We start from the raw sequence: 57,671 nt of genomic DNA on the forward strand, positions 1-57,671 counted from the left end.
AAAATTCCAAAGCGCCAAGCGAAAGGAGGAAATCACCTAAGAGAATTCCCGCTTTCTTGCCAAACCTATGCGGATCACCAGCTAGTTGCACGCCACGGTGAGTAGTGGCGAAGCTGCGATGGGTAGCTGGGACACCCCGGCGAGTATCGCTTTCATCAATGATGTCATCGTGGGTTAGTGCAGAGAGCTGATAAAGCTCGAGAGCCGCTCCCGCATGTACTGGTTCGCCTGGGCCGCCAAAGGCTTCGAATCCGGCTGCAAGTAAGAGAGCGCGGGTTCGCTTACCGGCCTTTACAAGCTGGCGCGCCGGCGCCAAGAACTCCGTCCATATCTCCAGTGCGGCCGGGTCGTCAATGAAGGGGCCAGAGGTGTCTAGAGCTTCGGTTATTCGTTGTGACACTGCGGATCGCAAATGCTGCATGCATCGAGCTTACCGTAGTTCGAAAAGTTGACCACATGGGCTCAACCTCCTGCTCAATCCACATTTGGACACTTTGGAAAAACGCTCATTACGTGTTTGACGTTGAATTGAGCCATGGAAAAGATACGTTTAACCACACCGCATGAAACACTTGCCGTGATCCCACATCTCATCGGTTTTCGGCCGATGGATTCGGTAGTCATCATGAGTTTGCGCAGAGGATTCGCCCACCAGAGCGGCCCGATCGTCCGTCTGGAACTCGAAGGGCAGATTCCGCCCGGGTTTATCGACGTCGTCCTCGACTTTATTGACACCTTTGATGTTCGTGATCTCGCACTTGCATGGTACGGCTCAGATTTGGAAACCATGATCGGCGATCAAGAATCAATCGACATTCTCGATACGGCAGGCCTAGCTGCACAACGGTATCTGGATGACAATGTGCCACCTGATGACGATGGCTACGTCACCGTTTCACTGACCGATTACACGCATTGGGTTGGTTGCCTCGACATCCGAGAGGCCACGTGGATACCATTTGCTGATCTTGTTTCGAAAAAGATCGTTCGGCCCTTCGACGAGCTCAACGAATCGCCTGGCGTTACCGAACTCGTATTTCATGGATCAGCGCCACTTGAAGACGAGCCCGAATACATTGATCCGCGGGCCGAATGGAGTGATCGTGAAGCTGCGGTTTTAGCTGCTCGCAAAGAACGAATAAGGACGAGCCAACGGCGCAAATGTGGCAATGTTTGGCGTGAGGCTTTGCGGCTTATACAAGAGGGTAAGCCCTGCGAACAGGCTGCGCCGACGCCAGAAATTATCGGTTTGCTTAACGCCGGCTTGGATAGCATTCTGCACCGGGATCGAGTGATTCTCGCCGCAGTCAATTCCAATGTGACCGATGTGCTCAAGGTCAAAAAACACCAAATCAGTGCTCTCCTCGGGAATGCGACGGCGGATACGGACCACAACCTGACAAGTGTGACTCATCTAGTCGAGTACATTGCCCGATATTCCGATGATTGCGATCCGGCCGCCTTCGCCGTCGCAGCTTACCTGCGCTGGTGGGCCAATGACATCGAGGGCGCCGGGAAAAACGCGGCAGTTGCCAGCCTGTCAGATCCGAACTACTCACTTGCCCAACTGGTGCATCACGCACTGAGCGTGAGATTGCCCTCACCGATCGATGATCCTGTGGGGCGGGAAGGTGATTGAGCAGGTCAGCGCGTCGTGATTTCGGCCTACGGTTAATTCGGGAGTCAATTCCGAGTTTGTGAGTATCCTCTTATCGTGCCTTCCTACGTTAGGGGACCATATGACAGTTGTTGTGCCAGTGCTTGACGATGCGAAAGACGAGGCGTTGAGGGTTGCGATACAGATCGCTCGGCGCGAATCCATGCCCTTGGTGGCGCTCTTGAACCGCCCCGTCTCCGAATTCGATCAAGAAAGCGTTGATGCTGAAATTGATGCGCTCAGTGACCGTCTGGACCGAGAGGACATTGCATACTCAACGGAAGTACGACTTGCTAGCCAAGATCTTGGTGCATCTCTTGCCGAAGTTGCCACGCACGTTGAGGCGTCGATCGTCGTCGTATCGCTAGCGCAACGGCCCACCAACGGAAAGCTACTACTTGGCTCTCAAATTCAGCGGCTGCTCGTCGAAAGTCCCTGCTCCGTTCTCGTTGTTCGTGAGGGCACGGCACAAAGCTGCCGGGAATAAAAATCTCACAAAACCGTTTGCCCTAGTGGATCAATGCGGGTTTTCGATGAAAATCCGCTATATTAACAAGTTGTACTCACTGGCGTTTCGAAAGGTTGCACGTGGCCGCATCAAAAAAGAAAACCTCTACCTCATCCTCATCCGCTTCACAGGTAAAGGTTGATGCCAACGAACTACCTCGGATGAAAGTTCCTGAGCTACGTGAGCTCGCGAAAACTCTTGGACTACAGCTCAACTCGCGCGCAGTGAAAGCCACGCTCGTAGAGGAAATTGAACAAGCGCTTCAAGCGCAAGTTAGCCAGGCTTTGGCTAAGCCAAAGAAAGCACAGGAAAAACCGGCAAAAGCGAAGGAGCAAAAGGCACAGGCGAAGCCGGAGGCTGAGAACGGCGAACTGACCGCGGCTGAATTGAACAAGTTCAAGGTTGCTGAGCTTCGTGATCGGGCGAAGAATCTTGGTGCTGACAAGATTTCCGGCTTGCGCAAACAGGACTTGGTCTCGTTAGTTCTCGAGCTTCAAAGTTCGAATAGTGCCGCGAGCTCTGAGGAAGTATCCGATAATGCGGATGTTTCGGCGCCGGAGATCGTGGAAAACGACGAGGATGACGATCTTGAGACCCCCGATGAACCAGACGATCTTGATGATGAAGACCTCGAACTGGATGAAGACCTCGACGATGACTTAGACGAGGATGACCTCGACGACGAAGAAGAGCTAGACGAAGACTCAGAAGCAAGTGCTGACGAAGCGGAAGAGGACGAGGAAGAAGATGAGGACGAAGAAAAATCCGTCATAGTCACTGCTTCCAATAAGGATTCAAAGGGAGCCTTCGTCGTCAAAGATTCTGATGACACAGACGAACCAGCCCAGCGCGTACACGTGGCTGGTGCAACTGCGGATCCGGTCAAGGACTACCTCAAGCAAATCGGCAAAGTGCCCTTACTCAATGCAGCAGAAGAGGTCGAACTGGCCCAGCGTATCGAAGCAGGCCTGTACGCCCAACACCTTCTGGACACGACCGAGATTGACGAACCGAAGCACCGCCGTGAGCTAGAAATAATTTCACGCGATGGGCGCAATGCTAAGAACCACCTTCTTGAAGCGAACCTGCGCCTCGTAGTTTCACTTGCCAAGCGTTACACCGGCCGTGGAATGCTGTTCCTTGACCTTATTCAAGAAGGCAATCTTGGCCTAGTTCGAGCCGTGGAAAAGTTTGACTATGCCAAGGGATTTAAGTTTTCCACCTACGCAACGTGGTGGATTCGCCAGGCCATCACTCGCGCAATGGCCGACCAGGCACGAACGATCCGAATCCCTGTTCACATGGTTGAAGTGATCAATAAACTGGCCCGTGTCCAGCGCCAAATGCTCCAAGATCTTGGCCGTGAACCAACCACCGAGGAACTGGCACGCGAACTCGATATGACGGAAGAAAAAGTCATTGAGGTCCAAAAGTATGGCCGAGAACCAATCTCCTTGCATACGCCTCTTGGTGAAGATGGTGATTCCGAATTTGGTGATCTGATCGAGGATTCGGAGGCGGTCGTACCGGCCGATGCCGTTGGATTTACCCTGCTTCAAGAGCAACTTCACCAAGTTCTCGACACGCTGTCAGAACGTGAAGCGGGCGTTGTGTCCATGCGTTTCGGGCTGACGGATGGCCAGCCGAAGACTCTAGATGAGATCGGCAAGGTTTATGGCGTCACGCGCGAACGAATTCGGCAGATCGAATCAAAAACGATGTCAAAATTACGCCACCCGTCGCGCTCGCAGGTCTTGCGCGACTACCTGGAGTAAACCGATCCGTCTGCAGCTTTCTTGGCGATCGTGCCCCGCGAGAGGGCACGCTTCCACTGCGCGGGTAGCACCACGGCGTCGTCGCGATTGACAGCTCGATCGACGTAACGTTCACCGCGAGCCTCTTGCTCAGCGAAAATGCGTAAGAGCCGAACGCAGGTCTCGGCGTCGCTGATGCTGCGGTGTGCACGCTCAGTTTTGATGCCTAGCCGACTAGCCAGCCCACGTAAGGAATGCGAGCCTGGCTCGAGGTAAATGCGCGACTGGTCCATCGTGCACACGCACGATTCTTTATCGATACGCTCTAAAAATCCGGCGCGAGCCAGCTCTCCATTGAGGAATTCGCGATCAAATTTTGCATTGTGGGCAACGATTCGCCGGCCACGAAGCTGTTCAGTTAATTCCGCGGCTATCTCACTAAATCGGGGAGCTGATCGCAGCAAGTCATCCGTTATTCCATGAATCTCAACTGCTCCGGAAGGCCGGCCGGGATCGACAAGCGTGTGCCAACGCGCTAATTCCCGAAGCTCGAAATCCAGACGTATGACGGCAATCTCAATGACGCGGTCGGTGCTGCGGTCCAAGCCCGTAGTTTCAATATCGATGACGGCATACTCGCTTAAGTTCACGTGGACATCTTCTCACATCGGGAGTTTTGCCCGGGGCGAACCTTGATGAGATGAACGGAATAATACCGAGCTTTCATGCTTTGATCGTAGTGTGAATGCATTAATTGAAACTCCGTCACTGACAGCCGCCGATCGCTGCGACGCCTGCAACGCACAGGCGTACGTCCGGGTTGAATTGTCATCGGGCGAACTCTTGTTCTGTGCTCACCATGCGCGAAAGCACATGCCCGCTTTAGAGAAGGTGGCAATCTCCATCGTCGATGAAACGGATCGTATCGCCTAGTCTTTTGTCTTTGCGGTAGTTTCGCGCGCTGAAGCACTCGGTGCGAGCGCGCCCGAGCCTCACCAATCTGGCGCGATTTACAGACTAAGATCATGCTGTGCCAGCTAATAAACGACAAGAATACACCGCCCGCCACCTTTCGGTTCTCGAGGGTCTCGAAGCGGTGCGCAAACGCCCTGGAATGTATATCGGTTCAACCGATTCTCGGGGGTTGATGCACTGTTTGTGGGAGATCATCGATAATTCAGTCGACGAGGCCACCGAAGGTCATGCGAGCAAAATCGAGATCACCCTGTTTTCTGATGGCTCGGTCGAAGTGAGCGATGACGGCCGGGGCATTCCCGTAGACGAGGTGCCAGGCACCGGCGCCTCCGGCGTGGAAGTGGTTTATACCAAGCTCCACGCAGGAGGAAAATTTGACAGCGCCATGTACGGATCAGCCGGCGGACTTCACGGCGTTGGCGCCTCGGTTGTCAATGCGCTTTCTCAACGTCTAGATGTAGCCGTGCGTCGCGATGGGAAAATTTGGGAAATGTCGTTCCATCGTGGTGAACCGGGTACCTTTAAAGACGGAAAAAGCCCCAAACCAGATAACCCGTTTACGCCCTTCACCACGCAATCTGAGCTGAGGGTAACCGGCAAGGTCGCAAAGAAGAATACCGGAACTACTGTCCGTTACTGGGCCGATCCGGAAATATTCCCGATCGATACCGAGTTTAACTTTGACCACCTCATCGAACGCGCGAGGGAAAAGGCTTTTTTAGTTCCCGGGTTAGAGATATCCATTCGTGACGAACGGGGACTTTCAACCGCCGAGGGTACACCTGAACAGGAAGGTTCCACTGTCGAAGTTTTTAAGTACGACGGCGGTGTGGTCGACTTTGTGGACCACCTGGCTTCGGACCCGCCAGTGACGCGCACGATGCATATCACCGGCTCGGGAACGTTTACCGAAACGGTTCAGGAGCTGGATAAAAAGTCTGGGCACCTCACACCTCGCGAAGTTGAACGAATCTGCGAGGTTGACGTCGCCCTGCGTTGGGGTAACGGTTATGACACGTGCGAAGAGTCATTCGTCAACATCATTGCCACACCGAAAGGTGGCACCCACCTAGCGGGTTTTGAGGCGGGACTCGTCAAGGCCGTGCGCGCTCAAATTGACTCTCGCTCACGTCAACTTAAGGTAACTGCCCGTGATCCACGTATCGATAAAGAAGATATTTTAGCCGGGTTGACAGCCGTCATTGCCGTTCGCGTTCCCGAACCGCAATTTGAGGGCCAGACCAAAGAGGTGCTCGGAACAGCGCCCGTGCGCACCATTGTGTCCAAGATTGTTGACGAGGGGCTCACGAAGGAACTCTCGTCATCCAAACGCGATGCGCGCACCGAAAATTTGCGTGTCCTGGAAAAAATTGTCGCCGAGATGCGCGCCCGGGTGGCAGCGCGAACGCAAAAGGAGATATCGCGGCGGAAAAATGCGCTCGAAACATCAAGTTTGCCCGCTAAGCTAGCCGATTGCAGGTCGGAAGATATCGAAAAAACTGAACTCTTTATCGTCGAGGGCGATTCGGCGCTTGGAACGGCGAAACTTGCTCGAGATTCAGAGTTTCAAGCCCTGCTTCCGATTCGCGGGAAGATTTTGAATGTGCAAAAGGCTTCACCGTCAGATATTTTGAAAAATCAAGAGGTTTCCTCAATAATCCAAGTCGTCGGAGCAGGATCTGGGCGCACTTTCGATCCTGACGCGGCCCGCTATGGGAAGGTGATCTTCATGACGGATGCGGACGTGGACGGAGCTCACATTCGCACCCTATTGCTGACGCTCTTCTTCAGGTACATGCGCCCGCTCGTTGAAGCCGGCCGTGTGTACGCGGCTGTTCCACCGCTCCACAGGGTCGAGGTTGCCGCGAAAGGAAGAAAGAAAGGCGAATATTTGTACTCGTATTCTGACGGCGAGCTGCGCCAAATTCTCCACCGGCTTGAGCGGCAGGGCCGCACGTTCAAGGAGCCGATCCAACGCTACAAGGGACTGGGCGAAATGGATGCCGATCAACTTGCCGAAACCACGATGGATCCAAGCCGGCGAACGCTTCGGCGGATCTGCCTCGAAGACGAACAAGCGCTCCGTTTCGCGGAGGAAACTTTCGAGCTATTGATGGGCTCGGAGGTCGCACCGAGAAAGAGCTTTATCATCGATGGCGCCGGCGATATTTCACGTGAACAAATTGATGCCTAAACCGACCTTGGTCCTAGATTAGGTAGACTGTCACTTATGCACGAGGGAAGATTCACGGGACGCACGCTTGCACAGCGGCTATCTGCTCCCGCCCAGCTTCGGCTTCCAAGCCCGCACCTGGGGCTGTCTTGGCGTAATCTCCGCCAGGCTGATCTGGATGAGGTCCGTGATCTTCTCGATGAATCATCTGATGCTCGCGCGATTGACGAATTTCGGATACTCCGTTCGATCGGCGCCCTTTTAGACGGCACCGCGGGTGAATCTACTGATGCACTCGGCGGCTGGGATCCGGCCGGTACCCTTCAAGCGATTGGGCTAGTGAATCTCAACAGCAATCCGCTCACTGAGGTTCATGCCGACGTGCTCGGACTAACACGGCCGCAATGGCGTGGGCGAGGTATCGGGCGAGCGCTACTTGAATGGCAGGATGGCCGAGCACGCCAGCTAATCTTGCAGGCTGATCATGACCTGCCAGCCTCGATTCGTTCGCGCGTACGCAGCGATAATTTGGGCCGACGTCGGCTTCTTGCAGCCGGCGGATTTTCACCGCAGTGGCGGTGGACTTTCATGGACTTGGAGCTTGCTGAAAGTCACCGCGAGCTAGCGATGCACGCAACGCAAAGATTGGCTGCCCGTGGAATGTTCTTGGAAGTCTTTGAAGATAGTCACAGCGAAGAGGTTCGCCGGCTCCACAATCGGGTATCGATGGTGATGGAACGCCGCCAACCGCTCAGCACTGAACAATGGCGATCGAGGCTCGCGGGATCGAACCTGAAGACATCGTCGATCCTTACCGATGGTACGAATATTGTTGGATACCTGCTATCAGCTTCGGTAGCTGAAGGTGATAGCCTCTACGTGACGTTTTACGGAATCGATCGCGGGTTTCGCAATCAAGGTAACGGTACAGATCTCATTTTGTCGCACATTGATCGTGCGCTAGATCGGGGATTTACTAGGTTGAGCGTGCCGATCGTTTCCGAAGGGGCGCTAGAGACTAACTTCCTCAAGAAATATGGTTTCTTTGAGGCGGATTCGCAGATTCTCTATACGATTGATATTTGATGAACGATCAAACGTGGCAGTGGCAGAAACTGCATGCAACCGATGCGCAAGCGATCCATGATTTGATCTTGCGCATTGAAGAGGCGGATTCGGCATCGATCCGTACTTCGGGGCTTGAGGTTGAGTCATATTTTCACGACTCACACGTCTGGCGTGCACAGGGAGCCTGGGTGGGTGACTATCTGGTCGCCTTTGGTCTCGCACGTACTCCGAAAGGTAACGCCGGGGCGGCACCGATCACCGTTTCTGGTGGGGTAGCGCCCCAGTGGCGTGATAGGGGAGTTGGCAAGGATCTGCTCCAGCGGCAGTTACTGACGTCCCGTGAAGTTGCAGACGAACTCGGACTTTTGAGCGCTGATGTGCACATGTATGTTGAAAGCTCGCAGGCGGACCTGATTGGTCTTGCTAACGAATTTAATTTCACAACCGTGTCACAGTTTGTTCAGATGCGCCGGAGTTTAGATCTTCCCATGGCCGGTGTTGATACTTCGCAATACATTCAGATCATCAAATTTTCCGATGATTGGATGAAGGATACGCGAAAGGCCCACAACAAGATTTTGGCAGGCTCACAATCGTGGTCAAAATTGGATGCTCAGGCCTGGAAAGATCGCATCTCAGGTATGGAAGAAGATTGGTGCTTTGTGGCTCTGGACCTGTTTGGCGATCGCCCGAAACTTGCCGGATACCTTCTTGCCTCTCGCTTTTCTTCTCAAATTAGCGGGTTGGATGCTGCTGTATACGAGGAAGGGTACGTCGAAGAAATCGTGGTCCTGCCGCAGTGGCGGGGCAAAAATGTGGCCTCATCCCTGATGGTCGCGGCGATGGACCGCTTCAGGGCTGATGGTCTGAACTATATCGGCTTAGATGTGGTTATCGACGAAGACGGCGAAAACGCCGAGCTCGTAGCAGTTTTCGAACACTTCGATTTCGAACGGGTCGCAGAAACGTACATCGTTGCGACCCGTGTTTAGCCGATTGCAATAACGACGGCGGCAAGTGGCTGGCCGGAGGCGTCGCGCCGTTCGTCAACCTCGGGTAACTCAACGGACTTTCCGCCTTGGCCCATTGCCCGCGGTGGTAATTCGCCAACCCAGGCGAGCTGAAGCGTGTCTTCGCCACGGAGAAAGCGGTGAGCACGTACACCGCCGGTAGCCCGGCCTTTGGCAGGAAAGCGATCGAGGGGAGTGACCTTCGCCGAACCCGCCGTGGTGCCCGGTAGCGAGTTAGCCGCCCCAGCGACTGTGACAACGCCGTGAGCCGCAAGGTCGTTATCAGGAACGACGCCGAATGCAACAACCTTTTCGCCCTCTGGAAGTCGAATGCCCGCTACTCCTTGGCCGGCTCGGCCCTGTGGCCGAACGTCTTTCGCGGCGAAGCGCAACAGTTGGGCGTTTGAGGTGATGAGCACAATCTGGTCGGTATCCAGTGCCGGTCGAGCGCCAATAACCTCATCGTCGTTGGAAAGTTTAATGATCTCGATTGCGCCGCGTTCGGGAATATCAGGTTTGACCCGCTTGATTTTTCCTTGTGCCGTTGCAACGCCGAGTACGGGTGCGTCTTCCGCAAGTGAAATCAGAGCAACGACACGCGCATCCTTGGGCATGAGTAAAATTTCAGCGACGGGAGCACCGCCAGTCAGGCTTGGCGCTCCCTCGGTGGCCGGAATCGCTGGAATGTCGACGACGTCAAGGCGCTGAACGGATCCGTCGGAGGTGACTACCCCGATCTGCGAAAGATTGGAGGTGAAGACTTTGGACACGATCGCGTCATGCGCGGCGCGCGGGCCGCTTCGTGAAGGTTCTGCTTCTGTAACGATTCTTGCAATAAGCCCGTCTCCAGATAAAACTACCCAGGCCGGGTCGTCTTCGATTTTCAGGGAACCGCGAGGTGACGGCGTGCTACGGGAGTCCGCCTCAAGCAACACCGTCCGCCGTGGCGTACCGAATTGGCGTGATACCTGAGCGAGCTCTTCCGAAATGAGCGCGAAAAGCCGCGTCTGCGAACCGAGAATCTCCGTCAGGTCGGCGATTGTTTCAACCAGCTCATTCTTTTCGGATTCCAGTTCAATCTGACTAAATTTCGTTAGCCTACGCAATCTCAGTTCGAGGATGTATTCAGCCTGCAACTCGCTGAGATCAAAAACTTTCATCAGGCGATCTTTCGCGATCGCTGAGTCGTCCGAGGAGCGAATAACGGCGATTACTTCGTCGATATCGAGGATGGCGATGAGCAGACCCTCAACAAGGTGCAACCGCTCCTTTGCTCGATCAAGGCGGAACTGAGTGCGGCGGCGAGTAACGTCGATCCGGTGGTCGAGGAACACGCGCAACAGATCTTTCAGGCCGAGTGTGCGTGGTTGGCCGTCAACGAGTGCCACATTGTTGATCCCAAAGGACTCTTCTAACGGAGTGTACTTGTATAGATCGGCAAGCACAGCATCCGGGTTAAAGGAATTTTTTACTTCGATCACGAGTCGTGTGCCATGGTTACGATCAGTAAGGTTTTGGACGGCAGCAATACCTTGAAGTTTCTTTGACTGGACGCCCTCTTTGATCTTATCGATCACTTTTTCAGGGCCAACAAGATAGGGAAGCTCAGTGAAAATAATGCCCTTGCGGCGCGGCGAGATATTTTCGATATGAGCGGTTGCCCGCGTGCGGAAAATACCACGGCCCGTTTCATATGCCTGGCGTACACCATCGAGCCCAATGATTTTTCCACCCTCGGGCAGGTCCGGCCCTGGAATGTAGCGCATAAGTTCATCGAGGCTGGCATCGGGAGTATCGAGGAGGAACCGGGCCCCTGCCACCACTTCAACAAGGTTGTGCGGAGCCATGTTCGTTGCCATTCCAACGGCGATTCCCGAAGAACCATTGACGAGTAGATTCGGAATCGCTGCGGGTAACACTTCGGGCTGCATGTAGGTGTTGTCGTAATTGGCCACCATGTCAACCACGTCCTCATCTAGTGAGGACGTCATTGCAAGCGCGCCCGGTGCCATCCGAACTTCCGTATAGCGTGGTGCGGCTGGCCCATCGTCGAGAGAGCCAAAATTACCGTGGCCGTCAACCAGAGGCATGCGCATCGTGAAGGGCTGTGCGAGGCGAACCATCGCATCGTAAATTGCGGTGTCACCGTGCGGGTGAAGTCTGCCCATGACATCGCCAACGACGCGCGAGGATTTCACGTGTCCTTTATCCGGGCGCAAGCCCATTCGGTCCATTTGAAAGAGGATGCGACGCTGAACGGGCTTGAGCCCGTCGCGGGCATCGGGCAGGGCCCGTGCGTAGATCACCGAATAGGAATATTCGAGGAAGGAACTGCGCATCTCCTTAGAGACGTCGATATCTACAATGTGCTCATCGGTTTGGGCCATTCGACCATTATCGACGCGCTCGATATCGATTTTGCGTAGGCGCAGGCCCGTGTTGCGGTGATTTTAGCCGCCTGCTTTCGTACTATCACTCCGCCTTTGAGACAATGGGCAAATGATTGACGTTCGAGTGGAGCTAAATACTGCACTAGCATCGCTAGTTTTGGCGGAATCACCGGTTTTGACAGATATTGCTCAGACGATCGGCAAGGAAACGATTCGTGCGTTTTATGTGCGGCCAGAAACCGTTTTCGATGCCGACTCGGTTTATGACCGGATCGTCTGCTTCGCGGTCACCGAGCGGAGGTTGTTGCTGATCTTTTCTGATACGAATTATGAGATGGACACGCGAGGCGAATATGTCACGACAGCCCAATCCGTCCGGTTGGAAGATATTAAAGAACACCATGTGGTGCGCCGCCGCGAATTCCAAGGTGAACGGGTGGGTGAACTCAATTCAATTTTGCTGCGCTTACGGTGGGGCACATCCTTCAATCAAGATTTTCAACCCGGAGCGTGCGAGGATCCAACCTGCACTAATGACCATGGTTATCTTGGCATTGCGACGAACGAGGACTTGCAGATCTTCCTCGATCGGCACACGGATTCTGCCTATTTCCGTGAAGGGGTAAGCTTTATCGAAACGCTTTCCACTATATTGGGGGATTTGTGAATCTGGACGGCGCGATACGCCCCAAGGTCAAGAACCTCTCGAGCGTGATGACGAGTGCGCTAGCCGCAATTGGTAAAGGTTCCTTGACGGGTATAGCTTCTCAAGCTGAAACAGCAAAGCGCGAAGCAACTTTCGATTTTCCGGCTGCCAAACGCGCGTGCGTCGTTCTTGCTGATGGGCTCGGCTACCATCAGCTCAGCCAACGCTTTGGGCATGCGCCCAACATTCGTACCTTTGGAAACCAGAATTTTATTACGACGGTTGTTCCATCTACGACGGCGGCCGGAATCACATCCTTGGGTACCGGCCTCATGCCCGGTCAGACCGCGGTGGCCGGTTATTCCTTAAAAGTTCCGGGCACCCGGGATGTTTTCAGCTTGATCTCGTGGAACTCCCCGCGGGTAAACCCTGAAACATGGCAAACACAATCCACGCTATTTGAGACGGTAGGCGGGGAGCTAGTCAAGGTTCAGCCCGCGAAATACGTCAGTTCGGGGTTGACGCAAACCGGCTTACGTGGCGGGCGCACCGTCGTCGCCGAAAATCTCACCGAACGGGTCGACGCCACAGTGCGCGAATTGCGCGCCGAGGCCGATCTCGTCTATCTGTACTGGGACAGGATCGATGCCACCGGCCACAGATACGGGTGGACCTCAGAACAATGGATCGTAGAACTAGAACACTTCGACGAGGAATTTGGGAGGCTCGTTCGCTCACTACCTTCAGACACACTCGTGGTGCTCACGGCGGATCACGGGATGATTGACGTTTCGGAACGTATTGATATCCGGAGTTTTGATGAGCTGACGCGTGATGTTGACGTGGTAGCCGGCGAATCACGAGCGGTACAGGTATATACTTCCCGTCCAGAAGATGTTGCAAACAGGTGGCAAGAGTTTTTCGAAGATGACGCGTGGATTCTAACTAAATCACAAGCGGTTGCCGAGGGGCTGTTTGGCCCGGTCACGGACTTTGCCAGCAATGTGATCGGTGACGTTTTCGCATTCGCGAAAGGAACGCTTGCCATTGTGGATTCGAAATTTCAAAGTCCTGGCGCGATCGGTCTGATCGGCGTGCATGGATCCTTAACGCAAGAGGAGATGCACATCCCGCTATTCGTCGATGTGCTCTAGCTATCCTTTGAATAGCCGAAAACGATTTCATCCCACGAAGGCATAGCGGGGCGTTCCCGGCGCCGTTTCTTCTTTGCTGTGCCACTGTTCCCAGCTTCGCGCGACTTCTCTTCAGCCGCTGCAGTGACACCCGGCAATTCCTGCTGGCCGGGTAGCACGTCGCTACCTTCAGATTCTTCGGATGCGTTGTCTTCGACCGGTTTCGCCGCTTCGCGATCAGGCAGCTTCAAAACCGTGGCATCGACGGCCGCTTCGGGCTCCGAATGAGCTGGGTGTGCGCCGTCGAAATCAGCTTCGGTAGGCATTGGTTGTGAGGCCCCGCGCTTGGAATTTAAGGAAGCAAGCATCGTGTCAATATCCACGGGTGTTCCAGACGATGCGGGCTCAGCATCGATTGCAGAGATCTTCTCAGAAGGCGTCTGCTCGGAGCTGGCTGAAATAGCGGGCGTGTTTGGTTTCCGCCACGGACTGGTGGGAGCGGGAATCTGATTCTCCGTCAACCAGGTTGCCTCATCGTTATGGGCCTGCACGGTTTGCGCTTTGGTGTTGACCTTCCACAGCGCAGTGTACTCCCGGCCCCCGCTCGAATAGCGTGCGACGAGCATCCACGGTTCGCCCTGATCGCGGTAGGCATCCCACGTCACGCTAGATGGATCAATATCGCGAGAAATAAGCCGCGAGATCACCAGCTCCTCGAGAGTCATACCCCCGACGTCGTGCCCGAGTCGATAGGCACGCGCGAGCTGAGAGGTGTATTCGCGTTCGGCGAAGATTGGGGAGGCCAAACCCGTGAGCTGGCTTGGTGGTAAAGACGAAATTTCGGAAACTTCGGCTACGGTTAGTCCAGAACGGAAATGTGCCTGAATTTCTCGTGGAGTGATCGGACGTGGCTCGGAGTCGTCGTCGCGCTGTACATCGGTACGCAAGGCTGCGCGGAGCTCGTCAGTGATCGGCAAAACGTAGCGATTGCCTTCGGAATCATTCAGACTGAGCTTTTGCCCGTCCGAAAGCCCCAGCAGATCGAGCTCAATCATGTATTTCCTCCTACGGTTCTTCCCCAAGATTGCCACTTCCGCACAGCCATTTGGGTATTAGCGCTTGGTGTGTTGGATTTCAATGCGATTATCTCACTAAATCCACAATTGGTATCTTATGTTGTCAAATCCTTCTAGCTTTGGTAAAAAGACCTTGAACATTCACCGGATGAGGAATATAAATGGCAACAGATTATGATGCGCCGCGCAAGCAAGACGAAGAGCTGAAGGAAGATTCACTCACCCAACTGAAAGCTCGCAGTAATGACCATCAATCGAGTTCGGTCGATGAAGACGAGGTTGAAGCGGCTGAAGGCTTCGAACTTCCGGGGGCCGACCTATCAAATGTCGAGCTTTCCGTAGCGGTTGTCCCCGCGCAGGATGATGAGTTCACGTGCTCACAGTGTTTTCTCGTCCACCACCGTTCGCAGCTTGCCTATGAGGAGGGCGGAATGCCCGTGTGCGCGGACTGCGCGTCCTAGGGGTTTACCATGGCATGGTTTTTCCGAAAGAAAAAAGACGCCGAACCCGCAGCCGAACAGCCTACACCTGAAGAGGAGAAAGCTCGGTTAGAAGGCCCGTGGGATTCCGGCGACGTTGAAGATCTAGGGCAACGTCTCGATGCCGGTTCGCTCTGGATCCCGTTGGTGCCCGGTGCCTCTTTACAGTTTTCCTTAGATCGGAAGCGACGCCAAGTTTTGGGCATCGTTTTTTCGAAGAACAATTCGGCTCTACAGCTTCAAGTATTTTCCTCACCACGATCCCGAGACATTTGGGATGAGGTCCGCCGAGATATGCAAACCTCAATTGCCAAGCAGGGCGGCTCCTCCCAAGAGGCACAGGGAGAGTTCGGAACCGAGTTACGTGCCAACATGCCCGTGGCGAATTCGAAGAATGTTGCCCCCTATCGCTTCATTGGCATCGATGGGCCACGTTGGCTTTTACGAGCCACGATTTATGGTAGAGCCGGATCGGACGACGAGGCAGCAAAGGAAATGTACGACATCATTAAAGACGTCGTCGTTCATCGCGGCCAGACACCTCATCCACCTAGAGAGCTCTTACCACTTGAGATCCCGCAGCAGATCAAAAATCAGGGCGATGAGTAGGCGAACTGCGCTAACAGGTACCGTTCGGGCTATCACCTATCCGGGTGCACTGCGCCCGCAAGTTCGGCTTCGGCTCGAGGTCGATCAGGAGACAATCACGGTTCATTTCCTTTCTCGCTCTACACTTGAATGCATTGATATAGGTTCAAAATTGCACGTGACGGGCGCTCTGACGAGTTTTCGAGGAGTTCCGACGATGTTTAACCCCAGCTTTGTGATCAAGGAAGCCGATGAATAAAGAACATGCGGGCGAGGAACTAACCTCGGCGGGCCTGCGAGCAGTGATCGAAGACGATTTCGATATCGTCGAGGCAGTTGGGGGGATCCGTGGGATTGTCGAATCGGTTTTGCCGACGATCGTTTTCCTCATTCTTTACACCGTGACGGCGGAATTGAATCTCGCATTGGTCGTCTCAGTTGGGACCACAGCCGTTTTCATTCTCGTCCGTGCTGTCCAACGCATATCGGTTCTTCCAGCTCTGGGTGGGCTGCTCGCAATTGCCCTTTCAGCAGTTATCGCCTGGCGGAGCGGAGAGGCCTCGAACTTCTTCGTGTGGGGCCTTGTGACGAACGCGGCGTATTTGCTCGGCCTGCTGATTTCCTTAGCGCTGCGCTGGCCAATCATGGGGGTGATGATTGGATTTTTGCGCGGGGACGCCACCTCTTGGCACTCGGATCGAAGCGATCCCGCAAAAATTATTACTCGGCGTCGATACACTCAGATCACATGGTTATGGGTGGGGATGTTTGCCGTGCGTTTGCTTGTTCAAGCGCCGCTCTACTTTGCGGATGCGACAGAAGCACTTGGAATCGCCCGACTTTTTATGGGGGTGCCTCTATTTGCCCTAGTCGCATGGTTTACGTGGATGATGGTTCGCGGGCTGCCGGATATCGAGCAAAAGGAACCATCGCAAGCTTTAGCGAAATAGCTGAGATATTTCGTCAACCTCGGCATGTGGGCCGACGACGAAAAGCAGCTGATCACCGCCCTCGACGGACATGTCGGGGGAGGGGGAAAGCGGTACACCATCACGAATAACACTTGCAATCACGATATCCGCAGGTAGGCTCACCTGCCCCACCGGCCGTTCGGTCATCAGGGAACGGGCAGTCACAGTGCCTTGATACAGGCTGGCGCCGGACTGGAATCGCATGCGGCGCATGAGCCGGCCCGGAGAGAGTGCTTCTTCTACGATGTCAGCCATCATCCGAGGGGTTGATACCGCCACATCGACGCCCCAGGCCTCGTCAAAGAGCCAGGCGTTAGATTCGTTTGAAACTCGCGCAATAATTCGGGGTACGCCGAACTCGGTTTTTGCAAGAAGCGATATCACGAGGTTCGCCTTATCGTCACCCGTTGTCACGACGAGGGCATCTGTTAGGCCTGCACCGGCAGATTCAAGCGTTGAAAGATCGCTGGCATCGCCGAGCATCCAGCTGGCGCCCGGTACCGTGGCTGCTCTCAACGATTCGGGCTTGATCTCAACAATCGTTACCTCGTGTCCGGCTTGGGTCATGTCGTTGGCGACCAGGCGGCCCACTGAACCTGCTCCTACGATAAGGATCTTCACCACTCATCATCTCCTAGCCGATGGTTGAGTATCCGCTGGATCGCGTGGATCTTTGAGGCGTGCGAAAGTAAACGAAGTTCATCGTCGTCTTGGATAACGGTGTTTTGCTGCGGTAGCACGAGCTCGAGCTCGCGCGTTAGATACGCAACTCGTGCGCCGGTGTGGCGTTCGATATCCGCAACGGTTTGTCCGAACCAAGAGCTGTCAAGATCTACGTAAAACAGAGCTGTTTGGGTCGCGTTATCGATGTGTTCTACGTGCGGCCCGAACGCGATCAACTGATGAAGTACCCGATTCGAAGTCCAGGTCACGGGAGCGACGACGCCAATTCCGAGTTTCGAATAAACTTTGGCACGCGTGGAATCGTAGATCCGAGCCACGACGTTGTTAAGGCCGAACGTTTCACGAACAACGCGAGCAGCGATAATGTTTGAATTGTCGCCTGAAGAGACGGCTGCAAAACCCGCGGCTTCCGCTATTCCTGCGTGTTCGAGTATGCCGCGATCGAAGCCGATACCAGTTACCTGTTGGCCGGAAAACTCCTGCGGCAAACGAGCGAATGCGCGAGAGTTTTGATCGATAACGGAAACCGAATGCCCACGATCTTCGATTCTCATCGCGAGCTCTGCGCCGACGCGTCCGCAACCCATAATGACGAAGTGCACGGGATAGAGGTTACCGGAATTCTAAATAAAGCGTAACCTTTCACTGTGCTTAACTTAAGGCCCACAACTGTGCAGGAGGTTCGCTCGCGGGCCTCCGCGTTCTCAACGGTGTCACTAGCAATCGTGATTAGCCCGCAGATCGTCTTGCGGGCCATGTCCTATTCGCAGCGTTCCACCGGTGGTTTTATCGCCTTGGGCGTCGCGCTTGCTACGTTCGTGGCAGCCATTTTGGTTTCACATCGGCTTTTTCAATGTGTCCCACGCCGGCTATCCCACCAGCTTGCACAGCGCCATATTGCGCATTGGGCTGGATTGTTTGTGGCTGCTGCTCGAATTCTTGGGTATGCCCTCCTTGTTATTTTGGGGGTTGAGCTTGCAGTTGGATCGGTTAACGCTGTTGTGGATATTGCGTGGAACGCGTGGTTGGATCCGATTTTCATTATCGTGATGGCGATACCTGTGCTCACCGGCCTTGGAAAATGGCGCCAAAGTTGGATAACGGGAGTGTCGATTATTGCCAGTCTTGCACTCGTGGTGATTCTTACCTTCGGATTGGCGCAAGAAGCGATTGGTGCAATCGACTTTGAAAATATTCGACTTGCCCGCGAGGATGCGCTTGCAACAGAACTGGCTCCCGACGTCACACAGGCCTACTTTGAGGCAGCTATTGGGGGCGCGCTCGTGGGCGCGGTGATTTCTTTGATCTCAGAACGGGTCATGGCACCAAACGATCAACGGCGTGTTCACCCGCGCGCATTATTGTACGTGGGCCTGGCAATGTTCTTCATTATTGGCGTGAGTTTGTATTTTGTTGTGCTATTGCACATGCCAACCAGGCGAGTGGCCATCCCATCCCTTTCTATCGCATTCGCGTTCTTCGGCCACGCGGGCCAAGCGGTCCTCGCCATTTTCTATGTTGTGCTTGGGTTGGGCGTGGTTTACGCATCGTACAGTCAGCTGCCACAACTGTTGCGTGAACTTTCACTGGATGGCCTACTGCCGCGTAGGCTCGCTGCTGCTGATGCCATCGGGCCAAGGCGCTTGATTATTGCACTGATCGCTACGATGGCCGCGGTGGTAACGATTATTCTTGATTCTGCACGCTCGATTTCCGCAGTTTTTGTGATGACGGTTTATACAGCGCTTGTTGTTACCTCCACGGCCATGATCCTTCGATCAAGATCGATCCTGAATGATTCGGTAAATTCTGCCGAACGGCGCACAGCACGTTTAAACGCGTGGCTTTTCCTCGGTTACGCAGTATTTGCGCTGACGGTTGTTATCGCTGTCGTGCTGACCCAACCCGCCTGGGCTTCAGCCGGACTTGTTGCTCTGTGCGTCCCCGCAGCGTTCCTTGTTGCACATTCGCGCGGTCAGAGCAAAATCACCGAACAGTTGCGGCTGGAAGCAACTCCCGCTGGGCGCCACCTACCGACGCGCGTCCACGGATTGGTTCTCATTGAGCGAGTAGACGAAGCAACGATCCAGGCTGTTACGTGGGCCCGCGCGATGAGGCTGTCATCACTGACCGGCGTCGTGATCGATATTGATCCTGTACAGACAAAGAAAATCCGGCAGGCATGGGCGGATTCCCTTGTGCCGGTTGAATTGACGATTCTGGGTGAACCGAGGGGCGCATTACGCGGACCGTTAATCGAGTACGTCCGGGCACGGCGTGAAAATAGTCCGAATGATTTGATCGCCATATTCATTCCGCGTGTCATCTCAGTTACCTGGGCACAGCAGTTCACTCTTCGGCATTCAACGCCAAGAGTGGTATCCGACCTGCGTCGCGAACCCAATGTAATTATTGCCGAGGTGCCATACCGCCTGGGAGAGGAGGACTCATGAAGTTGACGATTGAGGATATCGGGCATGGTGGCGTTGGTGTTGCCCGTTATGAAGGTCAAGTTATTTTCGTACGCGGGGCGTTGCCGGGTGAAATTGTGGAGGCCGTGTTTACTTCTCGAAAGTCGAAATATTCTACCGCCCTCGTCACTGGCGTGATCGAACCTAGCGAGTTTCGAGTTGACCACCCGTGGCCCGTGGGTGCTGCCGGCTACACCGGCGCAGCGGACTTTGGGCACGTCACTACCCAGGGCCAGCTAGCGCTGAAAACCCAAGTAATTCGAAATACGGTGCGGCGCATTGGTGGTGAGGAACTTTTCCGAACTATCGAGCACTTGGGCGTGGAGGTGCGCGCAATCGACAGCGGCAAAGGCTGGGGGACCCGCACGCGATACGAGGTGACGAAACTAGAGTCCGGGGTTGGCATGTTTCGGGAGAAATCCCATGAGCTCGTGGCAATAGAAGAAATGCCGCTCGCTCTGCCAGATCTAGCAGAGCTCAAACTGTGGGCTTCGGCGTGGGATTCGTACATTAAACCGGGTACCCGGCTCAAGGCTGTTGCACCAGCGTCGGGCGACAACGTCGTCGTCGCTGGCGATGTCGTGTGGTCCGCGCCCGGGCTCAAGGCAACTGAGCACATTTGGGAACGCGCAAGCACAGAAGATGACATCTATGACTATCGCATGAATGCGAAAGGATTTTGGCAAGTCCACTTTCGGGCCCCGAGTACTCTTTTGACATCCGTGCTGGCCGGTGCGCAAGTACTATCGGGGGAATATGTGGCAGAGCTATTCTCCGGGGCGGGCCTGTTCACTTTGCCCCTCGCGCAAAAAGTGGGAAAGAACGGAAGAGTAGATGCCTTTGAAGGGTCGCAAAGCGCGGTGGCCGACGCCCGCTACAATCTTCGGCACACCCCGTGGGCGCACGCCAATGTGGCAAAGATCGACCATGGGATTGTACGCGAAATTGAGGGCGCCGACGTCGTCATTGCCGATCCGCCACGCGCCGGACTTGGCCGTGGACTCGCAGAAAACCTCGGCCGGCTCTCCGCGCGTAAAATCGTCTTGGTGTCGTGTGATCCCGCGGCGATGGCAAGAGACGTGGCACAATTGGTGGCAAGTGGTAGAAAAGTTGAGAGCATGGACGCAATCGATATTTTCCCGAACACGCATCACGTCGAAATAGTGACAGCCTTGAGCTAAATGGTCGAAATCTAATGGACGCAGCGGCACGATCTTGATAGTTTGATGTCAAGATAGTTTTATGGGCTCAACTGGCAAGCGTTTAAGGAGAGCTATGAGCATTGATAGTTTCAAGGCCAAGTCCACTTTAGAAGTTGACGGCAAAGAATATGAGATCTACCGTCTAGACGCAGTCCCGGGAACAGAAAAACTACCGTTCTCGCTCAAAATCCTCGCCGAAAACCTTCTTCGTACCGAGGACGGCGCGAATGTTACTGCCGAGCAGATCCAGGCGCTTGCCAATTGGGATGCGAGCGCGGATCCCGAGCATGAAATCCAATTCACGCCCGCACGCGTGGTGATGCAGGACTTTACCGGGGTGCCGTGCGTGGTAGACCTTGCCACCATGCGCGAGGCAGTCACGGATCTTGGCGGCAACCCAGATCTGATCAACCCGCTCAACCCGGCTGAGCTTGTGATTGATCACTCGGTCCAAATCGACGTCTTTGGCACCCAGAACGCCTTCCGGCGCAACGTGGAAATCGAATACGATCGCAACCGGGAACGCTACCAGTTCCTGCGCTGGGGACAAACAGCTTTTGACAACTTCAAGGTGGTGCCACCGGGCACCGGCATCGTCCACCAAGTGAATATTGAATACTTGGCGCGCGTGACGATGGCCCAGGAAAACGACGGCGTCCTGCAAGCTTATCCAGACACCTGTGTGGGTACGGACTCGCACACTACAATGGTCAATGGGCTCGGGGTCCTTGGCTGGGGAGTGGGCGGTATTGAAGCTGAGGCCGCCATGCTCGGTCAGCCAGTTTCCATGCTGATCCCGCGTGTTGTGGGCTTCAAGCTCACCGGCGAAATCCCGGCCGGATCTACCGCCACCGACGTCGTACTCACAATTACCCAAATGCTTCGCGAACACGGGGTGGTCGGCAAATTCGTCGAATTCTATGGCGAAGGAGTCGGAGCCGTACCGCTTGCAAACCGCGCAACCATCGGGAATATGTCTCCAGAGTTTGGCTCGACCGCAGCCATCTTCCCGATCGACGATGTCACGCTCGACTATCTGCGCCTTACCGGCCGTTCCGAAGAACAAATAGCGCTCGTGGAGGCATACTCCAAAGAGCAAGGGCTATGGCACGATCCATCTGCGGAAGTCGAATACTCCGAATACCTCGAGCTGGACCTATCGACGGTGGTCCCATCGATCGCCGGCCCCAAACGGCCGCAGGATCGCATCGTGCTCAGTGAGTCAAAGGAGAAATTCCGCGAAGTCCTTCCCGCCTACGTTTCCGAAGATGACGACGATAAAATCGACTCTTCGCTCGAAGCAACATTCCCCGCTTCAGATCCAGTTGCTCCCGGAAGCGATGACGAACATCCCGCGCCGTCGATCGAACAGGTACCAAACCGAGTTCACAAGCCAAGCGCAGTCACACTTGCCGATGGCACGCAAACCGAACTCGACCACGGATCGGTGGCCATTGCCTCGATCACATCGTGTACGAACACATCCAATCCTTCCGTGATGATGGCCGCAGCTATACTCGCCCGAAACGCCAATGCGAAGGGACTGAAACCCAAACCTTGGGTTAAGACGTCGATGGCGCCAGGCTCGCAGGTTGTTACCGACTATTACGAGAAAGCGGGTCTATGGCCAGATCTGGAAGCGCTCGGATTCCACCTGGTTGGCTACGGGTGCACCACCTGTATCGGCAATTCCGGCCCATTACCAGAAGAGGTCTCTCAGGTCGTTCATGATGAGGACCTAGCAGTTGTGTCAGTCCTATCAGGAAACCGTAACTTTGAAGGGCGGATCAACCCCGACGTCAAGATGAACTATCTTGCCTCCCCGCCGCTCGTCATCGCCTATGCACTTGCTGGCACCATGGATTTCGACTTCGCATCCGAACCACTTGGCACAGATCACGACGGCGAGGACGTCTATCTTTCCGATATCTGGCCCGACGCCGCGGAAGTGCAAGAAACCATCGATGAATCGGTGAACCGCGACATGTTTGAAACTTCCTACGCGGATGTATTCAGGGGCGACGAACACTGGCAAAGCCTCGAAACACCCGAAGGATCCACCTTCGAATGGGACGAGGAGTCAACCTACGTGCGCAAGCCCCCATACTTTGAAGCCATGACCATGGAACTCGAACCCGTCGAAGACATTTCGGGGGCGCGGGTGCTAGCCAAACTCGGCGATTCAGTCACCACGGATCATATTTCACCTGCAGGTGCGATCAAGTGGGATTCCCCGGCGGGCCAGTACCTCTCCTCGCATGGCATCGATCGGCGAGACTTTAACTCCTACGGTTCGCGCCGGGGAAACCACGAAGTGATGATCCGGGGCACCTTCGCCAATATCCGCCTACGCAATCAGCTCCTTGACGGTGTTGAAGGTGGATACACGAAGAATTTCCTCACCGGTGAGCAGGATTCCATTTACGACGCTTCGCAGGCCTATCAGGAGGCGGGCATCCCGCTCGTCGTGCTTGCCGGTTCCGAATACGGATCGGGTTCCTCGCGGGATTGGGCCGCTAAGGGAACGGCGCTACTTGGCGTCAAAGCCGTAATCACTACTTCATTCGAGCGCATCCACAGATCTAACCTCATCGGAATGGGCGTATTGCCGTTGCAATTCCCCGAGGGAGAAGACGCGGACTCACTCGGCTTGGACGGTAGCGAAACCTTCGACATCAGCGGCGTGAGCGTACTTAACGAAGGCCGCACGCCCAAGACTGTGAAAGTGACCGCCACGAAACAGGATCGCACCACCGTCGAATTTGACGCTCGCGTGCGTATTGACACTCCGGGCGAGGCCGATTACTTCCGCAACGGTGGCATCCTGCAGTACGTGCTTCGCAACTTGGCTAAGTAGCGTTAAGTAGCGTGTGGGCCCACTGAAGCGGTCGGGCTGTACTCCGCCTGGTAGCTTCGCGGTGGCAGCGCTTGGAACTCTCCGTTTACGTTCCTGCGCGCAGCCACCGCTACGCACCGTACGCTGAATGTCGGGCCCACTGAAGCGAGGCGCGCAGGGATCAAGCCTGACCGCCCGAAGCGACCGCTTCAGTGGGCTCGCGTGCATGTCAGCGGTCCGTGAAGGGATGGTAGTGTATGCGCAGATATAGTTTTGGAGGCAACGTGATTCTCGATTCGATTAACAGCCCCGCTGATCTTCGCAAACTCAAACCCAAGCAGTTAGAGAAGCTAGCGGAGGAAATCCGCAGATTTCTCGTTACTAACGTTGCGAAAACCGGTGGGCACCTCGGGCCAAATCTCGGGGTAGTTGAGCTCACTATCGCCCTGCACAGAGTATTCGATTCTCCGGCTGATCCACTGGTGTGGGATACCGGTCACCAGGCCTACGTCCACAAAATCCTTACCGGCCGCAAGGACTTTACGAAACTGCGCCAAGAAGAGGGGCTATCCGGCTATCCCTCCCGCGCGGAATCAGCTCACGACATCGTTGAAAACTCGCACGCTTCTACCGCCTTATCCTGGGCTGATGGCATCGCTCGTGGCTTGCAACTGGCAGGCCGCGACAACCGCGCTGTCGCTATCATCGGCGACGGCGCTATGACCGGTGGCATGGCCTGGGAAGCCCTCAACAACATCGCCGAAGATCCCGATCGTCCCATCGTGATCGTGCTCAATGACAACGGAAGATCATACGCCCCCACCGTCGGAGGATTCGTTCGCAGGCTAGACCCGGTTCGTAAGCTGGACGCCGTCCGCGTCAATCGCGATTATGACCACTTTTTGGACTGGGGTAAACGCACGCTACAAAGCTCAGGCGTTCCAGGCCAGCTCACCTACGATGCTCTCCGAGGGATAAAGAAGGGCATGAAAGAAGTCCTCTTCGACGCCGGTATTTTCGACTCGCTCGGCCTTAAATACATGGGTCCGATCGATGGCCACGACATCAAGAGCCTAGAAGAAGCTCTGACGATGGCGCGTGACTATGGCGGGCCGGTCGTGGTGCACACCATTACCGAAAAGGGCCGAGGATACAAGCCAGCCGAAACGAATAAGGCAGACCGGTTCCATGCGGTTGGGCGCATTCATCCGGAAACTGGCCTTCCCGTCGAACCATCCCGTTTCGGCTGGACATCCATTTTCGCCGAGGAAATTGTGCGAATCGCACGCAAAGATCCCACCGTCGTCGCCATCACCGCGGCCATGCTCGAACCGGTGGGACTCAAACCAATGCTCAAAGAATTTCCCAAACGCGTGATTGATGTTGGCATTGCCGAACAGCACGCGCTCACGATGGCCGCCGGCCTTGCTCACGCGGGCTACAGCCCGGTTGTCGCCCTGTATGCGACCTTCATGAACCGTGGCTTCGACCAGCTCCTGATGGACATTGCACTCCATAACGAGCCGGTCACTATATGCCTTGACCGCGCGGGTATTACCGGCGACGACGGCGCATCCCACAACGGCATGTGGGACCTCTCATTGGCCGCAATGATCCCAAATTTGAAAGTGGCAGTGCCCCGCGATGAGGCAACCATGCGCGAACTTCTTCGCGAAGCGATCAAAACACCGGCACCTACACTCGTGCGATACCCGAAAGGCTCAATCCCCAAAGAGCTTCCCACGTTCAGAAAAATTGGATCGCTCGATGTTATCTACGAACACCAGGTTGACGGCGTGGCGCCGATCGTGCTTGTCGCGATCGGACCTATGGCACACACGATGGTTGAAGCCGCGAAACACATGGACGACGAGTCAATTATTGTGATCGATCCACGGTGGGTTTTGCCCATCAACGAAGATCTCGTCAACCTCATATCCAATGCGAGCGGAGCCGTCGTACTCGAAGACGGATTGATCGACGGGGGAGTGGGCGACGAGCTACGGCTCGCACTTACCGATGCGGGGCACTACCTGCCCGTACACAATCTCGGAATAGCCAAAGAGTTTATCCACCATGCGGCGCGCAAAGATATTTTGGCGTACCAGAACATGGATATCGCGGCTGTAATTGACGCCACGCGGAGTGTGCGTTCAAAGATTAAATCCTCCGCAGAGGTCGATTAGACACCCGTTGATGTCGATTAGATCAGGCCCGCTTGCCGCGCATTCACATGGATGGGGCCGGTGACTTGTTCAATCTGCCACGGGCGAGCACCCTCAGCCAGGAAAATAGCTGCCAGATCTTCCTCACTCGTCCACCCCGTCCACGCGGCCATTTTCTGAACCGCCGGCTTCATCAGCACGTCCTGGCGAAGCCCGAGCTCATCGGCGAGCTCAAGGACTGTCGAACGAAGGCTCTCCCAACGCGCGGCAGCGTCGCGATCGTGGCGTTCCCACCTATTAACGGGCGGATAGGGATCCTTTGACTCGGTATAACGGCGTTCGGGAAGCGCCCGTTCATCAAGGTTCCAAGCAATCTCAATCGCCTCCCACCAGGTGTCAACATCGCCGCGCCTTTGGCGCGAACGCAACAGCGATGAGTTCACGACGTCCGAACGTGAACGCGGTTTGCGGCCAGCCAGCTCTGCCAATACCTTGTTAGGCAAGACTTTCCCAGGTGCGAGGTCGCGCTTGCGCGCCAAATTGTCACGCGCGCCCCACAATTCCCGCAACATCGCAAGGGCGCGCCGATCACGAAGCCCGGCTTGCCGTGATGCACGCCGCCACGGCTGCTTCGACGGAAGTCTTGGTTTGCGTAACCGAACTTCTTCGCATTCCTGTTCGAACCACTCAAAGCGGCCGGCTTCTACAAGCTGGTCGGTTAATTCCTCTCTGAGTTCATGCAATAATTCAACGTCGAGTGCGGCATAGGCTAACAGCGGGGGAGGAAGCGGGCGCTGGGACCAATCCGAATTCGAATGCTCCTTCGCTAAGGTCCAGCCGGTGACTTCCTCCGTAATTGCTTGGAGGGAGACCTTTTCGAAGCCCAACATCAGCGCGGCAAGCTCGGTGTCAAAAACTTTCGTAGGATACAGCCCCAATTCGTGTAAGCATGGAAGATCCTGATCGGCAGCGTGCAGTATCCACTCCTCTTTAAGCACTTCACGTAAGCCGCCAAGGCGGTCCTCGATGCCAATCGGATCAATCAGAATTGTTCCGGTACCTTCCCGGCGAACCTGAATGAGGTAAGCGCGGTTAGAGTAGCGAATTCCCATCGCGCGTTCAGTGTCGACAGCTATCGGCCCTGAACCGGATGCAAGGCGCGCGACGGCGTCGTCGATCTTCTCGTTGACCACCTCGGGGATGCCCTCACGTGGAACATCAAGTGGACGAGTGGGGGTGTCGTTACTCAAACTTTATCCACCTTACGCGCAAGGCTGCTAACCTGATCGCTCCACGGCCCCAGCCCTGACAACGAAGCGATAAAATCCGCCCACGCACGCAAGTGCTCGGTCAGATAGGGAGTTTGCGGAGACCACGAAGCGCGCACTTCGAGGTCAACGCGCGAAGAATTCAGATATAAGCCGCCGAATGTTTCATTGAAAACACGGGTGACGGTCCCGTTCAGACTGTGATAAGAAGCGCCAGCTCCATCAAAACCATCCTGCAACCACGACCACGCCACCTCACCCAAGAGCGGATCATCACCCATGACGGAATCGACTGGAGCTTGCGCATGGATGACAATCCTAAACGTGCCGTTCCATGCCGGTTGCGTATCGGGATCGTGAAGGACCACAAATTTGGCCGAGCCACGCAGTTCATCCGAATCGTTCCGATCTTTCACCTCGGCCTGAAGCGCCACTGCCCACGGCGCGATCCGAGTTGGGCCCGGGATCTGACCCACGTGAATTTCGGGCCGAAACTCCAATCCCTTGAGAGATTCAAGGGCAGTTACGAAGTCCGCAGGCGGGAGATTATTGGTCACCCTTCGACTCTAACGACATAGACTCAGCCTGTGGCGGTGACGCGCCGGACTTTTGGCGTAATTCCTAACGAAATACTGCGACGGAAGGTCCGACGAACCGTACGTGCCCGTCATCGGTCAGCGTGGGCGGCTCCCAGCTAAGTATCTGCTTCTTTCCCGCTACGGGCGCCGGAACATTCACGGGCTGACTGGAGCGGGAGAATACGACGACGGTGCTGCCCCGAGTCATCCAGCCGGAATCGCCATCGAGCACAAACGAGGTTTGTGAACGATCGCCGCTAGCTATATCGGGATCAGATTTACGTATGCGAATCAGATCTTTAACGAATCCAAGCATTCGGCGGTGTTTGACAGCATCAACTTCTTCCCAGTTGAGCTTGGATGAAATGAAAGTCTGCTCGTCTTGGGGATCCAGCATCGTTGCGGGAATGTCACCGTAAATGGTGGTCATATCCCAATTTGCAAACTCTGCAAGCCTACCTTCCTTGATGAGGGGGCCCAGTTCTTCGCCGTGATCGGTGAAGTAGTGGAAAGGTGTGCGTGTTGCAAATTCTTCGCCCATGAAGAGCATGGGAGTGTAATGGGATAGCAAAATCAATGCTCGCGATATTGCGAGCTCGCCGATTTCCAGTTTCAGGGAGGGGCGGTCGGATATCATCCTATTTCCCACTTGGTCATGATTTTCATCAAAGGCCATGAAGTGATGCCCGGACATTCCCTCAGGAATCGGCTTTCCTCGTGGAGCCGATTCGAATGTGAGCTCTTGACCAACTCGCACAAATCCGTGCTCAAAAGCTTGAGGCATGACCGCATCGTCAGCGTAGTCCGCATAGTAGGCGTTCGTTTCTCCGGTCAGCCATACGTGTAAAGCATGATGGATATCGTCTGCCCACTGCATGTCCATTCCATAGCCACCATCTTTCACCGGCGTGACCATGGCGGCGTCATTATCTTCCGATTCGGCGGTGAGAGTGAGCGTTCGCCCGAGTTCGGTTCCCAGTTCGGCGATCTCCTCTGAAAGCTGGGCCAAGAAATGCCGATCAGAATTGTCAAGAAGGTGGTGTACGGCGTCGAGCCGGAGCGCGTCGAAATGGTAGTCGCGCATCCACTGCTTGGCGTTATCAATCAAGTAACGCCGAACAGATTCGCTATCCTCGCCGTCCAAGTTAAGAGCCTCACCCCAAGGAGTGTGATGCCAGCTTGAAAAATAGGGCCCAAATTGAGCCAAGTAGTTGCCGTCCGGGCCGAAGTGGTTGTACACGACGTCGAGGCAGGCGGACATGCCATGCCCATGAATTGCGTCAATTAGTGCGACGAGATCCTCGGGCCGTCCATACGGGTGATGGAGGGCAAAGATAGACACCCCGTCGTAACCCCAACCACGTTCGCCAGGCATCGGGGCAATCGGTAGGAGCTGAATAACGTCTACTCCAAGATCCTTCAAATAGCCCAGCCGTTCGATCGCAGACCGAAACGTTCCCCGTGGCGTGAAAGTTCCCACGTGCATCTCGTAGAACACCTTGCCGTGCAGGTTTTCCCCTCGCCAATCATCATCCGTCCACTCGAATGTCGATGGATCGACTATCTCACTTGGCCCGTGTGGACCGTCGGGTTGGCACATGGAACGTGGATCGGGAAGCCGCATTCCGCCGTCAAGGCGCACATAGTACTGCGTACCCACAGACAGCGGCTGATCCAAAACGAAGTGGTTCCCAATTTTGGCGAGTTCCACTTCCTCCTCGGTGCGAGCAAGAACGAGCGTCGCCTTCTGAGCTTTCGGAGCCCAAATCTTTACGTTAGTCATGAACCCTCTCAAGTACAGCAGCTGGGAAACGCCCAAGAACATCGGCCAGCGGCTGATTCCCGCCCTCGATAGTGGTGTCGGTCAACACATTGCGCCAATGCCCATCTGGCAAAACGATTGTGTAATCACCGCTGTGATCGGGAAGGTTGCGCATCGCGGCAGTGACGAGCACCGGTTGATCATTGAGAGTGCGTGCGAACGCCAATGCACGGCCAGTTGACACGGGCAAAGGCTCATAGCCGCAATCGGCCGAAGCAATGCCAGGATTGTCGCGGCGCAGCCGCGCAAGACGCGATGTGACCCACAACTTTTCAGTGTCCAAACTTGGGGAGGAAGGTAGCCCGTCTCGGTCCAGTTTGGTGAGCATCTGCTCGAGTCCCTCGTAGTCAACGGCTCTCCGGTTATCGGGATCGACCAACGAGGTTTGAGTGATCTCTTCACCGTTATAGATATCCGGAACGCCGATGCACGTCATCTGAATTGCCTTTTGAGCAAGGATATGGGTGCGAGCAGCCGCCGAGCTGCGTTCGGCAAAAGCCTGTAACAAATCTGCCGCTTCGGATTCGAGGATTGCCTTGGCGTATTCGACCAGGCCACGTTCAGCTTCTTCGTTTTGTTCCGTCCACGTCGTCCACGATTTTTGCTCGCGCGAAGCTTTCAGAAGATAAGCTTCCAGCCGCTCAAGTGATATTGGGCCCTCCGGCGTCCACGTTCCTAGCAGAGTTTGCCAAAGAAGATTCTCAGACTGGCCATCAAGCCCCGATGGCCGATCACTGGAAACGATATCGCGCGCCTTGACAAGCATCTCGAGCCACTCATCCGTATATTGCGCGATCGGGGCGATCCGCGCACGTACATCCTCACAACGTTTGGTGTCGTGCGTCGATAGTGTTGTCATCGTCACCGGCCAGGTCAGCGACAAACGGGATTGGAAATCATGGAAATCGTCGGGTGAGGTGGTGAAGTAGTGCGGCCCAGCACCCACTTCGTTTGCGGAGGTCAAAACCGTATAGCGATAGAAAGTGGTATCTTCGACCCCCTTGGCCATGACGGCGCCACACACCTGCTGGAACCGAATGATGGCTTCATTTCGGGCCGCTTCGTGAGTGCGACCCGCCGATCCGACCTCGTTACCAAGAAGAAGATCGATGACGACCGCAAGGGTGTCTTGGCGGTCCTCATCGAGATTACGGCCTGCCCGTTCAGCGGCTGAACGCAGGACCCGTTCATCTTCAGAACTCGGTTTTTCGCCCGGAACGACGTAGGCACGATACCTGTCCATATGGACGACGAGCTCGACGATCACCTCTTGAATCGACCTGTGCGTATGGTCGCGCAGGCGAACATCGGCATGGCAAATATTTGCCAGAATCGTTGACAGCCGCTCGACCTCGGCATAGAGCGAGGTGTCCACTATTTGCCGCTTGGATTTGATTTCGATGGAGGTTACCGAATCGGTTGACCCTGAAAGTTCGCCGTAAAATTGCGTCAGTTCAGGTAGTCCAGTCGGGTCTGTGAACAGTCCTTGGAGCCGCATGAGCGTGTCGTAACCCGTAGTGCCGGCGCACGGCCAATCGGAGGGAAGTGTTTCTTCGCCTTCCAAAATCTTTTCTGCCACTGTCCATGCGCCACCGGTTGCTTCGGCCAGATTGCGGAAATACTCGCGCGGGTCAGCAAGGCCATCTGGATGGTCGATCCGGAAAGCATCGATGTGCCCCTCTTCCATGAGGTCAAGAAGAAGCTTGTGGGACTCGCGGAAAACTTCCGGGTTTTCCACGCGAATCGCCGCAAGCGTATCGACGTCGAAGAAGCGCCGGTAATTCAGCTCTTCGTTTGCTACGCGCCAGTGTGCTAGGCGATAGAATTGGGCGTCGAGTAGCTCAGCCAATGGCAGGTTCTCAGTTCCGCGCCGGATAGGGAAGACGTGATCGTAGTAGCGGACCACCTTCGTCTTTCCATCGTGCTCGAAGCCAGGAACAACCATCTCGTCAAGGGTGATCGTCGCATCGGCTAGCGCCTGACCAATACGTTCGCCGAGCACGGGCATGAGCAGCCCATCTCCGGCATCGGAAAGTTCGATGTCGAACCAGCTGAGATAGCGGGAGTCCTCGCCGTCGCGCAACAGGGACCACAGCGCGCGGTTATGGTAAAGCGGTGTTGGCACCGCCATGTGATTGGGAACGATGTCAACGATGATGTGCATTCCGGCGTCGTGAATCGCTTCTGACACGCGCCTGAAGCCGTCGATGCCGCCTAGGTCAACAGAAATCTGTTCGTGATCGACGACGTCGTAGCCGTGGTTTGATCCGGGCGCCGCCTGCAAGATCGGAGAGAAAAAGATGTCGGTAATTCCCAGCGCCGAAAGATATGGGATGATCCGTTCAACGTCTGCGAAATCAAAATCCGGGCTCAGTTGAATCCGATAACTTGTGACAGGCTGGCGCCGCTGCGCCGGAGGGACATGCGAGTGCCGGCGTACTTCGGTAGTCATAAATCTCCTACTGTGGGAATCCTTGTTTTGTTGTCATACGAATCGTGTCCTCGGCGACTGTGCCTACCGAGGGCGCCTTGTCGGTGCGTGTAGAGCTCAGCAAGCTGGTCACAGTGCCGTCCGTTTCACTTGCATTCTTGGTGTCGGGTCTGCGGCTGATAAGAATCGTCACAGAACGCGATTTCACCGGGAATACATCACCAGCCTTGTAGGTTTCGTTGGCCGCGTCATCCGCCGTCGTGGTTAACACTACTTCCCATTCCGCGCCCTCATTGGTAGCGGGCACAACGAAGTCGAGGTTCTCCTCAGAGGCTGAGTACGCAAGCAGGAAATCGTCATCAACGACGGCGTTTCCACGGGCGTCCGGTTCAGCGATACGGTCCCCGTTGAGGTAGACCATCACCGAACGGGCAAACCACGTATCCCAATCTTCATCAGCCATTTCCTCGCCGTTGTTGAGGAACCAGACGATATCGCCGCGTTCAGATTCACCGCCGCGGCCGGCGTCGCCCTTGAAGAATCGACGACGACGGAAGACCGGGTGGTCTTGACGCATTTCAATGAGCGACTGAACGAAACTGTGGATTTCGATCTGATGTTCATCAACGTCCCAGTCCATCCAGGCAAGCTCATTATCTTGGGCGTAAACATTGTTATTCCCGTTTTGGGTACGGCCGATTTCGTCACCGTGCGAGATCATGGGAACACCCTGCGAAGTGAGCAATGTGGTGAAAAAGTTCTTAATTTGCCGAATGCGCAGAGCGCGAATCTCGGGATCGTCGGTAGGCCCTTCTACGCCATGGTTCCACGACTTGTTATTGTTTGAGCCGTCGGCTCCATCTTCGCCATTGGCCTCATTGTGTTTCTCATTGTAAGAAACGAGGTCGCGCATCGTAAAGCCGTCGTGTGCCGTGATGAAATTGATTGAGGCGAACGGGCGCCGGCCGGAGTTTTCATACAGGTCTGAAGAGCCCGTGAGTCGAGAAGCGAATTCAGACAGGGTCGAAGGCTCGCCGCGCCAGAAGTCTCGCATCGTATCTCGATAGTTGCCATTCCACTCCGTCCACAAGGGCGGAAATTCGCCTACGTTATAGCCGCCTTCACCAACGTCCCATGGCTCCGCAATAAGCTTGACCTGCGAAATGATTGGATCTTGCTGGATGATGTCAAAAAACGATGACAGCTTATCGACTTCATGCAATTCACGTGCGAGCGTGGAGGCGAGGTCGAAGCGGAAACCGTCCACGTGCATGTCCACAACCCAGTAGCGCAGCGAATCCATAATGAGCTGCAAGCTGTGTGGGGAAGACATATTGAGCGAGTTCCCAGTTCCCGTGGTGTCAAAGTAATGCGCCTTGTCGTCCTCCACAAGCCGGTAGTAGGCCGCGTTATCAATACCGCGGAATGACAGGGTGGGGCCCATGTGGTTGCCTTCGGCCGTGTGGTTGTAAACCACGTCAAGAATAATCTCGATATCGGCTTCGTGGTACGCCTTGACCATCGCTTTGAACTCCTCGACCTGCGATCCGCGCTCACCAGAGGAAGAGAACGTGTTTTGCGGTGCGAAGAAACCAATCGTGTTGTATCCCCAGTAATTGGACAGGCCCTTTTCGATCAGCGAGGTGTCATTAACAAACTGGTGGACGGGCATGAGCTCGAGCGCCGTGATCCCCAGTTCCTTCAGGTAGTTCACCATCGCAGGATGTGCCATACCCATATAGGTGCCGCGCATCTCGTCGGGGATGTCCGGATGAAGCTGGGTCATACCCTTCAAATGGGCTTCGTAAATAATCGAGTTGTGATAATCGTGCTTCGGAGGCCGATCGTGCCCCCAATCGAAGAACGGGTTCACAACGATCGACAGCATCGTGTGCCCAAGCGAATCGAGTTCCGAGCGCTTCGAATTATCGTAGAAATCATAAGAAAAGTTCGCCTGGTGGTTGTCAACCTGGCCCTCGATTGCTTTCGCATACGGATCAAGCAGAATCTTTGAGGGATCACAGCGGTGACCGTTGTGGGGTTCATAGGGGCCATGCACGCGAAAACCGTAGCGCTGCCCGGGGCGAATACCCGGAATATAACAGTGCCACACGTAGGCATCCACTTCACGCATATCGATGCGCTGTTCATTCATATCATCGTCAATGAGGCAGAGCTCAATCTTGTCTGCCACCGAGGAGAAGATTGCAAAATTGGTTCCCGTGCCATCAAACGTAGCACCTAGTGGGTAGGGTTTTCCTGGCCAAATTTCCATAGCACTAGACTCTCATGTTTAAGCAAAAAGTTTGTGAACTGCCGGCGTTATTAACCTCAAGTTTCGCTGTTGGCACGCACGGCGTGAAACTGAACACCGGGTTTAATTGAACTTAAACTGCAAATGCCCCTGCTGGCGTTCGAGCCTGGATAACGCTTTGAGCTACGAAGTCCGAGATTTCGGGATCGTGAATCCATTTTTCCCATTCAGCGCCCAGTTCTTTGAGATCGTGTTCGGCACTAAAGCGATCCGAGCGGCGCGCAAACGCGCTCAGCGCACCGATCACATCCTTCGCTTCAAATTCATCACCCAGCCAGGCGGTGGTCTCCCGCACTTGGGGTGCGAGTGAGTCGCTTCGCAAGCGATCCACAAATTCCTGCGTTGGCCGTTCCAAAATTTCACCGCACAACTGCCACATTCGGGCGCGATCTCGCGCTGTGCCAGCCATGATCTCAATGGTTTCATTGCTCTTGGCACTCACAATTTCTCCTCATAAACATCCCAAATACCGCTCGTGAGCGTGCTTAGCGTCGAACAGGTATGGCACACTGCTGACTCACGCGGCCCAAGAGGTCTTGAGCATTTTTCACAGCGGTGCGCCTTCACACTAGTAAGAACCCGAAACTCTCGACCCGTGCGGCGATGTCCTAGAGCTAGCACGTCTTCAGGGCATTTCGCCTCGCATAGCCCGCATTCAGAACACTGACTCGGCTCAAAAACCAGCGCCTCGCCGTCGAAAATTAACGTGTTTTCTGGGCACAGATGTGAAATGGTCTAGGTTTTCTTCCGTTTGAGTAGATGGGAAAATCTGGAATATGGCGAAGAAGTTTGATCAGGAAGCGAAGGATCGTGTGGTTCGTCTTGTTGAGGATCGGATCCTTGCTGAGGGGCTTTCGATGCAGGCAGCATGCCAAGCAGTTGCACCAAAACTCGGGGTCTCGTGGCATACTGCCCGGCAATGGACCCAGGCAGCTCGACGTGAAGGAGAAGTTCCTCAACGCCTGCCCGAAGATCTGGCTGCCGAAAATGCCAGACTGCGTCGTGAAGTTCAAGAGTTGCGTGACACGAATGAGTTGTTGAAGGCTGCATCGGCTTTTTTCGCGTCCGAACTCGACCCCAAACGTCGGAAATGATCGCATTTATCGATGAGTATCGCGATCGTTTCAGTGTTGAGTTCATTTGTCAGACGTTGAAGAATCACCGTGAAGGAGGCTTTATCACCTCCCGTGGATACCGGGATGCGAAGAAACGTGCCCCGTCAGCTCGCCAGGTCAGGGATCGCGAGCTGGTCGAGCTCGTTGGCCAGATTCATGCTGAGAATTACGGGGTGTATGGGGTGCGGAAGATGTGGCGTGCCTTGAAACGTCAAGGAGTTGACATTGGTCGTGAGCAAACGCGGCGGATCATGAAATTGGCGGCAGTGGCAGGTAAACGGAAAGGTAAAAATCCTGTCACCACAGTCAAGAGTAAGGACATCGATACTCGCCCAGACTTGGTTCAACGCGAGTTTACAGCTAGTGCTCCGAATCGATTGTGGGTCGCTGATATCACCTACGTGAGAACCACTGCGGGTTTCGTGTATGCGGCGTTCGTAATCGACGCTTTTAGCAGGAAGATTGTTGGCTGGGCGCTGTCAGATTCCATGAAAACCGAGGCATTACCGCTCCAAGCGGTCAAGCAAGCAATCTGGAACGCTCGCTCAACCACAGGCCTGGTTCATCATTCAGATCACGGGTCTCAATATGTATCTTTGACCTATCATCAGCATCTCGTGGATGCTGGAATTGTTGAATCCACTGGCAGTGTGGGTGACAGTTATGACAATGCGCTGGCTGAGAACGTCAACGGCTCATACAAGAACGAGATCATTCATACCCGACGATGGGCCGATGTTCTCGAAGTCGAGATCGCTACATTCGAGTGGGTGCACTGGTGGAACACCAAGCGTCTCCACCAAGCACTCAACTACCGCACGCCACACGAGGTCGAAACGGAATACTGGCAGCAACGAGAAAAAACAGCAACAATAGAAAACAGGGTAAACACCTAGGAAGAAAACCCGGACCATTTCAATGAACGCATACCTCGCATGCCGTACACGAGCCGGCGATTTCAACCGACGGCAAGAGAGGATCAGCAATTGCGGCAAGGTAGACCTCGCGAGCTGACGCGCCAAGGCGTACGCCCTCAAACGTAGCTTGCGGCTCCACCTTGCGAGGCTCTTTTGCGTTCTCTATGCGCCCAAGGCCTAATCTGAACAGATCTCGGCGGGACAGTGCGGGAGCTGGACGAGCCGGTTGCCTTCGCTTGCGGCTGGGCAGCTTGCCACCTGCCCGTGAATTGTCAGCTGCCCTTGACTTGTCAGCGAAGCCAGCGTCATCAGCGAAACCGACGTCGTCGACCTCCAGCGTGGCTCCGAGCTGGCGAACCCGCCAATGTTGAATTCGTGATAATTGGCAGCGCCCGATGGAGAACCTGCGCCCGTGAATGACGGCGACTGGGCCTGACGCTCAATCGGGAAATGCCTCAAGTATGAATCCCATACGCCAACTGCCGGCCAGGTCTGCCAGCCTTCAGAATCGTGGTTGCCAGGAATGATCGCGTAAGGTAATTGCGCATCTTCGAGATTCTTTATTGCAGCTGAGGCGGTTTCCCATTCGCCTTCCCTGTTGGAGCGGTCAACCACATCTCCAACATGCTGTGTCATTGCGATGTTGAATTTATCGGTGTTATCGGCAATCCACGTCGTTTGGGAAGCAAAAGGATCGGGCACATTTTCGCCGTAGCAAGCGGCAAACATATCGCCTTCGGCGACGTAGCGCGAATAGAACTGTGTATCGGGAAGGACCGCGAGGGACCCACGAGCGCCCTCGGCAGTATTTACCTGAGTGTGAATCGTTTCGTTAGTGTACGGACCGGTATTTGAAGGTGCGTCGGATAGCGGAGCGGCGACGGCGGTGCCAGCAAACATGAGAGCACCGGTTGTCGTCAGCGTTGCTACCACGCTCATGATTTTTTTAACCATGCACTCAACGCTAAACATGCAGATCAACCGCCTAATATAAGAGGAGCTGAACCCAAAGTTAAGAGATGGTTATTTCGTGGCAAGAGGGGAGTTGGTGGGCGATACTGGGATCGAACCAGTGACCTCTTCCGTGTGAAGGAAGCGCGCTACCACTACGCTAATCGCCCTCAATATCCATTTGCGCTTAATGTCAACGCTTAAACGCGCCCGGACTGTGATCCGACAATAGTCGAGATAAGGCGCCGGGCGCAAATGGGGCACACGGTGGTACACCTCATGATTTACTGATTAGACAACATCGAGACAGACTGGCTATATTAGTGAAGCACTCAACGAAAGGTTGAAGTTGATTCGACTTTAAGTTGAATATTGCGGACGTAGCTCAGCTGGTAGAGCACCACCTTGCCAAGGTGGGGGTCGCGGGTTCGAATCCCGTCGTCCGCTCGATGGCCAAGTGGTAGTGTTACTACTTCAACCACCTGGTGGGTTGGCCGAGAGGCGAGGCAGCGGCCTGCAAAGCCGTATACACGGGTTCGAATCCCGTACCCACCTCGCCCAGGGCGATTGGCGCAGTTGGTTAGCGCGCTTCCCCGACACGGAAGAGGTCACTGGTTCGAGTCCAGTATCGCCCACAAGAAGCCCCCGACATTTGCCGGGGGCTTTTCGTTGGTCAGACTCGTGTGACGCCCGCGTGGACCGGCTTCCGGAGGTCCAACCCCTACGGATGTGCTCTTAGACGCGGACTTCTTTGTATTCGTGGTGTTGCTCGCCCTCATCGCGGCCCTCGCTGCGGCGTAGTGGCGGAGCAAAAGCGCTTGCTGCCAGTAGAAGCGACAGCGTGAGAAGCGAGATCACGATTAGCACTCGCACGTCGACGTGGGTGCCGGTTGCTCGAATGATTCCGGCTATTGCAATAATGATTCCAATTGTGCCTAAAGCACTCGTTGTTACACGCATTTAGAGTCCTTAATTCGATGGAGTGGTTGAAGTGTCTGATGTGGGATGTGTCGAATCGATTTCGGGTATCGCCCGAGAACTACCGCCGTCTTCCCCTTCGGACGCACCGTCTTCTGTTGCGTTAGGCGAGCTTGAGAGCCATTGCTCGGTCGTCATGTTGTTTGGGGCTTGGCCGAATACATCGAATTCCCCGTAATAGAAGTCGATCTCAACAATCTGTGCCTCCTGTGGCTGTTCTAGCGCCGCAGGCGTGTGTAGCTCGAGTGTCTCGCCAGGTTCCATATAGAAGGTTTGCCCGGCATACATGAATCCGTCGCCAAAAACCGGATCGTCAGGCTCGGCAGGCCGCGTTAGTGTGGGTGTACCGTCTTGAATCACCATCCACGACCGGATATTGACAAGGGAAACGCTGGCGTGTCCAAAACTGTCAGGGGAGCGCTTGATGCGGTAGATGACGGGCACGTCTTCTGGTGTGTTCGAACTTCCCGTGGCCAGAATAAAGGTATCTACTTTCTGTGGTAGTACCTCTGCAAAGCTCGATGACGGCCGGTGATTGGATGCGTAATAGAGCAAGGAAGGTTGGCTTTCCGTGCCGCTAAGGCTCCATAGCTGTAGATCCTCGGCCGTTAGGAAACGCGCGGGAAGAACAAGGCTTACCGCGAGCGCCAGGGAAGCGGGAATGCCGACGAGCCAAGTTAATGCAGTGAGCCATGTTGCACGAAGTCCTCTGACACCGGCGATAAATACGCCAAGCGCAAGGAGCGCCAGCCCAAGCGAAAGCGACATCAGGATTCGAGAAAGCACTCCATCTTCGAAGATGAGGGGGAGAGCTGCTCCGGCAATGGCAAGTGCGACAACGAATCTGGCGCTACGCCCCGAAATTGCAGGAGTGCTCACACGCTGTTTCTTCGGGCGTGGCCTTACGGGCTCGGACGGAGTGGCATTTGTATCGGCAGCTGTCGCATTAACCTCGGTTCGGTCATTCGCGTTGGCATTCCGCCTTCGAAGAGCCCATCGGCCAATAAGAAAGAGGGCTGTGAGCCCGATTCCGATCATGACGATGAGAACGAGGCTATCCCACCAGTAGGTGGTCATACGGTCAAAGTAGGTTAGCCCTGCGCCAACCACGCTGATAAAACCTATGAGGGTCATCGCGATGGCTGTAGCGACACCCGCGTCGGGATCGCGCAAAGCCCGCTCGGCTAGAACGTCCTCGGTTTCGTATGCCGGTATGAATAACCAGGCAAGGCCGTAGAGGAGAAGCCCAAGACCGGCTACGAAAAATAATAGTACCGCAAGCAGTCGCACTAAGGCAGGTGCGATGCCCCAGCGGTGTGCCAGCCCCGCGCACACTCCACCTAGTAGTTTGTCTGGTGTTCGCCGAAGGGGCGCAGATCTCATCGAGTCGTAAATGTTCATGTATTTAGTCTTGGTGAAATAAGCGGCATCCTCGACCCTGAACACCCCTGATTTACCCCTGATTAGAGATGGAAATCCCCTGATTTTCGCACAATCGGCTTCCAGAAATCGGCGAGTAGTGAGAACCTTACGGTGTGAACACCTATTCTGATCTTCGAGCACCGTGGGCACATGAGAGGCCGGTTCTGGCCCGGCGTGAACCAAAAGTTTTCGCAGGAGTTTGCCGCGGTCTTTCAGTACATCTTGGCGCAGAGGCGTGGATGTGGCGCATCGGCTTCGTTCTCTTGAGTTGGACGTTCGTGGTGCCCGCAATCTACGTCGCACTTGCGCTTACGCTACAGAAGTTTGACGACGGGGTCGCTCCAGAAAATCAGCGCATCGCCAAGCCGCTGACGCATCGCCGGTTTGATTCTTCGAAGTTGACTGTTGCAATGCTGTTGGTGCTATTTGCAATCGCTGTGATAGGTGCGGGCGCCACCTCCGGTGGTGGCGTTTTAAGCTTGGTCTGGCCCTGCGCGATGGTCCTTGTGGGTGCTGGCATTTCATGGACCTACCGGGATGGGCGATGGTCGACGCCGGCCCTCATGTTCGGGCTTGCGATCGCCACGTTAGGGGCTGTCATTTTTGTCTCCAGTCTTGGTCATTTTTCAGCGCTTACGGCAGGAATTCTCACGGGCATAGCCGTCCTGTTTGCCGCCGCATTCGTCCTATATCCCGCGCAGATCCGCTCAGCCGTACTCGTTCGGGAGATTGATGCGCAACGGATTAGGGAAGAGACTCGTGCTGACATGGCTGCTCACCTGCACGACTCCGTGCTCCAAACATTGGCGCTGATTCGCGCGAGGGCCGATAGCCCCGAAGATGTCCGACTTTTGGCACGCCAGCAGGAGCAAGAATTGCGTGACTATCTATATACGGACCGAACAGAACCAGAAACATCATTGGCAGCCGCCCTGACCGCAAAGGCTCGCGCCATCGAAGCGGCATACGGCCAGGAAATTGACGTTGTCGTCACCGGGGAGGGTGAGATGAGCCCGGATGGCCATGCTCTGATCGAAGCAAGCGGCGAGGCCATGACCAACGCATGCAAACATGGCGGCGGGCCTATTTCGGTCTACTGCGAGCTTGGCGATAACTGCGAAGTGTGGATTCGCGACCGCGGCACGGGCTTCGATCTTGGTGCTATCACCTCCGATCGTGCTGGAATTAGACATTCGATATACGGTCGAATGGAACGCGCCGGTGGAACAGCAACGATTCGCACTCCGCTTGAAACCGGTGGAACGGAAGTGCACCTGAGATTGTCGATCAAGGAGGAGTCATGAAAGTAATTGTGGTTGACGATCACGACCTGGTCCGTTCAGGCATTATTGCTCAACTTGATGGCCACGATGGGATCGCCGTCGTCGCAGAAGCAGCCAGCGTTACGGAAGCAAGCGACGTCATCTCAACCGTTCTTGCCGACGTGGTGCTCCTAGACGTTCATTTACCCGGTGGCGATGGAGGCGGGGGAGCAGAAGTAATCCGGCGCACTCTCGCCAGCTCGGGCCCCAAACCCAGATTTCTTGCGCTTTCAGTATCCGATGCTGCCGACGACGTCGTCTCGGTTATTCGTGCGGGAGCGCGCGGCTACGTCACTAAGTCGATCAATAGCGAAGGATTGATCGAAGCTCTTCACAGGGTAAACGGTGGCGATGCGGCGTTTTCTCCGAAGCTTGCCGGGTTCGTGCTGGACGCCTTTGGCACAAGTGCATCGTCTGTAGCTGAGCGGGATGAGGAACTTGATCGGCTGTCTGCGCGCGAGCAGGAAGTCATGCGTTTGATTGCCCGTGGATACACCTATAAGGAAGCCGCTTCCGAGCTATTTATATCGATCAAGACGATTGAGACGCACGTGTCGGCATGTTTGCGAAAACTTCAGCTCTCGAATCGGAAAGAACTTTCGCGATGGGCGGCAGCACGAGGGATTGACTAGCATTCAATGACGTTAACGCCCACGTGAACGGCCAGCCCACCAAGTGCGGTTTCCTTGTATTTTGCCTGCATATCTTTTCCGGTTTCTCGCATCGTGATGATCACGTCGTCGAGGGAAACGACGTGCGAGCCATCACCTCGCATTGCTGTGCGGGCCGCTGCGACAGCTTTAATTGCTGCAATGGCATTGCGTTCAATACACGGAATTTGTACGAGCCCGCCAATCGGATCGCATGTGAGCCCCAGATTGTGTTCCATCGCTATCTCGGCGGCGTTTTCAACCTGCGCTGGATTTCCACCAAGAACCGCACAAAGGCCCGCAGCCGCCATTGCGCAGGCGGATCCCACTTCTCCTTGGCAACCGACTTCGGCTCCGGAAATCGACGCCATCGTCTTAAATATCATGCCGATCGCGCCGGCTGTGAGTAGAAATGTCCGTGCCGCGTGGGCGTCGAAGCGTGGCACGAAATCCCGGCAGTAATGCATGACCGCCGGAATGATACCGGCCGCACCGTTCGTGGGTGCGGTGACAACCCGGCCGCCCGCCGCGTTCTCTTCGTTGACGGCGAGCGCGTAAAGGGTAATCCAGTCCATCGCACGTAGCGGATCGGGCGTTCCCGAGTCATCGGCGAGCAGGGAGGCGTACATCCCGGGCGCTCGGCGCACAACCTGGAGTCCTCCCGGCAGAATTCCTTCGCGGCGATAACCGTTGCGAACACACTCTTGCATGACTTCCCAAATGGAGTCGAGGCCGTGGTTGATTTCAGTTTCACTTCGCATTGCCAATTCGTTTGCCATCGCAACCTCGGCAATTGACTTCGATTCAGCTTCGCAGTTTGCCAGGAGTTCGGCCGCGGTTGCGAACGGATGGGGCAAATCACGGGTGGGGGCAACTTCGTCATTCGCATCAGCGGCGCTTACGACGAATCCGCCGCCGATTGAATAGTACGTTTCGGTTAATATTTGCTGGGTATCTTGCCACGCAGTGAACGTCATGCCATTTGGATGGCCGGGTAATTCAGTGCGTCCCACCAGCGGGATATCGGTGGCGGGATCGAAGGTAATTGTGAGTGGGCCTTCGCCGGTGGCAAGGGTAAGTTGTTTGGAGGAATGTACGTGGTCAACCGCTTGGCTCACGGCCAGCGGATCTACCGTGGCTGGATGTTCACCCATCAACCCTAAAATCACAGCCCGATCCGTGCCGTGGCCGATTCCGGTGGCGCCGAGTGAGCCGTAGAGTGTGCATGTCACCCGGGTTATGCATGCCGGAAGTTTGGCAGCAAAGATACCCGCTGCGATCATTGGACCGACCGTGTGCGAAGAAGATGGGCCGATTCCAATTTTGAATAGATCAAACACGCTCAAACTCATGGATGAATCCTATCTTTGTATGCGGGGCTTCACACGGGCTAGGCCAAGTGTGCGTAGCTGACGCGGGTATGATTGAGCACGTGCGTACCCTGTGCGTGCGTTTATCTGGAAGGAGCCCACGTGCCGAACCTCATAATTGACGGGCAGTCGCAAAAGATTGACGATCCCGTTAGCGGCATCGATTATTTCAAAGCAGATCGTGACATTGTCGCATTGCGTGTTAACGGTGAGCTGATCGATCTGGAGATTGATCTGACAACCTTGGCGGAAGGGTCACAGGTCGAAGGGGTTTCGATCAATGAACAAGACGGCCTCGATATTTTGCGTCATTCGGCTACACACGTGCTGGCACAGGCAGTTCAGAACAAATTTCCCGATGTCAACCTTGGGATAGGTCCGTTCATCACCGATGGCTTCTACTACGATTTTGGCAATATTGCCCCGGTCACGCCCGAGCTTTTGAAAGACCTCGAAAAGGATATGCGGCGCATCGTTAAGGAAGGCCAGCGGTTCGTTCGGCGGGTGATTTCCGACGACGACGCACAGGTGGAACTTAAGGATCAGCCATACAAACTCGAACTTGTCGATATGAAGGGCGGTTCGGATGCGGATAACGATCAGGCTGCCGAAGGAGCCTCGATCGAAGTGGGTGGCGAAGAGCTCACCATGTACGACAACGTGAACCGAAAGGGTGAGGTTGTGTGGACCGATCTATGCCGCGGCCCGCATCTGCCGTCCACGAAACTGATCGGTAACGGATTTGCGCTGACCAGGTCGTCAGCGGCCTACTGGCGCGGTGACCAGGCCAACGACTCCCTACAACGAATCTATGGCACGGCCTGGCCGACTAAGGAAGAGCTGACCGCTTACAAGACGCGGATAGAGGAAGCTCAAAGGCGCGACCACCGTAAACTCGGTAGCGAACTTGACCTATTCTCGTTCCCGGACGAAATTGGCTCCGGCCTGCCAGTATTCCATCCCAAGGGTGGAATAGTGCGAATGATCATGGAGGAGTATTCGCGCAAACGACATTTAGAGGCGGGCTATTCCTTCGTGAACACTCCGCACATTACAAAGGCTCAACTTTTTGAGATTTCGGGGCATCTCGATTTTTATGCGGACGGCATGTATCCGCCCATGCACATGGATGAGGTAAAAGACGCAGACGGTCACATTACCAGGCAGGGCCAAGACTACTACCTCAAGCCGATGAACTGCCCGATGCACAATTTGATTTTCCGCTCTCGCGGCAGATCCTACCGCGAACTGCCTCTGCGGCTATTTGAATTCGGAACGGTATACCGCAACGAGGCCTCCGGCGTCGTGCACGGTTTGACAAGGGCGCGCGGTTTTACTCAAGACGACGCTCACATTTACTGCACGCGCGAGCAGATGAAGGAAGAGCTAACCACCTTGCTCGACTTCGTTCTTTCACTGCTTCAGGATTATGGTCTGGAAGACTTCTACTTGGAGCTTTCCACGAAGGATCCGAATAAGTACGTTGGAGACGACGAAACTTGGGAGGAAGCTACTCGAATTTTGGAAGAAGTGTGTACCGCCTCTGGTTTAGAGCTGGTCCCCGACCCGGAAGGCGCTGCTTTTTACGGTCCGAAAGTTTCCGTGCAGGCCAAAGATGCTCTTGGGCGTACGTGGCAAATGTCGACGATTCAGCTCGACTTCAACCTGCCCGAGCGCTTCGAACTCGAATACACGGCGCCCGATGGTTCCCGACAGCGCCCAGTGATGATTCACCGGGCCCTCTTCGGTTCGATTGAACGTTTCTTCGGCGTGCTCACCGAGCACTATGGAGGCCAGTTCCCAGCATGGCTGGCACCCGTTCAGGTACGTTGCATACCGGTTGCTGACGCCTTCAACGATTACCTGCACGGGGTAGCCAATAAGCTGCGAGCACGCGGGGTACGAGTCGAAGTTGATACCTCTGATGATCGATTCGGTAAGAAGATCCGCAACGCTTCAAAGGACAAGATTCCCTTCACACTCATTGCCGGCGGCGAAGATGTCGAAGCTGAAGCCGTGAGCTTTCGAATGCGCGATGGCTCGCAAGATAACGGTATTCCTATCAGCGAAGCCATCGATAGGATAGTTGCCGACATTGATTCCCACGTAAATCAGTGAGGTTTTCATGCTGTCTCGAAGCGGGCGCCCACTTGGCGAACTACTTTTTGGCCCTATTGCGCGTCTATTCGTCAAACTGGGCATCAGTGCCAATACTGTGACAGTGGTTGGAGGCATCCTTTCGAGCTTGTCCGCCCTGTATTTTTTCCCGAATAACATGCTCGTCGTCGGCACCGTACTCACTGGAATTCTCGTCATTTTCGATAATCTCGACGGGCAGATGGCACGCATGACGGGAACGACATCAGCCTGGGGTGCATTTCTCGATTCGACGATGGACAGATTCTCTGACTCGGCGATCTTCGTTGGGCTTGCGCTGTGGGGCTACTTCCACGCCGATGAGGCGGCTAAATTTGCCGTCGTCACCGGTGCACTCGCAGCTCTTGTAATCGGATCAATTGTTCCGTACGTGCGCGCTCGGGCGGAAAGCGTGGGCTGTACCGCTGCAGTGGGGATCGCTGAGCGAGCTGACCGGCTCATCTTCGCGCTCATTTTAATCTTGGCAATCATCTTTGGAGCAAGTCACTGGGTGATGGGAATCGGCTTATGGATTTTGGCCGCTCTTGCGCTCATCACGGTGATCCAACGGATGTTTCACGTCTATAAGCAGATGAAAGGCGCATCTGAGACGTGAACATCGTAACCGGATTCCGGCTTGCAATGTGGCTGGTCAAAGTACTGCCAGAAGCCCTTGGTCGTGCCATTTTTCGTGCCGTGGGCACGGTGGTCGGATGGTCGAACATGGCGGGTGCTGTGCAGCTACGCAAAAATTATCAGCGCATTACACCACTGGGCTCCTCGTGGGCTCAGCGAAAGCGATCCGCGCAAGGTATGCGTTCCTATATGGACTACTACTATGAGGCATTTCGATTACCCGCCCTTACGGAAGAGCAGATCACGGCCCGCGTGCGGGTGGTGAACGATCAAGGTATTCGCGAACATTTCGGCCGTGGTAAATCCGCTTCCGGTGCACTTTTGCACATGGGTAATTGGGACATGGCAGGGGCCTGGGCTAGTGAACACCTAGCCCCGACGTACTCGATTGCGGAGAAGCTGGAACCTCCAGAGCTAGCAGATCTTTTCCTCGATTTTCGCCGTAGCTTGGGGTTGACGATCTATCAGACAGGCAAGAATTCAGGAGCGATCAATTCTCTGACATCCAATATGCGCTCTGGTAACGCCTTCGTCCCTCTACTATGCGATCGCGACCTTTCAGCGTCTGGGGTTGAAGTGACGTTGGCGGGCTCGCCCGTACGGGTGGCGGTTGGTGCGGCGCTTTTAGCCCAACGCACAGGTGAACCGATGTATCCGGTTACGATTGTCAACGAACGTATAGACGACGATGATCGTGCGCGTCGTGCCGGCACCCGTAACGGAGTGGCAGCTATTTTCGGTACACCAATTTTTTCCGGGATGACTTCCCAGGCAAGCGCCCGGGAAAAAGACGCTGATATTCGCCGGATGATTCAACAGTGGCTTGATCAAATCCTGCCCCTTCTCACCACGCACCTGACTGATTGGCATATGCTACAAAAAGTGTTCGTGGAAGATCTTGATCCAGAGCGGCTCGAACGAGCACGTCGCTCTACCCCGAAGGACGACGAATGAGAATTGGAATAGCCTGCGGATATTCGTGGGATGTGCCGGGCGGAGTACAGTACCACTGCCGTGATCTGGCTCAAGAACTCATCGGCAGAGGCCACGTCGTTTCCGTGATCGCACCCGCCGAAAATACTCCGGAAGAAGAATTTGTTCATCCGGTTGGGGCAGCCATCCCCATTCGATATAACGGCTCCGTAGCACGCCTATCCTTTGGACCCAAAGTTAATCGAGAAGTACGCAAATGGTTAGCCGAAGGTGAATTTGACGTCTTGCATGTGCACGAACCATTTACCCCCTCGGTCTCGATGCTCGCTTTGATGAGTGCCAGAACCCCGGTTGTTTCGACGTTCCACACCGCCATGGATCGCTCGCGGATGCTTAGCCTCGCATCTCCGTTTATCGTGCCAATTTTGGACAAGATACAGGCTCGAATTGCCGTGTCTGAGGAGGCACGGCGCACGGCGGTTCAGCACCTTGGGGGAGACGCGTGGATTATTCCAAACGGAGTGTTTGTAGCCGATATGCAGATTGACGCCCGAGATGACCGCTTCATCGGTAGCTCGCACGCTCCAACGCTTGCCTTTCTTGGGCGCATAGACGAACCACGGAAAGGTCTTCCCGTCGTCGCTGAAGCATTCCCGGCGATTCGCGAACAGTTCCCTGGGGTTCGGCTCCTCGTCGCCGGTCGGGGAGATACCGCGGATGCGCGAAACCTGTTTGGCGAACATGCCCAAGCGGTAGAGTTTCTCGGTGGTATTTCAGATCGGGAAAAGGCGCTGCTCCTTGGCAGCGCAGACGTATATCTTGCACCTAATACGGGAGGGGAATCATTCGGAATTATCCTTGTTGAAGCTATGAGCGCCGGAGCGTTCGTGGTGGCATCTGATATTCCCGCGTTTAAGGCGGTGCTTGGTGATGGTCAATATGGAGCTCATTTCCGCAATGAAGATCCAGAGGATCTCGCGCGGGTCGTGAATGAAGCCTTGGCAGATCCAAACCTGCGAAAGCAGATCGCACAGGCCGGATCGCAGGAAGCGTGGAGATTTGACTGGGGAACTGTGGCGTCGCAGATCCTTTCTGTCTACGAAACGGCCATCCGAACCTCCCGTATTGAGGTGGATGAAGAATGACTTGGTGGCAGATTCTCCTCCTGATCGCAGGAATAGCACTCGTTCTGGCTGGCGTCGTGGCCACTTTGAAGGCCCGCTCTCTTGACCGAATCCACAAGAACGTCACGAAGTCCCGCATTGCGCTAGAACGAGCTTTGGTTGAACGGGCACAGGCAACTTTAGAAGTTTCCAGATCCGGAGTTCTCGATGTGGCAAGCGCTGTCGTTCTTGCTGATATTGCAAAGGAAGCTTTAGAAGTCTCGGCACATCCAATCGTTAACGACGGATGGGAAAGCATCACGATAGAAGACAGCGAAGGCAACTTACTGTCCGGAACGGCTGGCGATCGTCCCGATCGTCAACTAATCGAATCAGAGCTCTCACGCAGTTTGCGCCACAGCGTCGATGAACTGGACTCTGATACTCCGGAGCTGTCACGCTTGCACGCGGCTCGAACGGCCGTGCAAATGACGCGCAGATTTCACAACAATCATGTTTCACAAGCTAAACGGGTACGCCGATCAGCATTGATTCGCACGATGCGGCTCCACGGACATGCTCCTGAACCACTGATGGTCAACCTCGATGATAGGAAAACCGATGGCTAAGCCGATGTGGAAACCAGCCCGTCCACACAGCTCCTCATTTTATTTAGCAGTAACGACTGGCATCGTCGTTGGTGTTCTGGCATTCCTCAACGTCCTTCCGATGCTGTTGGAAGCAGCAGGCGCCAGCGGTTTCTTCGCATCTGCACTGCTCGCAGCGATTCCGCTGGCCGTCACTTTCGTCTTCGTGTACTACATCGACCGGTTCGAACCTGAGCCGAAATGGCTTTATCTCTTTGCTCTTTTGTGGGGTGGAGGCGTTGCGGTAGTGCTTGCACTCGGTGGTAACACGTGGTGGCAAGCTGAGCTTGCACCGGCCGTGCTCGGGCGGGACGCTTCGGAACATGACATCATGCGCTTTACCACTTCCATCGGTGCACCCGTCGTTGAAGAATTTGTGAAAGGCCTTGGAATTATCGTGATGCTTTTCGCGTTCCGGAAATACTTTAACGGCCCCGTCGATGGCATCGTGTTTGGCGCAATTATTGGCGGTGGCTTTGCGTTTACGGAGAACATTCTTTATTTCACCGCGTATTATGACCAAATCAATTTGTTGTTTAAACTCCGATATATTGACGGACCACTCAGCCACGATGCTTATACGGCATTCTTCGGCTTTTTCATTGGCTTTGCCGTGTATTCACGTTCCCGCGCGGCAGTCCTCGGTTGGCTAATCCCCGCGATGTTCGGGTCGATGTTCTTCCATTTCTTGAACAATGATGGCCTGTATTGGATGAGCTACGACGAATACAAATTCGTCAACAACGTACCCTTTGCGATCCTCATCATCGCGATGGTTTTGTATAGCCGAAAGCACGAGGTAGCGGCGGTGCGAAACGGATTGATTCCTTACGTTAATTCCGGGTGGATCGCTGCGCACGAAGCCTCAATGGTGCTGTCTTTGCGAGAACGCGAGAATGCGATCAACTGGGCTGAACGCTCAACACGCTCGCAGGGAGCTCCTTCAGGGATTGGCCGCAGAGCGATGAAAAGCTTCCAACGAGAGCTGGTTCAACTGGCCCACGAACGCACGCGCCACGAACGAGTAAGGACACTCGGCTCAGCGAAATACCTTGCCAACGCAAATGACCACCTCGCGTTTATTGGTCAGCTGCGATCAGTCTTTTCACTGTATTAAATATGGATACAAACACGGAGTGGCCGCTCGACATCGATGGCTTTCCACATCGGGAAGCCGGGCGTTGCATCGTTTTTAATCAGCGCGGCCACATATTGCTAATTTTGGGCCACGACGTCGATGATCCTGCGCATCGCTGGTGGTTTACCCCCGGTGGGGGAGTTGAGGCGGGGGAGAACCAGCGGCAGGCGGCTGCACGCGAACTCGGTGAGGAAACCGGCCTCGTCGTGGCACCCAAACGTCTGGTTGGCCCGGTATTGGACCGTCGCTCAACATTCTACTTCCTGCGCAAGACGCGCAAACAAGATGAGTTATTTTACCTGCTGGTGATCGACGAGGACGAACAGGCACTCATTGATTCGCGAGTACACGCGCAGTTGACCGAGCAAGAAAAAGATCTGCTCGATGATATGGCGTGGTGGGACTTGGAAGATTTGGCAGCCGCGGAGCAGTCAGGGACAAATGTTTTTCCATCGGGCCTTTCACAGATGGCCAAGCGATGGTGGCAAGGCTGGGATGGCGAAGTACTGACGCGCATTGAGGAATAGGCCAGCAATGGCGGTACAATATCCGCAGACGTTATGAAGGGAGTTTTAGTGGCGGGACATTCTAAATGGGCAACCACCAAGCACAAGAAGGCGGCAAACGATGCCAAGCGAGGCAAACTGTTTGCTCGGCTGGTGAAGAATATCGAAGTGGCTGCAAGAACTGGTGGCGGTGATCCCGACGGTAACCCGACTCTCTTTGACGCCATTCAAAAGGCAAAGAAAAATTCCGTTCCCAATGACAATATCACCCGTGCCGTCAAACGTGGATCGGGTGAAGACGGTGGAGGGGTCAACTACGAGTCGATCATGTACGAGGGCTACGGGCCTGGTGGAGTGGCCATCTTGATGGAAGCACTTACCGATAATCGAAACCGTGCAGCAACTGATGTGCGTGTCGGTTTGACCCGTAATGGAGGGACTCTTGCAGAGCCCGGATCCGTCTCCTACATGTTCAATCGCAAGGGCATTGTGGAAGTGGACAAAGAAGGTAACGACGAGGACGATCTCCTTTTGGCTGTTCTTGATGCCGGTGCAGAAGCGATCAACGACGAGGGTGAGGTTTTTGAGATTATTTCCGAACCGAACGACGTCGTTGAGGTTCGAAAGGCACTTCAGGCAGCTGACGTCGATTATAATTCGGCCGAAGTTCAATTCGTGCCTTCAGTTAAGGTTCAGGTTGATGCACCAACAGCACGCAAGGTTTTCGATCTGTTAGATGCACTCGAAGACGTCGATGATATTCAAAATGTGTTCTCTAACGTGGATCTATCGCCTGAGGTCGCGGCACAGTTGGAGGAAGACGCCTAGTGCGAATCATGGGTGTCGACCCCGGATTGACACGCTGCGGAATCGGGATCATTGACTCCGGTGGTGGCCGGAAAATTTCGATGGTCGATGTCGAGGTTGCACGCACCAAACCAGAGCTAGCCCCACACTATCGCCTATTAATGATTTGGAATGAGATCGAACACGCGATCACATTCTACAAACCGGACGTCCTTGCGGTTGAGCGAGTATTCGCCCAAGAAAACGTCCGGTCAGTTACTGGCACTGCTCAGGTTGTTGGCATCGTGATGCTTGCGGCGGCCAAGTCCGGACTCCCACTGGGGATGCATACGCCATCAGAAGTTAAGGCAGCTGTGACCGGCAGCGGACGCGCCGAAAAGGCGCAAGTGCAGATGATGGTGCAACGCATTTTGCAATTGGCTGAACCTCCGCGGCCAAGGGACGCGGCTGACGCGCTGGCCATAGCGATTTGCCATGCCTGGCGTGGCGGGGCCGTGCATAAGGATGATGCGGATCGTTCCCAGCACGGTGGTGCGGGCATGCTCCCACGTGCCGAAGGTGAGGATCTGACCCCGGCCCAACGGATGTGGGCGAACGCCGAACGCCTTTCTCGCAGACACGGCGCTGTTGAACCGAAACGCCAGTAGGCGTGCCTATGGGCGCGTTTCGGCGCAAACAATTACAATCAAACACGTGTTCGAATCGGAGGTATCATGATCGCATCGTTGCGAGGGCAGGTTATCCGAATTACCGCCCATGACGCCGTGATAGAGGCCGGGGGCGTCGGCTATCTGGTTTTAGCGACCCCTGACACGCTCGCGGACCTGCGGCTGGGGGAAGAAGCCTTCGTGCACGTGTCAATGGTGGTCTCGAGAGAAAATGAGCAGACGCTCTTTGGGTTTTCTGGCGACGACGCCCGAGAGGCTTTTGAGGTGTTGAAGACGGTATCGGGAATTGGGCCGCGTTCGGCACTGCAGATACTGGCGGCGCTACCTCCAAATGATTTGAGGAATGCGATAGCAACAAAGGATGAGGCAGCCCTAGTGAAAGTTCCGGGCATAGGGAAGAAAACCGCGCAGCGCATGGTCCTTGAGCTTGAGGGCAAACTCGGGTCCGCCGTCGGCTCCGGAGTTCCGGCGCATTCGCCGGCCGATCAGAATTCGGATGTGATCGACGCGCTGGTCAATATGGGCTGGAAGGAAACTGACGCGTCCTTGGCGCTTTCTCAAGCGCAAGAGCAAATTCCCGCTGGGACGGTTGCTCAGCTCCTGCGTGGGGCTTTGCAAATACTTGGTCAGCGTAGGTAGCCATGAACGAATATACGAACTCGGACGCGGGTGATATCGAGCGGGCACAAGAAGCCGCATTGCGCCCCAAAGTCTTGGCCGAATTCGTCGGGCAAGAAGTGGTGCGCGAGCAGCTGTCACTGGTGTTGGAAGCTGCCGTTCGCCGAGATGCTCCCGCCGATCACGTCCTATTGGCCGGCCCACCCGGACTGGGCAAGACAACACTGGCAATGATTATTGCCGCTGAAATGAACGGTGCATTACGCTTAACATCTGGGCCTGCCATACAGCATGCGGGGGATCTTGCGGCCGTGCTGTCCTCGCTTCAGGAAGGTGACGTGCTCTTCATTGATGAGATTCATCGTCTAGCCCGTACTGCCGAGGAGATGCTGTATTTGGCGATGGAAGATTTTCGTGTGGACGTCATGGTCGGAAAAGGGCCTGGCGCCACCTCGATTCCTCTTCCGCTTCCTCCATTTACAGTCGTTGGCGCAACTACTCGTGCCGGAATGCTCCCCGCACCGCTTCGCGATCGGTTCGGATACACCGCTCAACTGGATTTTTATTCGGTGCCCGAGCTCGCAACGATTGTGGAGCGTAATGCGATCAAAATAGAAGCGGAGCTGACCGCCGATGCAGCGATGGAAATCGCTTCGCGTTCACGTGGGACACCCCGAATCGCCAATCGGCTTTTGCGGCGGGTGCAGGACTGGGCACAGGTGCGCGGTAGCGGAATTTTGGATCTTGGTGCGGCGCGGGCCGCACTTGAAGTGTTCGAGGTTGATAAGAAGGGTCTTGATCGCCTTGACCGGGAGATTTTGGATGCTCTATGTACCCGGTTTAATGGCGGGCCCGTTGGGCTGAGCACCCTGGCAGTTTCGGTTGGCGAGGAAAAGGAAACCGTGGAAGCTGTTGCCGAGCCGTATTTGGTGCGCGAGGGTTTTATCGTTCGCACTCCACGCGGCCGCATAGCAACTGACCTCGCCTGGAAGCACCTTGGGCTCGCACCACCGGAAGCAACCCTGTTTTCGTGACTGGCTCCACCCCGCATTTTCTTTAGACCCTCCATCTTTGTGAGTAGACTCAACGAGTTAACGTGCTAAGAAAGAGAGGCTGATCAAAAGTGGAACTAATTATTTTGATCGTCGTAATGGTGCTGCTGTTTTGGTTTATGAACCGAGGCGCACGCAAGGCACAGCAAGCCCAAATCGATCAACGCAACGAAGCGCTCGTCGTCGGCAATAACGTCGTTACCCAAGCGGGTTTTCTTGGCCGAATCGTAGATATTGACGGCGATGCCGTCACTCTTGAATCGCCCTCAGGGGAAGAATCCGTCTGGCTGCGCACCGCTATTGTTGCCCAAATGGATATCCCACTGGGGAATGGCGATCAAAATGATTTCACCGACCAGCCCGGCGATCTCACCAACGACGGGCAAATCACAGATTCGCAGGCAGAATCAGCGCCCGGCCGGATAGCGAACACATCGCCATTCGACGACGAAGACGATAAGTCTACAGAAAACAAATAACACCTAGACCCCTAAGGACTCGCAGTGTCGCTGCCTTATCAGGACGAGGACGATGGCCCAAGACCACTTCGGCGTTTACTTGTTCTTGCCATTCTCTTGCTGGCGCTTGTCGGCTCGCTGATTGCCGGATCTGTGACGACAGGAAATTCGCGTTTCACGCCTGATTTAGCGTTGGATTTAGAGGGTGGAACGCAAATTATTTTGACGCCGGTCACCACCGACGGTTCAGATGTAACCAGCCAAGACATCCGTGAAGCAATTAATATTATTCGTCAACGTGTGGATGCCACCGGCGTCGCAGAAGCGGAGATCACAGCCCAAGGCGGATCGAATATCATCGTGGCCCTACCCGGCCAGCCGAGCCAGGAAACACTCGATTTGGTGCGCACCTCGGCCGTCTTGCGGATGCGGCCCTCGTTGACGGCGCTCGGTCCGGCGCCGCTTGATGCCGCTGCCGTTGTGAACGCGCTTGGTGCTGACGGCGAAAATCTTGACCCGGCCACGATGACAGCCGAAGAAGTTGACGCGGCAATCCGCAAGCTTGCCGATGTTGATGGTGATGGCCAGCTGGCAACCGAGCCCGTTCAAGAGCCAGCACATGCCTCTGATCAGGCGTGGATAACCGAACAGCTACTCTACGAGGCGTACACACTCGATTGCAGGGTTCCGGATTCTCGATCGGCCGCCGAAACAGACAACCCGAACACGGCTATCGTTGCCTGCGATCCAGAAAACAAGTCAAAACACCTTCTTGGCCCTGCCGAGCTGGACGGCACCAATCTGAATACGGCATCTTCTTCTCCCGCAGTGAATTCTCAGGGTGTACCCACCGGTGGATGGGCTGTTAACATGTCCTTCGATGACGAGGGTGGGAAGATTTTCGCTGACGTGACAAGCAGGCTTGCCGGTTTACAGTATCCACAAAATGCGTTTGCAGCGGTGCTAGATGGAAGAGTCATCTCATTCGCGACCGTCCAATTCCCAATCACTGGCGGCGAAGCTCAAATTACAGGTAACTTTGACGCGGATGAAGCCTCCTCACTTGCAAATCAGCTCAAATTTGGTTCTTTGCCGCTACAATTTGAGGTCCAATCCGAAGAACAGATCTCGGCAACCTTGGGTTCGGAACAACTGACTTCGGGGCTGATTGCTGGTCTTGGTGGCCTAGTGTTAATAATCGCCTACCTGATCTGGCAATACCACGGTCTTGGGCTTATCGCGGTGGGTTCCATTCTGCTGTCAACCGGCACGTCTTATCTCATCATCTCGCTCTTATCGTGGACTATGGGGTATCGCCTATCTATGGCAGGCGTGCTCGGAATTATCATCTCAATTGGGGTGACGGCCGATTCATTCATCGTCTACTTCGAACGTATCCGAGATGAGATCCGGGACGGCCGATCGATTCCATCTGCTGTTCAATACGGCTGGCACCGAGCTAAACGTACGATTATTATTTCGGACTTCGTTAACCTTGTGGCGGCAGTCGTACTCTACTTCCTGACTGTGGGATCAGTGCGTGGTTTCGCCTTCACGCTCGGAGTCACCACCTTGCTCGATCTGTTCATTGTCACAATGTTTACCTATCCGCTTATGACGCTTCTTTCCAAGACTGCCTTCTTTGGGCAGGGCAAACGTGGCTCTGGAATGGACCGAATCAAACTTGAAGCCACACCGCGTTACCGCGGCCGAAGCATTCCAAGTCGCACCAAGCCTCAAGCGACGAAGGCCAAAGCGATGGTCACCTCCGAAGGGGTTGAGATTCACGACTACGAGTTGCCGGATTCGCGGTTTACTGACGCTGGTGCGCCGGGATTCCACCGTTCGAATCTTGAACCGGGCGAATCACTGGCGAAGAAGCGTGCGCGCGAACGACGAAAAGCTCGCGACGCTGAGCGTTTAGTGCAGGGGGAGGAGGCGTAATGTCTATGTATTCGATTGGTAATGACCTCTACACCGGAAAGCGTTCGCTAGACATTGTTGGGCGGCGCAAGATTGGTTTTTCGGTGGCGATCCTACTCGTTATCGTCTCTATTGCAGCGTTTATCATTCGTGAGCCGAATCTCGGTATTGAGTTTCGGGGCGGTTCCCAGTTCACGATCTCTGGAACGCAGACGTTAGAGCATAAGCCCGCCTACGACGTCGTCGCTGAAGTTTCTAATTCTGTACCGCGCGTTTCAAACGTAGGACAGAACTCGGTCCGCGTCCAGACACAGGAATTGGACGATCAAGCTACACAGCAGGTGCGTGAAGCATTAGCCCAGGCTTATGACGTGGAAGTCAGTGACGTGACCTCAACATTTATCGGGCCGTCGTGGGGGCAGGACATCCTTGCCCAGGCCCTGCGAGCGATGATCATCTTTATGGTCGCAATCTCGGTGATTCTGATTGCGTACTTTAGATCTTGGACGATTGCAGTCGGTGCCATCGGAGCGCTCTTCCATGACTTCGTCGTCACTCTCGGCGTTTATTGGATCCTCGGGCTTGAAATCTCACCGGCAACCGTCATCGGCCTTCTCACGATCATGGGTTATTCGCTCTACGATACCGTCGTCGTGTTTGACAAGGTGCGCGAAAACACTACTGAGCTCACGGAACAATACGAGCTAACTTACGCCGAGGAAGCTAATCTCGCAATCAACCAGACCCTCATTCGCTCACTCAATACTTCTGTTACAGGGCTCTTGCCGGTTATTGCAGTACTCGTGATCGGCGTGTGGATCCTTGGGGCCGATACGCTCCGGGATCTATCGCTCGTCATGTTCGTCGGGATGTTGCTGTCTGCCATTTCTTCTATTTTTGTCGCAGCGCCACTCGCTGTCGCTCTCGCTGAAAGAAACCCAAATATTCGCGCGCATACGCAAGAAGTTTTGGCCCGTAGAACCAAGGATGATCCAACAGCTGAAACCGAATCGAATGAAGGTGAGCTATCCGGTACCATGGCGAGTGAACGTGTAGCAGGTGGCCACCGTGGCCAGTCATCTCAACCTAAACGGCAGAAGAAAAAGAGGAAAAAGCGATGAAGGGTGATACCTTGTTTCCGCAGGACACCGTCGAACTTGTCAAATCACACGTTCGAGAAGTTAATGACTTTCCGGCGCGCGGCGTACTATTTCGCGATATTACTCCACTCATCGCCGATGGAACTGCCTTCTCATCTTTGATTGAAATTCTGGCTGATCGGTATCGAGATAAGTGCGACGCCGTTGCAGGGCTAGAATCACGTGGTTTCATCCTCGGCGCCCCGCTCGCCCACGCACTGGGAGTTGGCATGCTGACAGTTCGCAAAGCCGGCCGTCTACCGGGCCCCGTCGTCGGTGTTAACTACGATCTGGAATACGGATCGGCGCGCATGGAACTACAGCCCTTCACGGTGGAAGATGGCATGCGGGTTCTCGTGATTGACGATGTCCTTGCTACCGGAGGTACGGCCGGTGCGGCCTTCCATCTGATCGAGCAGGCGGGCGGTGAGCCAGCCGCGCTGTGCGTGCTCTTAGAGCTATCGGAGCTGGGCGGGCGTGAATATCTGGCTGAGCGTTACGACTACGCGGTGGAGTCTGTCATTACCTACTAGGGAGGCTGCTGGCGTGACTCGGCGCCAGCTTAGCGTATAATCCCTTCATGGATACTCATCCGGTTCGAGAACAAGAACCACGAATTCGCTCGAGGCTTTCGTGGCTTGGACGCAGAAACGACACGCCTGCGCTCCTTGAGCCGCTCATGCGCGCAATCGGTGCCCGCAAGCTCGATAAGGAACGCATCACGCGAGCGTATTTCACCGCTGAGACGGCGCACGAGGGGCAAATGCGAAAATCGGGTGAGCCTTACATCACCCACCCTGTAGCTGTGGCAACGATCCTCGCCGAACTTGGAATGGATGAAGACACCCTTGTTGCCGCTCTTTTACACGATACCGTGGAAGATACGAGTTACTCACTCGCTCAGCTTGAACGCGACTATGGCAAGACAGTAGCACTACTCGTCAACGGAGTGACGAAACTTGACAAGGTGGAATACGGGGAAG

53 protein-coding genes and 4 tRNA genes (2 of these 57 cut by a window edge) are annotated in these 57,671 nt (G+C 55.0%); 39 read left to right on the plus strand and 18 right to left on the minus strand.

The genetic code is table 11. The annotated features are described in order from the left end of the window. On the minus strand, positions 1–421 hold the beginning of the coding sequence (locus J2S70_RS08490) for a polyprenyl synthetase family protein (RefSeq protein WP_307683287.1). 629 nt of this gene lie to the left of the window's left edge; 421 of the gene's 1,050 nt are visible here — the first part of the coding sequence; its start codon is at positions 419–421; its stop codon lies beyond the left edge, outside the window. A gap of 114 nt (positions 422–535) precedes the next feature. Here J2S70_RS08490 and J2S70_RS08495 point away from each other — a divergent pair, with 114 nt between their 5' ends. From J2S70_RS08495 to J2S70_RS08505, 3 genes are all read left to right on the plus strand, one after another. Then, positions 536–1,639 (plus strand): DUF4192 family protein, encoded by a 1,104-nt coding sequence (locus J2S70_RS08495; protein WP_307683288.1) that lies wholly within the window; start codon positions 536–538, stop codon positions 1,637–1,639. A gap of 100 nt (positions 1,640–1,739) precedes the next feature. After that, on the plus strand, positions 1,740–2,144 hold the full coding sequence (locus tag J2S70_RS08500) for a universal stress protein (protein ID WP_307683289.1): 405 nt from the start codon (positions 1,740–1,742) through the stop codon (positions 2,142–2,144). Between the two features lie 182 nt (positions 2,145–2,326). Continuing rightward, positions 2,327–3,940, plus strand: coding sequence for an RNA polymerase sigma factor (locus J2S70_RS08505; protein ID WP_307683400.1), 1,614 nt, complete (start codon positions 2,327–2,329; stop codon positions 3,938–3,940). Here J2S70_RS08505 and J2S70_RS08510 read toward each other — a convergent pair. After that, positions 3,928–4,569 (minus strand): 3'-5' exonuclease, encoded by a 642-nt coding sequence (locus tag J2S70_RS08510; RefSeq protein ID WP_307683290.1) that lies wholly within the window; start codon positions 4,567–4,569, stop codon positions 3,928–3,930. The two genes, J2S70_RS08505 and J2S70_RS08510, sit on opposite strands and share 13 nt — an antisense overlap. Positions 4,570–4,660: 91 nt before the next feature. Here J2S70_RS08510 and J2S70_RS08515 point away from each other — a divergent pair, with 91 nt between their 5' ends. The 4 genes from J2S70_RS08515 to J2S70_RS08530 all read left to right on the plus strand — a co-directional run bounded on the left by J2S70_RS08515 (position 4,661) and on the right by J2S70_RS08530 (position 9,127). Then, complete coding sequence (locus J2S70_RS08515; protein ID WP_307683291.1) at positions 4,661–4,852, plus strand: DUF7455 domain-containing protein; 192 nt, start codon at positions 4,661–4,663, stop codon at positions 4,850–4,852. Positions 4,853–4,949: 97 nt separating this feature from the next. Then, positions 4,950–7,088 carry a DNA gyrase/topoisomerase IV subunit B gene (locus J2S70_RS08520; RefSeq protein WP_307683292.1) on the plus strand — a complete coding sequence of 713 codons (2,139 nt, stop codon included), beginning with the start codon at positions 4,950–4,952 and terminating at the stop codon, positions 7,086–7,088. Between the two features lie 36 nt (positions 7,089–7,124). Then, entirely contained in the window at positions 7,125–8,153 is a 1,029-nt protein-coding gene (locus J2S70_RS08525) for a GNAT family N-acetyltransferase (RefSeq protein WP_307683293.1), read from the plus strand. Next, positions 8,153–9,127: a GNAT family N-acetyltransferase gene (locus J2S70_RS08530; protein ID WP_307683401.1), complete on the plus strand. Its 975-nt coding sequence runs from the start codon at positions 8,153–8,155 to the stop codon at positions 9,125–9,127. The genes J2S70_RS08525 and J2S70_RS08530 overlap by 1 nt, the downstream gene beginning before the upstream one ends. Here the strand turns inward: J2S70_RS08530 and J2S70_RS08535 are convergent. Further along, entirely contained in the window at positions 9,124–11,532 is a 2,409-nt protein-coding gene (locus J2S70_RS08535; protein WP_307683294.1) for a DNA gyrase/topoisomerase IV subunit A, read from the minus strand. The genes J2S70_RS08530 and J2S70_RS08535 overlap by 4 nt on opposite strands. Before the next feature lie 112 nt (positions 11,533–11,644). Here J2S70_RS08535 and J2S70_RS08540 point away from each other — a divergent pair, with 112 nt between their 5' ends. Together J2S70_RS08540 and J2S70_RS08545 are read left to right on the plus strand one after the other, a co-directional pair. Further along, the gene (locus tag J2S70_RS08540) at positions 11,645–12,202 is read left to right on the plus strand and encodes a DUF5998 family protein (protein ID WP_307683295.1); all 558 of its coding nucleotides are present in this window, start codon (positions 11,645–11,647) and stop codon (positions 12,200–12,202) included. Beyond that, positions 12,199–13,335, plus strand: coding sequence for an alkaline phosphatase family protein (locus J2S70_RS08545; RefSeq protein ID WP_307683296.1), 1,137 nt, complete (start codon positions 12,199–12,201; stop codon positions 13,333–13,335). Before J2S70_RS08540 ends, J2S70_RS08545 begins: the two co-directional genes overlap by 4 nt. Here the strand turns inward: J2S70_RS08545 and sepH are convergent. Continuing rightward, positions 13,332–14,369, minus strand: a complete 1,038-nt coding sequence (sepH, locus tag J2S70_RS08550; RefSeq protein ID WP_307683297.1) for a septation protein SepH — start codon at positions 14,367–14,369, stop codon at positions 13,332–13,334. The two genes, J2S70_RS08545 and sepH, sit on opposite strands and share 4 nt — an antisense overlap. Positions 14,370–14,551: 182 nt before the next feature. Here sepH and J2S70_RS08555 point away from each other — a divergent pair, with 182 nt between their 5' ends. Genes J2S70_RS08555 through J2S70_RS08570 form a run of 4 tightly spaced genes read left to right on the plus strand, consistent with a single transcriptional unit; the run spans position 14,552 to position 16,407 of the window. Continuing rightward, a complete protein-coding gene (locus J2S70_RS08555; protein ID WP_307683298.1) occupies positions 14,552–14,851 on the plus strand; it encodes a DUF4193 domain-containing protein in 300 nt (99 codons plus the stop codon). Positions 14,852–14,860: 9 nt separating this feature from the next. Then, positions 14,861–15,478, plus strand: a complete 618-nt coding sequence (locus J2S70_RS08560; RefSeq protein WP_307683299.1) for a DUF3710 domain-containing protein — start codon at positions 14,861–14,863, stop codon at positions 15,476–15,478. Continuing rightward, positions 15,471–15,716, plus strand: a complete 246-nt coding sequence (locus tag J2S70_RS08565) for a hypothetical protein (protein ID WP_307683300.1) — start codon at positions 15,471–15,473, stop codon at positions 15,714–15,716. Before J2S70_RS08560 ends, J2S70_RS08565 begins: the two co-directional genes overlap by 8 nt. After that, positions 15,709–16,407, plus strand: a complete 699-nt coding sequence (locus J2S70_RS08570; RefSeq protein WP_307683301.1) for a DUF3159 domain-containing protein — start codon at positions 15,709–15,711, stop codon at positions 16,405–16,407. Before J2S70_RS08565 ends, J2S70_RS08570 begins: the two co-directional genes overlap by 8 nt. On the opposite strand, the gene J2S70_RS08575 is transcribed toward J2S70_RS08570, so the two are convergent. Together J2S70_RS08575 and J2S70_RS08580 are read right to left on the minus strand one after the other, a co-directional pair. Next, on the minus strand, positions 16,396–17,052 hold the full coding sequence (locus J2S70_RS08575) for a potassium channel family protein (protein ID WP_307683302.1): 657 nt from the start codon (positions 17,050–17,052) through the stop codon (positions 16,396–16,398). The genes J2S70_RS08570 and J2S70_RS08575 overlap by 12 nt on opposite strands. Then, positions 17,046–17,714, minus strand: coding sequence for a potassium channel family protein (locus tag J2S70_RS08580; protein WP_307683303.1), 669 nt, complete (start codon positions 17,712–17,714; stop codon positions 17,046–17,048). Before J2S70_RS08580 ends, J2S70_RS08575 begins: the two co-directional genes overlap by 7 nt. A gap of 45 nt (positions 17,715–17,759) precedes the next feature. Here J2S70_RS08580 and J2S70_RS08585 point away from each other — a divergent pair, with 45 nt between their 5' ends. From J2S70_RS08585 to dxs, 4 genes are all read left to right on the plus strand, one after another. Next, positions 17,760–19,565 (plus strand): APC family permease, encoded by a 1,806-nt coding sequence (locus J2S70_RS08585; RefSeq protein WP_307683304.1) that lies wholly within the window; start codon positions 17,760–17,762, stop codon positions 19,563–19,565. Continuing rightward, positions 19,562–20,764, plus strand: coding sequence for a class I SAM-dependent RNA methyltransferase (locus J2S70_RS08590; protein ID WP_307683305.1), 1,203 nt, complete (start codon positions 19,562–19,564; stop codon positions 20,762–20,764). The genes J2S70_RS08585 and J2S70_RS08590 overlap by 4 nt, the downstream gene beginning before the upstream one ends. Positions 20,765–20,858: 94 nt before the next feature. Further along, positions 20,859–23,642 (plus strand): aconitate hydratase AcnA, encoded by a 2,784-nt coding sequence (gene acnA, locus J2S70_RS08595; protein ID WP_307683306.1) that lies wholly within the window; start codon positions 20,859–20,861, stop codon positions 23,640–23,642. A 236-nt stretch (positions 23,643–23,878) separates the two neighbouring features. Further along, a complete protein-coding gene (dxs, locus tag J2S70_RS08600; RefSeq protein WP_307683307.1) occupies positions 23,879–25,807 on the plus strand; it encodes a 1-deoxy-D-xylulose-5-phosphate synthase in 1,929 nt (642 codons plus the stop codon). A gap of 17 nt (positions 25,808–25,824) precedes the next feature. Here the strand turns inward: dxs and J2S70_RS08605 are convergent, their stop codons facing one another. From J2S70_RS08605 to J2S70_RS08920, 7 genes are all read right to left on the minus strand, one after another. Then, a complete protein-coding gene (locus J2S70_RS08605) occupies positions 25,825–27,036 on the minus strand; it encodes an HRDC domain-containing protein (RefSeq protein WP_307683308.1) in 1,212 nt (403 codons plus the stop codon). After that, positions 27,033–27,611, minus strand: coding sequence for a DUF3000 domain-containing protein (locus J2S70_RS08610; protein WP_307683309.1), 579 nt, complete (start codon positions 27,609–27,611; stop codon positions 27,033–27,035). The genes J2S70_RS08605 and J2S70_RS08610 overlap by 4 nt, the downstream gene beginning before the upstream one ends. Positions 27,612–27,675: 64 nt before the next feature. Then, positions 27,676–29,415, minus strand: a complete 1,740-nt coding sequence (treZ, locus tag J2S70_RS08615; protein WP_307683310.1) for a malto-oligosyltrehalose trehalohydrolase — start codon at positions 29,413–29,415, stop codon at positions 27,676–27,678. Next, positions 29,408–31,906 carry a malto-oligosyltrehalose synthase gene (treY, locus tag J2S70_RS08620; RefSeq protein WP_307683311.1) on the minus strand — a complete coding sequence of 833 codons (2,499 nt, stop codon included), beginning with the start codon at positions 31,904–31,906 and terminating at the stop codon, positions 29,408–29,410. The genes treZ and treY overlap by 8 nt, the downstream gene beginning before the upstream one ends. A 7-nt stretch (positions 31,907–31,913) precedes the next feature. Next, positions 31,914–34,160, minus strand: a complete 2,247-nt coding sequence (gene glgX / locus J2S70_RS08625) for a glycogen debranching protein GlgX (protein WP_307683312.1) — start codon at positions 34,158–34,160, stop codon at positions 31,914–31,916. A gap of 112 nt (positions 34,161–34,272) precedes the next feature. Then, positions 34,273–34,641, minus strand: coding sequence for a hypothetical protein (locus J2S70_RS08630; protein ID WP_307683313.1), 369 nt, complete (start codon positions 34,639–34,641; stop codon positions 34,273–34,275). Further along, positions 34,638–34,931: a 4Fe-4S binding protein gene (locus J2S70_RS08920; protein ID WP_407702666.1), complete on the minus strand. Its 294-nt coding sequence runs from the start codon at positions 34,929–34,931 to the stop codon at positions 34,638–34,640. The genes J2S70_RS08630 and J2S70_RS08920 overlap by 4 nt, the downstream gene beginning before the upstream one ends. A 44-nt stretch (positions 34,932–34,975) precedes the next feature. Here J2S70_RS08920 and J2S70_RS08635 point away from each other — a divergent pair. After that, positions 34,976–36,210 (plus strand): IS3 family transposase gene (locus J2S70_RS08635; RefSeq protein ID WP_307682232.1). Its coding sequence is split into 2 segments (ribosomal slippage): positions 34,976–35,267 and positions 35,267–36,210, totalling 1,236 coding nucleotides; the frame shifts between segments, so codons are not numbered across the junction. Positions 36,211–36,408: 198 nt separating this feature from the next. Here J2S70_RS08635 and J2S70_RS08640 read toward each other — a convergent pair. Together J2S70_RS08640 and J2S70_RS08645 are read right to left on the minus strand one after the other, a co-directional pair. After that, a complete protein-coding gene (locus tag J2S70_RS08640; protein WP_307683314.1) occupies positions 36,409–37,185 on the minus strand; it encodes a metallophosphoesterase in 777 nt (258 codons plus the stop codon). Positions 37,186–37,277: 92 nt separating this feature from the next. Next, positions 37,278–37,352, minus strand: a tRNA-Val gene (locus J2S70_RS08645). A gap of 204 nt (positions 37,353–37,556) precedes the next feature. Between J2S70_RS08645 and J2S70_RS08650 the strand changes: the two genes are divergently transcribed. The 3 genes from J2S70_RS08650 (at position 37,557) to J2S70_RS08660 (ending at position 37,817) form a co-directional block, all read left to right on the plus strand. Continuing rightward, positions 37,557–37,629, plus strand: a tRNA-Gly gene (locus J2S70_RS08650). Between the two features lie 37 nt (positions 37,630–37,666). After that, a tRNA-Cys gene (locus J2S70_RS08655) sits at positions 37,667–37,737 on the plus strand. A 6-nt stretch (positions 37,738–37,743) separates the two neighbouring features. Beyond that, positions 37,744–37,817 (plus strand) — tRNA-Val (locus J2S70_RS08660). A 100-nt stretch (positions 37,818–37,917) separates the two neighbouring features. On the opposite strand, the gene J2S70_RS08665 is transcribed toward J2S70_RS08660, so the two are convergent. Together J2S70_RS08665 and J2S70_RS08670 are read right to left on the minus strand one after the other, a co-directional pair. Next, the gene (locus J2S70_RS08665) at positions 37,918–38,142 is read right to left on the minus strand and encodes a hypothetical protein (RefSeq protein ID WP_307683315.1); all 225 of its coding nucleotides are present in this window, start codon (positions 38,140–38,142) and stop codon (positions 37,918–37,920) included. A 9-nt stretch (positions 38,143–38,151) separates the two neighbouring features. Further along, a complete protein-coding gene (locus J2S70_RS08670; protein WP_307683316.1) occupies positions 38,152–39,561 on the minus strand; it encodes a PspC domain-containing protein in 1,410 nt (469 codons plus the stop codon). 134 nt (positions 39,562–39,695) lie between these two features. Here J2S70_RS08670 and J2S70_RS08675 point away from each other — a divergent pair, with 134 nt between their 5' ends. Together J2S70_RS08675 and J2S70_RS08680 are read left to right on the plus strand one after the other, a co-directional pair. Then, positions 39,696–40,886, plus strand: coding sequence for a PspC domain-containing protein (locus J2S70_RS08675; RefSeq protein WP_307683317.1), 1,191 nt, complete (start codon positions 39,696–39,698; stop codon positions 40,884–40,886). Continuing rightward, a complete protein-coding gene (locus J2S70_RS08680) occupies positions 40,883–41,536 on the plus strand; it encodes a response regulator (protein ID WP_307683318.1) in 654 nt (217 codons plus the stop codon). The genes J2S70_RS08675 and J2S70_RS08680 overlap by 4 nt, the downstream gene beginning before the upstream one ends. Here the strand turns inward: J2S70_RS08680 and J2S70_RS08685 are convergent. Continuing rightward, positions 41,533–42,906 carry an L-serine ammonia-lyase gene (locus J2S70_RS08685; RefSeq protein WP_307683319.1) on the minus strand — a complete coding sequence of 458 codons (1,374 nt, stop codon included), beginning with the start codon at positions 42,904–42,906 and terminating at the stop codon, positions 41,533–41,535. The two genes, J2S70_RS08680 and J2S70_RS08685, sit on opposite strands and share 4 nt — an antisense overlap. Before the next feature lie 120 nt (positions 42,907–43,026). On the opposite strand from J2S70_RS08685, the gene thrS reads away from it, so the two are divergent. From thrS to J2S70_RS08765, 16 genes are all read left to right on the plus strand, one after another. After that, positions 43,027–45,042 carry a threonine--tRNA ligase gene (gene thrS, locus J2S70_RS08690; RefSeq protein ID WP_307683320.1) on the plus strand — a complete coding sequence of 672 codons (2,016 nt, stop codon included), beginning with the start codon at positions 43,027–43,029 and terminating at the stop codon, positions 45,040–45,042. 7 nt (positions 45,043–45,049) lie between these two features. After that, positions 45,050–45,676 (plus strand): phosphatidylinositol phosphate synthase, encoded by a 627-nt coding sequence (gene pgsA, locus J2S70_RS08695; protein WP_307683321.1) that lies wholly within the window; start codon positions 45,050–45,052, stop codon positions 45,674–45,676. Next, positions 45,673–46,650, plus strand: a complete 978-nt coding sequence (locus J2S70_RS08700) for a phosphatidylinositol mannoside acyltransferase (RefSeq protein ID WP_307683322.1) — start codon at positions 45,673–45,675, stop codon at positions 46,648–46,650. The genes pgsA and J2S70_RS08700 overlap by 4 nt, the downstream gene beginning before the upstream one ends. Beyond that, positions 46,647–47,774 (plus strand): glycosyltransferase family 4 protein, encoded by a 1,128-nt coding sequence (locus J2S70_RS08705; RefSeq protein WP_307683323.1) that lies wholly within the window; start codon positions 46,647–46,649, stop codon positions 47,772–47,774. Before J2S70_RS08700 ends, J2S70_RS08705 begins: the two co-directional genes overlap by 4 nt. Then, positions 47,771–48,361, plus strand: coding sequence for a hypothetical protein (locus J2S70_RS08710; RefSeq protein WP_307683324.1), 591 nt, complete (start codon positions 47,771–47,773; stop codon positions 48,359–48,361). Before J2S70_RS08705 ends, J2S70_RS08710 begins: the two co-directional genes overlap by 4 nt. Next, on the plus strand, positions 48,354–49,496 hold the full coding sequence (locus J2S70_RS08715; RefSeq protein WP_307683325.1) for a PrsW family intramembrane metalloprotease: 1,143 nt from the start codon (positions 48,354–48,356) through the stop codon (positions 49,494–49,496). The genes J2S70_RS08710 and J2S70_RS08715 overlap by 8 nt, the downstream gene beginning before the upstream one ends. Before the next feature lie 2 nt (positions 49,497–49,498). After that, positions 49,499–50,044, plus strand: coding sequence for an NUDIX hydrolase (locus J2S70_RS08720; protein WP_307683326.1), 546 nt, complete (start codon positions 49,499–49,501; stop codon positions 50,042–50,044). A gap of 48 nt (positions 50,045–50,092) precedes the next feature. Continuing rightward, positions 50,093–50,851, plus strand: a complete 759-nt coding sequence (locus tag J2S70_RS08725) for a YebC/PmpR family DNA-binding transcriptional regulator (RefSeq protein ID WP_307683327.1) — start codon at positions 50,093–50,095, stop codon at positions 50,849–50,851. After that, positions 50,851–51,477, plus strand: a complete 627-nt coding sequence (gene ruvC, locus J2S70_RS08730) for a crossover junction endodeoxyribonuclease RuvC (protein ID WP_307683328.1) — start codon at positions 50,851–50,853, stop codon at positions 51,475–51,477. The genes J2S70_RS08725 and ruvC overlap by 1 nt, the downstream gene beginning before the upstream one ends. A 66-nt stretch (positions 51,478–51,543) precedes the next feature. Beyond that, on the plus strand, positions 51,544–52,137 hold the full coding sequence (gene ruvA / locus J2S70_RS08735; protein ID WP_307683329.1) for a Holliday junction branch migration protein RuvA: 594 nt from the start codon (positions 51,544–51,546) through the stop codon (positions 52,135–52,137). Between the two features lie 2 nt (positions 52,138–52,139). Further along, a complete protein-coding gene (gene ruvB, locus J2S70_RS08740; RefSeq protein WP_307683330.1) occupies positions 52,140–53,150 on the plus strand; it encodes a Holliday junction branch migration DNA helicase RuvB in 1,011 nt (336 codons plus the stop codon). Positions 53,151–53,239: 89 nt separating this feature from the next. Continuing rightward, positions 53,240–53,647 (plus strand): preprotein translocase subunit YajC, encoded by a 408-nt coding sequence (gene yajC / locus J2S70_RS08745; RefSeq protein WP_307683331.1) that lies wholly within the window; start codon positions 53,240–53,242, stop codon positions 53,645–53,647. 24 nt (positions 53,648–53,671) lie between these two features. Beyond that, entirely contained in the window at positions 53,672–55,570 is a 1,899-nt protein-coding gene (gene secD, locus J2S70_RS08750) for a protein translocase subunit SecD (RefSeq protein WP_307683332.1), read from the plus strand. Beyond that, positions 55,570–56,670, plus strand: coding sequence for a protein translocase subunit SecF (gene secF, locus J2S70_RS08755; RefSeq protein ID WP_307683333.1), 1,101 nt, complete (start codon positions 55,570–55,572; stop codon positions 56,668–56,670). Before secD ends, secF begins: the two co-directional genes overlap by 1 nt. Then, positions 56,667–57,221, plus strand: a complete 555-nt coding sequence (locus J2S70_RS08760) for an adenine phosphoribosyltransferase (protein WP_307683334.1) — start codon at positions 56,667–56,669, stop codon at positions 57,219–57,221. Before secF ends, J2S70_RS08760 begins: the two co-directional genes overlap by 4 nt. Before the next feature lie 47 nt (positions 57,222–57,268). Beyond that, a protein-coding gene (locus J2S70_RS08765) for a RelA/SpoT family protein (RefSeq protein WP_307683335.1) crosses the window boundary here: on the plus strand, positions 57,269–57,671 show its beginning. Its footprint extends 1,901 nt past the window's final position; the window shows 403 of its 2,304 coding nt (coding positions 1–403); its start codon is at positions 57,269–57,271; its stop codon lies beyond the right edge, outside the window.

Origin of the sequence: Trueperella bonasi, assembly GCF_030811535.1 — a bacterium.
In the GTDB taxonomy this organism is placed as follows: Bacteria; Actinomycetota; Actinomycetes; order Actinomycetales; family Actinomycetaceae; genus Trueperella; species Trueperella bonasi.

Bases quoted from the DNA above. Each gene is read 5' to 3' on its own strand.
- secF (WP_307683333.1), top strand. From the start codon at position 55,570: ATGTCTATGTATTCGATTGGTAATGACCTCTACACCGGAAAGCGTTCG.
- J2S70_RS08525 (WP_307683293.1), top strand. From the start codon at position 7,125: ATGCACGAGGGAAGATTCACGGGACGCACGCTTGCACAGCGGCTATCT.
- dxs (WP_307683307.1), top strand. From the start codon at position 23,879: ATGCGCAGATATAGTTTTGGAGGCAACGTGATTCTCGATTCGATTAAC.
- treY (WP_307683311.1), bottom strand. From the start codon at position 31,906: ATGACTACCGAAGTACGCCGGCACTCGCATGTCCCTCCGGCGCAGCGG.
- acnA (WP_307683306.1), top strand. From the start codon at position 20,859: ATGAGCATTGATAGTTTCAAGGCCAAGTCCACTTTAGAAGTTGACGGC.
- J2S70_RS08565 (WP_307683300.1), top strand. From the start codon at position 15,471: ATGAGTAGGCGAACTGCGCTAACAGGTACCGTTCGGGCTATCACCTAT.
- J2S70_RS08705 (WP_307683323.1), top strand. From the start codon at position 46,647: ATGAGAATTGGAATAGCCTGCGGATATTCGTGGGATGTGCCGGGCGGA.
- J2S70_RS08535 (WP_307683294.1), bottom strand. From the start codon at position 11,532: ATGGCCCAAACCGATGAGCACATTGTAGATATCGACGTCTCTAAGGAG.
- J2S70_RS08590 (WP_307683305.1), top strand. From the start codon at position 19,562: ATGAAGTTGACGATTGAGGATATCGGGCATGGTGGCGTTGGTGTTGCC.
- J2S70_RS08670 (WP_307683316.1), bottom strand. From the start codon at position 39,561: ATGAACATTTACGACTCGATGAGATCTGCGCCCCTTCGGCGAACACCA.
- J2S70_RS08555 (WP_307683298.1), top strand. From the start codon at position 14,552: ATGGCAACAGATTATGATGCGCCGCGCAAGCAAGACGAAGAGCTGAAG.
- J2S70_RS08680 (WP_307683318.1), top strand. From the start codon at position 40,883: ATGAAAGTAATTGTGGTTGACGATCACGACCTGGTCCGTTCAGGCATT.
- J2S70_RS08640 (WP_307683314.1), bottom strand. From the start codon at position 37,185: ATGGTTAAAAAAATCATGAGCGTGGTAGCAACGCTGACGACAACCGGT.
- J2S70_RS08505 (WP_307683400.1), top strand. From the start codon at position 2,327: ATGAAAGTTCCTGAGCTACGTGAGCTCGCGAAAACTCTTGGACTACAG.
- ruvA (WP_307683329.1), top strand. From the start codon at position 51,544: ATGATCGCATCGTTGCGAGGGCAGGTTATCCGAATTACCGCCCATGAC.
- glgX (WP_307683312.1), bottom strand. From the start codon at position 34,160: ATGGAAATTTGGCCAGGAAAACCCTACCCACTAGGTGCTACGTTTGAT.
- pgsA (WP_307683321.1), top strand. From the start codon at position 45,050: ATGCTGTCTCGAAGCGGGCGCCCACTTGGCGAACTACTTTTTGGCCCT.
- J2S70_RS08715 (WP_307683325.1), top strand. From the start codon at position 48,354: ATGGCTAAGCCGATGTGGAAACCAGCCCGTCCACACAGCTCCTCATTT.
- J2S70_RS08685 (WP_307683319.1), bottom strand. From the start codon at position 42,906: ATGAGTTTGAGCGTGTTTGATCTATTCAAAATTGGAATCGGCCCATCT.
- J2S70_RS08720 (WP_307683326.1), top strand. From the start codon at position 49,499: ATGGATACAAACACGGAGTGGCCGCTCGACATCGATGGCTTTCCACAT.
- J2S70_RS08760 (WP_307683334.1), top strand. From the start codon at position 56,667: ATGAAGGGTGATACCTTGTTTCCGCAGGACACCGTCGAACTTGTCAAA.
- J2S70_RS08500 (WP_307683289.1), top strand. From the start codon at position 1,740: ATGACAGTTGTTGTGCCAGTGCTTGACGATGCGAAAGACGAGGCGTTG.
- ruvB (WP_307683330.1), top strand. From the start codon at position 52,140: ATGAACGAATATACGAACTCGGACGCGGGTGATATCGAGCGGGCACAA.
- J2S70_RS08560 (WP_307683299.1), top strand. From the start codon at position 14,861: ATGGCATGGTTTTTCCGAAAGAAAAAAGACGCCGAACCCGCAGCCGAA.
- J2S70_RS08530 (WP_307683401.1), top strand. From the start codon at position 8,153: ATGAACGATCAAACGTGGCAGTGGCAGAAACTGCATGCAACCGATGCG.
- J2S70_RS08710 (WP_307683324.1), top strand. From the start codon at position 47,771: ATGACTTGGTGGCAGATTCTCCTCCTGATCGCAGGAATAGCACTCGTT.
- treZ (WP_307683310.1), bottom strand. From the start codon at position 29,415: ATGACTAACGTAAAGATTTGGGCTCCGAAAGCTCAGAAGGCGACGCTC.
- J2S70_RS08540 (WP_307683295.1), top strand. From the start codon at position 11,645: ATGATTGACGTTCGAGTGGAGCTAAATACTGCACTAGCATCGCTAGTT.
- J2S70_RS08495 (WP_307683288.1), top strand. From the start codon at position 536: ATGGAAAAGATACGTTTAACCACACCGCATGAAACACTTGCCGTGATC.
- J2S70_RS08570 (WP_307683301.1), top strand. From the start codon at position 15,709: ATGAATAAAGAACATGCGGGCGAGGAACTAACCTCGGCGGGCCTGCGA.
- J2S70_RS08665 (WP_307683315.1), bottom strand. From the start codon at position 38,142: ATGCGTGTAACAACGAGTGCTTTAGGCACAATTGGAATCATTATTGCA.
- sepH (WP_307683297.1), bottom strand. From the start codon at position 14,369: ATGATTGAGCTCGATCTGCTGGGGCTTTCGGACGGGCAAAAGCTCAGT.